Consider the following 56935-nt stretch of genomic DNA (forward strand, 5'->3'; position numbering starts at 1 on the left):
GTCAGGAAGGGGCAACTGCTGGTCGAGATCGACCCCAGCGTGCAAAAGGCTACGGTCGATGCCGGCCGCGCTTCGCTCACCGGCCTGCGTGCGCAGCTGGCAGAGCAGCAGGCGCAGCATCTGCTGGCCGGCCAGCAAGCAAACCGCCAGCGCCAGCTCGACGCCGGTGGCGCCACGCGCGCCGAAGACCTCGACATCGCCGGCGCCAACCTGGCCCAGGCCGCGGCCCGGGTAGAGCACCTCAAGGCCCAGATCGTGCAGACCTCGGCCACCGTGCAGGCCGACGAAGTACGCCTGGGTTACACCCGCATCTACGCCACCATGGACGGCACGGTGGTGTCGGTCGATGCGCGTGAAGGCCAGACCCTGAACGCCACCTACCAGACCCCCAGCATCATGCGCATCGCCGACCTGGGCGCGATGACGGTATGGACCGAAGTCTCCGAGGCCGAGGTGCGCCGCGTGCGCGCCGGCATGCCGGTGTACTTCACCACGCTGGGCGGCGAGCGTCGTCGCTGGCATGGAAAAGTGCGGCAAGTGTTGCCCGCGCCGCCCAGCCCCGAAGGCAAGAGCGCCGACAGCGCGCTGGCGCCATCGACTAACAAGGTCATTGTCTATACCGCCTTGTTCGATGTCGATAACGGCGATGGCGAGTTGATGCCGCAGATGACGGCGCAGGTCAATTTCGTTGCCGCGTCCGCGCGCGACGTGGTGGTGGCGCCCCTGGCGGCCTTGCGCCCTCAGTCCGGCCAAGGCGCCTGGACCGTGCGCGTCATGGATGCCGACGGTAGGCCGCAGCAGCGGGTGGTGAAGATCGGCGTGCGCAACCGCGTCAGCGCCGAGATCGTCGACGGCCTGGCCGAGGGCGAGCGCATCGTCACCGGCGAGCAGCAACAAGGTGGGGTCAAGAGGTTCCAGCTGTGAGCGCAGCGCACGACGATGCGCCACTGATCGAGCTGGTCGACATCCGCAAGACTTATGGCGGGCAGGGCGGCGCACCGGCGGTGGAGGTATTGCGCGGTGTCAGTCTTTCGATCCGCCAGGGTGAATTCGTCGCCATCGTTGGCGCTTCCGGTTCGGGCAAGTCGACCCTGATGAATCTGCTGGGTTGCCTGGATCGGCCCAGCAGTGGCGCTTACCGATTCAACGGCAGCGATGTATCCGGCTTCGACGCCGACCGGCTGGCGTGGCTGCGGCGCGAAGCCTTCGGATTCGTGTTCCAGGGCTATCACCTGATTCCCACCGAATCGGCGCGCGAGAACGTCGAAGTGCCGGCCATCTATGCCGGCATGTCCGAGCAGCAGCGACATCAGCGCGCCAGTGCCTTGCTGACGCGCCTGGGCCTGGGCGACCGGCTGGACAACCGCCCGCATCAACTCTCCGGCGGCCAGCAGCAGCGGGTATCGATTGCCCGCGCGCTGATGAATGGCGGGCGCATCATCCTGGCCGACGAACCGACCGGCGCGCTTGACAGCAGCAGCGGCGCCGAGGTGATGAAGCTGTTCAACGAGTTGGCCGATGCCGGCCACACCATCATCCTGATCACCCATGATCGCGACGTCGCGGCGCAGGCGCGCCGCGTCATCGAAGTGCGTGATGGCGCCATCGTCGCCGACAGCGGCGGCACCGCCGGCAATGCCGGCCAGGTGATGCCCGACCCGGCCAGTTCGCCCGACCACACCCCGGACCCGCCACGCCTGTGGCTGGCCGAGTTGCGCGAAGCCGCGCGCGCTGCCTGGCGCGTGATGTGGATCAACCGGTTTCGCACCGGGCTGACCTTGCTGGGCATTGTCATCGGCGTGGCCTCGGTGATCGTGATGATGGCCATCGGGCTTGGCACGCGCCAGCAGGTGGTGGCGCAGCTGGGGCGCTTTGGCTCCAACCTGATGTACATGTCGTCGGTGGGCGAGAGCTCGCGCATTCCCGGGCGCAGCATCACGCTGCAAGACCTCGAAGCGGTCGCCGACGTGCCTAACATCACCCACGTATTACCCAATGTGACGGGCAACAAGGTGGTGCGGTTCGGCAATCAGGACATACAGACCTATGTGCGCGGCACCGGTGCCGGTTTGCCCGAGATCCAAACCTGGCCATTGGCCAAGGGCGCGTTCTTCTCGGCCGACGACGAACGCGAACTGGCCTCGGTGGCGGTGCTGGGTTTCAAGTTGGCGCGTGAACTGATGCCGGGTATCGACGACCCGGTCGGGCAGCACGTATTGATCGGCAACGTGCCTTTCCAGGTGGTCGGTGTGATGAGCCAGAAGGGCGCGCTGACGGGCGATCGCGACGAAGACAATTTGCTGATCATGCCGTTCTCGACTGCCGGGGTTAAGGTTTTCGGACAGCGCGAACCGACTTATACCGTGATGGCGGTGGCCGATGTCGGCCGCATCCACGACACCCAGGCGCAGGTAGAAGCCTTGCTGCTGGAGCGGCATCGCATCCGCGACTTCGCCATCGGCAACGCCGCGGCATCGATTGCGGCCGAAGCCAAGACGCGTGACACGATGACCCTGATGCTGTCGCTGGTGGCGGCGGTGTCATTGCTGGTGGGCGGCATCGGCGTGATGAACGTGATGTTGATGACGGTACGCGAGCGCACCCGCGAAATCGGCATCCGCCTGGCGACCGGCGCGCGTCAGCGCGACATCATGCGCCAGTTCCTGACCGAAGCGGTGCTGGTGACGGTGGTCGGCGGCAGCGCTGGCGTGCTGGTCGGTCTGCTGGTCGGCATCGGCTTGATCGTCATGGGCGCGCCGGTGATCTTTTCGTTGACGGCGATTGCTGCGGCATTCTGCTGTTCGGTATTTACCGGACTGCTGTTCGGGTACATGCCCGCCAAGAAGGCCGCGAAACTGGATCCGGTGGCGGCGTTGACGGCGGAGTGACGCGCCCGTTTCATCCCACCTCCGCCACGCACGGAACCGCAGAGCCATGCAAGTCCACTCAGTTGCATCCATCAGATTCCGGGAAGGGGAACATCGATGCGACTTGCGGGCATGAACGCGGTGGGCCTGGCGCAGGAAGCGCTGCGATCCAATCTGGCGAAGACGCCAGGGATGGCCGCCGCGCCATTGCGAAAAGGTCCGTTCAGTGCGCAATTTCATGCCTATTCCGCACACGGCACGGCCCGGCTGCAGGCGGGTCGGGCAGGTGTGCCGGCGGCCATAGCGCAGGCGCGCATGCAATTTGCCCGGTTGCAGGGCGGGCTCATGGCGCAGTTGCACGGCCGCTTTCCATCGTCATCGGGCGTATCGAGCCATTTTTCCGGCATGGGCGGCGGGGGGCGTCCGGGCCATCATTTATCGCCGTTTCAGTTGCCGTTTCAGTTGCCGTTTAACGCGCGCTTCTCCGGTCTGGGGGCGTTCTATGATTGCTCTGGCATGCAGTTGCGCTGGAATGCCGTGAGCGGCAACGGCCAGCCGACCCAGACCACTCTTGATTTGCTGAGTGGCAGGATGGTCACCCAGACGCCGTGGAGCCAGCACAACCAGCAAGGCATCCAGTCCTGCAAGACTTACGAGCACGCCACAGGGCAAACCTGGCAATGGACCAGGAACGCCCATGGCGCAAGTCTGGCCACGAATCAATGGGGTACAGGGCAGGATGGTATCGCACGGCGCACCATGTGCGTCTTCCTGCCCGGCAAGCCACCCATCCGGTTGAACGAAGAAAATAATCCCCGCACCGGGCATCGCCAGCTCAATTCCGACTGGTCGCAGGCCGATGCGCAGGGGCGGCGCGCGCGCGTGTCGGTCAATCTGCAGACCGGCAAGGCCAGCGTCCAGTTTGACACGCCAGGCACTGCGCCGCCGCCTCACCCGCAGGCGGCAGGCGGTCCCGCTGGGGCAAGTCCTGGTGGCGATCCTAAAAAGCTGGATCCGGAGCAGCAAAAACTGAGCGACGCCCTGAAAGCCTTTGGCCTGCAATATGGCGAGCCGATCTCGGAGGCTCAGTTTGCGAGCGCAAAGAAACAGTATTACAAGGATTCCTTGCTCAAGCATCCCGACAAGGTGAAACGGGAGGATGGAGAGCAGGCACAGAGTTTCAACGACCGTAAGGCAGCGAAGGCCGAGGAGTTCAAGGCGCTGTCGGTCAACTTCGGGCTGCTCAAGGATGAATATGACCGTCAACACGGGAAGTGAACCCGATCCGCATGATGCCGTCGACCTCGCCCGGTTGTGCGTGTCGCTGGGCGGCCTCGACCTCGGCCGGTTCGAGGCCCAGGCCGATGACATGCCTGCACCGCCGATGTCAACGCTGGCCCGTGAAGAGGATGGCATGCGCCCCCCCAGCCGTGAGGCGCTCGACAGCATGGCCGGCGAGAGCCAATTGACGCAACTGGTCGAAGCGGTGCGGCAAGAGGCGCAACAGGGTTTCTCGTCGGTGCTGGCGCAAGCTGCGCAATGGCTGCCTGCGCCCAGCACGCGCACCGCCGTGCCGGCGGTGCAGATGGGCAGCGTCATGGAGTTGCGCGACCTCATGGCGTCGTCCCGGCGCAGCCTCGGCGGCGACAACGGCGCCGATGAACGACACCATACCGCGCGCGTGCTCGGCGTGGCCAGCGCCGTCAACCTGGCCCAGCCGCTCTGGAATCCCGCGCAGGCTAGTACCTACGCACCGCTGGACGACCCGTTCGGCAACAATCTGCTGTCGACGTTGCTGGCCTGACCGGACCGGCCAGCCTTCTGATCGCCGTGGGAAGTCCAGTAATGATGTCGGGAAACTCAGTTGTTATTCTTTGCGACACCGCAGATTCCGGAGGTTCTGGTGATTGAAAGATTGAAGATGGCGACCAGCGGCCGCTTTTCTTAATCGTCTTCCTGTACACTCCAGATGCACTTGTTTCATCTCATGCCTCAGTACCCCCGCTGAGTGCAGTGACAGATTGCTGTTATGAACGCTGCGCGATCATTTTAGTACTACCAGCATTTCCCCCTATCCCCCCGAAAGTCTCATCCCATGCAACGCATCCGAATATCGTCGGGTGCGGTTTCTGCATTCCCCCTGGATGCGATTCATAAGTTTTCGATTGTGTTAGCCGGGCAGGATTTTCGCCGCAAGCCGCTGCTAGAATCCGGGCCTGCCGATTAACCAGGGTGCCGATCGTCACTACGGCGCCATTTCCTTTTCTCCTTGAACGACCCAGCGTTTTTTGATGCCCGCGACAGCAGGCAGGGAGAAGTCTTGCCTGCGAATTCCCCGCGATTCAGGTTCCGGCGACGGCGGTCGGTACCCAAGACAAACCGTGTTGAAGAAAGAACGCGATGCGAGAAATCGATTTTCGTCCTGGCCGCCATGGCATGGGATCCAACCGCCTGATCCTGGCTTACGGGCTGTTCAATACGCTGGTCTTCCATATACCGCTGCTGGCGTTCACCCTGGCCAATCTGGAGGCGACCGCACGCAGCTCGGTCTGGATCGTGCTGACGCTGCTGCTGATCGTGACCAGCATCACCATCCTGCTGCTGTCGTTGGTCGCCCTGGTCGCGCAATGGCTGCTCAAGCCGCTGATCTGTCTGTTCATCACAGGCAATGCAGTCGCTTTGTATTTCATGGTGAGCTATGGCGTGGTGCTCGATCGTTCGATGATGGGCAACCTGTTCAACACCAATCTGGCCGAGGCGAGCGATCTGTTTCATCCGACGCTGTTGCTGTACCTGATCGCACTCGGCTTGATCCCATCTTCTATCGTGTCACGGCTCAGGCTGCGTCCGACCCCCTTCGCCCGGCGCCTGATACTGCCAGCGGTGACTGCCATCGTCGCGCTGCTCTGGCTATACGGCACGGCTTCCACATGGCTGTGGATCGACCAGCACGCCAAGCAGCTCGGCGGCAAGGTCTTGCCGTGGTCCTACCTCGTTAACGGCGCGCGTCATCTGGCCGGCGCGGCTGCACCGCAGCAGCGGGCGCAGCTGCCGCCGGTAACAGAAGAACAGCCCGGTAGCCAGGCGCGGCGGGTCGTGGTGCTGGTCATCGGCGAATCGGCCCGGCAGCAGAACCATGCGCTGTATGGCTATGGGCGACCGACCACACCCAGCATGGATCACGCCGGCGTCACCGTCGTGAAGGCGCGCGCATGCGCCACCTACACGACGGCCGCGCTGGAATGCCTGCTGGCCTTCGAAGCGCCGGGCAGCACGCCGACGTGGGAACCGCTCACCACCTATCTCCAGCGCAATGGCGTGGACGTCACTTGGCGCAGTCACAACGGCGGCGAACCGCCGATGCAGGTCCAGCACCTGGAACGCCTGGAGCATATTGCCGAAGGTTGTCGCGCGGATGAATGCACGCATGACGAAGGGCTCTTGCGTGGACTGGAAGCGCGCATCACCGGTTCATCCCAGCCACGCCAGTTGATCGTGCTGCACCTGGCCGGCAGCCATGGTCCGGCCTATCACACGCGTTATCCGGCGCGATTCGAGGTGTTCACGCCGGTCTGCAAATCGGTTCAACTGGACCTGTGCTCGCAGGAAGAACTGGTCAATGCCTACGACAACAGCATCCTTTATGCCGACTTCGTGGTGGGCAGCGCCATCGCCATGTTGCGCCGCCTCGACTTGCCGTCTTCCCTGATCTACGTGTCCGATCACGGCGAATCGCTGGGCGAGTCCGGGCTATATCTGCATGGCACGCCATGGTCGATTGCGCCTGACGTGCAAAAGGATATTCCCTTCGTATTCTGGCAATCGCATGGTCCGCGCTCGGGCGGCGCACCGCCACGCCGCCTCGATGGCCAGTTCTCACAGATGCACGTCGCGCACAGCGTGATGGGGGCACTGGGATTGCGCAGCGCGGTCGCCGATCCGGCGCGTGACGTGTTCCGGCTGGCGGGGGCGCGATGAGCCTGAAATCGCTGGCAAAGGCCGCCCACGTCCAGGTGCAACGCCCCTGGCTGCTGATCGCGGCGTGTTCTTTCGGGATCCTGCTGACGGTGTTGTTGCCGTCCGATCCCACCACCCACCGGGATCGCCCATCCAGTGAGCATCCGTTCATCCATGCCATCGAAGACCAGGGTCGGTTCATCAATACGATTGTTCAGGTGGCGCTGCCGATCATCAAGCGCGATGCCATCGGGTTCATGCAAAACATTTATATCGGCGTCGGCTCGACGGCACTGACCCATGGCCTGAAGCATTCGCTGGACCGCGTGATCGTCGCCGGCGTCCGGCTCGGCGAGCGACCGAATGGAGGTCGTTACAACCTGCCGTCCGGCCATGCGTCAATGGCCTCGTGCGCGGCATATTTCGTGGGCAGAAGATACGGCTGGTGGCATCTCTGGTACCAGATCCCGATCACCTTGCTGACCATGTTCGCCCGCGTGGCGCTGGATGCCCACACGATATCGGCAGTCATCGCCGGTGCGTTGGCGGGGATTGTGGGGGCGGCGATTTTTACTGGCGTCTATGGTATGACGAAGGTGCTGGTGCAGAGGCGCAAGGGAGGGTTAGATCAGGTGAATGATGCCAAGTGATCCCCCCGATAAGCGTGGCAGAGAGTGCATTTTTTCATGTCAGCCTTGCCGGCAAAGCTGTGGGGGCGTTCCTGGCACACATCCGTGACTTCGTTGACGATGGCGTTAATTTCGTAGAAAAAAATAATTCGAGATTGGAATTGTTGAGGCACAGAATCGATTCGCCGTCGAAAATAGGGTGGTAACTTTTAGATAACTTAATTATTGATAATTTCGTTACTAAATATTTCAGTCTGATTGCGATTCAACAATTGGAGATGGCGGCCTGCGGCCGCTTTGTTCTCATCGTTTACCTATATGCCTCAATTCTATTTGAGCGAATGGCCATTTCAGAACATATCCGCCGAATCACTGCTGAATTTGAGCAACTAGGATTCACCATTGTAAACAAGAGGAACGCGCCCTTGGCATCTGGCACGTGGATTGAGAATGCGGGGGGCAGTGAAAGAGCCGTTCGGACTTTTCTTTGGCTGGCCTTCAAGCCAGCATCGCAGATTGTCTCTATTCGAATCGGATGGCGAAGCGATTCAGCGTATGAATTTTGTGTCGATACAATGAAAGAAAGTTGGGGGGATGGATATCGTTGGTTTCGAGACGCTAAGGTATTGGATGTTCCCTGTCTTCAAACTTTCAATCTCGCTCAGTATATGAAGTGGCGGTTCATCGGTATTCGAATCGACGAATTTTTTGATGCGGAGGTCAGTCGGTTGAAAGATGTCATTTCCAGTAATGGATGCATCGTAAATTCATCAGAGGAATTGTTTGATCGATACGCGCGCGAAGACGTCCTTGCGTCATGGTTCAGCGGAAACGCTGCTCTCCGCCTGGGGGAGATTGCGGGGCTAAGTGTTTTGCTAAAAAAAGATAAGGAAGAAGTAATGCAGGTGGCAAATAAATACCTGAAATCAATTCAACAAGATATGTACTCGCTGGGTACTGCGGAGCAATGGGTCAAGGCCCTTGTCAATCGATTGACATAGCGGTCTCTTTCCAGCCTCGTTAAAAAAACGCCGTTCCGACCAAGTCGCAACGGCGTTTTTTTCATCATCCGGAGTGAAGCAAGTCGTCTTACTTCCAGTCGTTCTCGTTGATCCGCACCGGACGCTTCTTGCGCGTGCGCAGCCACACCAGCAGCGCCAATACCAGCACGCCTGCGACCACCATGCCGATGCGCGCCAGCAGCAACAGGTTCGATTGCGGCCCCCCCTGGCGAATCACCTCGACATCATCGTGGGTTACCTTCACGCTGGGATTGCCGTAGTACTTCAGCACGTAGTTCGACAGCGCGGCCACATCGTCGTTGGAGAGCGAATTGAGCGCGTTCGGTTGATTGCCGAAGGGCGGCATGAACACATGACCGCCGTCCTTGGTTTCGCGCTCGACGCCGTACAGGATGGTGGCGATCAGGTTGCTGGGATTCACGCCAGCCGTGGCCGAGTTCTTGTACAGGCTGGGGTAGTAGCCGTCCTTGGTGCCCTGGCCGTTATAGCCGTGGCACGAGGCGCAACTGGCCGAGAAGATGCGCGCGCCGCGTACCTCTTCATCGGTCGTCGCACCGGCGGGCAAGCCGCGGAAAGCGGCCAGCGCATTGCCCGCCTTGCCCTGGTCGAAACGGGTGCGCTGCACCTCGCTCTTGTCATCGGCGATGGCTGGGCGGTCCAGGATGTAGACGGCGATGGCCTGCAGGTCGTCATCGGTCAGGTGGCTGAAGCTGTGCGTGATGGCTTCGGCCATGCTGCCGGCGGCCTGCGCTTTACCCTCCACGCGGCCGGTCTTCAGATAGGTCACCAGCTCGGCCTGGCTCCACGATCCGATGCCGCTGGTCTTGTGGGGCGTGATGTTAGGCGCATACCACGGTCCGACCTGGGCGCCGGAGAGCTGCAGGTCCAGCTTTTCCTGCATCAGGAAACCGCGTGGCGTATGGCAGGTGCTGCAGTGCGCCGGGCCTTCCGCCAGGTAGCGTCCGCGCAACCATTGTTCGTTGCGGTCGGCCACCGGCGCCAGTGGCTTGTCATTGAGGAACAGCGCATTCCAGCCCTTCATCGACAGGCGGATGTTCATCGGGAAGGGCAGGCTGGTCTCGGCCGTGGCCTGGTCCACCGGTTGCACCGCCTTCATGAAGTACAGGTACAGCGCATGGATGTCGGCGTCCGTCATGACCGAGTACGCGGTGTAGGGCATCGCCGGATACAGGTGGGCGCCGTCGGCACGCACGCCTTTGCGCAACGCATCGGCGAACTGGGTCTCGGTGTAGTTGCCGATGCCGAACTGCTTCGAGGGCGTGATGTTGGTGGCGACGATTGCCCCCACCGGCGAGGCGATCGAGGTGCCACCGGCCATCGGCTTGCCGCGCGGCGTGGTGTGGCAGGCGATGCAGTCTGAGGCCACCGCCAGGTAACGGCCGCGTTCGATGACGGCCTGGTCGGCCTGGGTTGCAGCCGGGGTTGCGGTTGGCGTGGCCGTGCTGGCCTGGGCCGTTAGCGTCAGGGTACAGAGCAGGGCGGCGAAAGTGGCCTGAATGGTTTTAGATAAAGTTTTCATCTCACGCCTTTCGCATCTGGCGCACGATGGCGTCGGCCGCTTTCAGGCCCAGCGCTGCCATGCTGATGGTGCTGTTGCCGCAGGCGGTGCTGGCCATGGCGCCACCACCCGGGAGAAACAGGTTCTGGTGGTCGTAGGCGCGGCATTCGGCGTCGACCACCGCATTGGCTGGGTCAGTACCCATGATGGTGCCGCCCATGATGTGCTTGCTCTGCGCGAACTTGGGACTGATCTTGATATCGGTGGCGCCCATCGCTTCGGCAATGCGCTTGCCGATCGGCAGCGAATAGTTTTCGGCCGAACGGCGGGTGTAGTCGCCCACGTCGTAATGAATCGCCGGGCGCGGCAGGCCCAGCCAGTCCTTCTTGGTGGACAGGGTCAGGCGGTTGTTCGGGTCGGGCAAGACTTCATGCGCCAGCACGATGTCGGCGGTGCAGCCGGCCATGCGGCGGATTTCTTCATCCAGCGCGCGTCCTACCAGGCCCTTCTTCAAGGCGCCGAAGGTGACGAAGCGATTGCGCGCGAAATTGTTATAGCGGAAGTAGGCACCGGCGTGCTCGGAGCGGAAGTCGCCCTGCGAGGTTTCCATGATGCCGCTGTTGACCACCGGACCCACGCCCGACCAGTACGGCTCGGACAGGGTCAAGGTCATCGTCAGTTGCGGGTGATCCATCATGTTGCGGCCGACCTGGTCGGAGCTGTTGGCCAGGCCATTGGCGTTGCGGCTGTTGGCCGACATCAGCAGCAGCTTGGGCGTTTCGATGCCGTTGCAGGCCAGCACGAAGATCTTGCCGCTGATGCGGTGCGTCTGCTTGTTGGCGTCGAAATAGTTGACCGCTTCGACCTGGTTGCGGCCATCGGTGTCGACCCGGTAGACCACGGCGTCGGTCAGGATGGTGGCGCCCTTGGCTTCCAGGCGACCCAGCGCCGTGGCGGCGTCGTACTTGGCGCCGACCGGGCACACCGGCACGCAGTTGTTATTGGCGCAGCAGGCCGGGCGGTCATCGTAGGGGATGCCGCTGTTGCGGGCCTGTGCGGTCGGGATGTTGCGGTAGCCGAGCGACTTGACGACGTCGGTGAAGCGCTGCTCGCCGGGGCTGAAGGGCAAGGCTGGCATCGGGTACGGTTGCGAACGCAGCGGCGGCCATTGCAGCTCGGGTTCAGACGGGCCGCAGATGCCCAGCTTGTGCTCGACCCGGGTGTAGAAGGGTTCCAGCTCGTCGTAACCGAAGGCCCAGTCGCGGCCCACGCCATAGCGCGAATGCAGGCGCATGTCGTCCGGGGTCAGGCGCCAGCAGGTGCCGGCCCAGTGCCAGGTCGAGCCGCCGGCGTAGCGGATGAAGGTCTGGGCGTACTTGTCGGGGCCGGTCAGTTCCAGGTAGTGGTCTTCCGGGTTCTCGCTGGAAGGCATCGGGTGCGGCGCCCACGGGCGGGGCGGGTAGCAGGACGATGGATCGCCCTTCAGCGCCAGCGGCAGGTTGCGGAAGTTCTCGACGATGTCGGAGCGCGCCACGCGGGGGCCGGCTTCCAGCATCAGGACCGAAATGCCTGCGTCCAGGAGCTGTTCTGCGATCAGGACGCCGACGACGCCAGTGCCGACGATGACGACGTCGGCGTTGCTATTGCTGTTCATACGAATTGACTCTGGCTGGGTGAAGTGCGTTCAGAAGCGCGGCATGTCTGCCAGCGCTACGGTGACCTGGCTCCAGCGGTTAGGCCCGCTGATGCCGTAAGACGGAATGGCGACCACGTCCAGCGTGGTCTGGTAGGTCAGTGCCTCTTCATAGGTGAAGACCTTGGCATCGCGCTTGGCCGACGAACTGCCGGTGTACCAGCAGAAGATGATCCAGTGCGCCAGCGCCTGCAGCGGGCCTTCCGGGATGTCGCCAAAGAAGTCCTCGACCACGGTGGCTTTCTTTGCCTCGGCGATGCCGATGAGCTGGCCCATCATGGCCGGCAGGTCGGCATGCTCCTGGGCGGCGACCTTCAGGATGCGCGCGCCCACGGCCGGGTTGAGGCGGTGATTGATCAGCAGGTTGGACAGGCGCATGAACTGCGCCTGCAGGGTGGCGTCCTCTTGCGGAACGGCCCACGAGGGCAGGCTCGACAGGGCGACGTAGCTGCCCAGGAGGGTGATGCCGGTCAGCATCAGGCTGCGCCGGGACATCATGACTTTGTGGCTGATTTCTTTCATTGGCTTGCTCTGCATCCTCGCATTACCTGGCTAACTAATTCGCGGCGAATGCTAACAGGTAATACCAATGACGTCTGTCAGCGCGTTGCAAACTCGCAGCAGCTCTTGTCATCCGGATAACAGCGATGCCTGGCCGGGATGGGCGCCCGGCTTATGCCAGGCGGCGAATATCGGCGGTTTCGAGCACGCCCTTGTCGGCGCCTTGCCGGGCTGCGGCCAGCATGGCGCGGCCGATCTGCTCGGTGGTGAGGATGCGGTCGGGCCAGATTGCCCGCAGCAGCGGTAACAGCGGCCACAGGATGGGATAAAGAATACGATAGGCGGGGGTCTTGGAGCGCACCCCGTGCAGGGCGATCAGGGCGCCGGGACGGAACATGTAGGCGTGCCTGAAACCCAGTCCCAGCAAGGCATTTTCGGTGCGGCCCTTGACCCGCGCCCACATGCTCTTGCCCTGTTCGCTGCTGTCGGTGCTGGCGCCCGACACATAGATGAAGGTCAGGTCCGGGTTGAGGCGCTGCAGGGTGCGGGCGGCGGCCATGGTCAGGTCGTAGGTGATGCGGGCATAGGCGTCTTCCTGCATGCCCAGCGACGATACGCCGAGGCAGAAGAAACAGGCGTCGAAACCGGTGAGTGCTGATTCGATGTCGCGATAGTCGAACATGTCGGCGTGCACCAGCTGGCGCAGCTTCTTGGTCACGGCGTAGTTGAAGCCGGCGTCCATCCGGTCGCGGCGAAACAGGCTGGTGTCGGCGGGGCCGCGGCCCAGCGTGGTGACCTGGGTCACGTCCGGGGCGACCAGGCATTCGCGCAGCACACCCAGGCCCACCATGCCGCTGGCGCCAAAGATCAACACTTTCATCGCGGGTCCTTTTTTTATTGATCAAGGTGCTAAGACGTTTAGTGTGGCCGTATATTGTGTCGGGCAATAAATTGCAGTGAGGCAATAAATGGCTTGCCAAAAACAACAGCATAAGCGCAGGCCAACCATCTGCCGGCTGCGTCCCGGTGTCCGAGCCGCTATAATGCCGCCCTTGGGCGGTCGGAAAATCTGCCTCGATATCAATCGCTGCCGGTGAGTTCACCATCGCCGACACCTGTTCTTCTTTTGCGGCCCGTTCGCGGTGCCGCCCCATTATCGTGACCTACAGCATCAAAGAAATCTTCTACACCCTGCAAGGCGAGGGCGCCCATGCAGGGCGTCCGGCCGTGTTCTGCCGTTTTTCGGGTTGCAACCTGTGGACCGGGCGCGAGCAGGACCGCGCCAGCGCCACCTGCCAGTTCTGCGATACCGATTTCGTCGGCACCGATGGCGAGAACGGCGGCAAGTTCAAGTCGCCCCAGGATCTCGCGGCCAAGATCGACAGCCTGTGGCCGGCCACCTATGCGCCCAGCAAGTATGTGGTGTTTACCGGCGGCGAACCGCTGCTGCAGCTGGACGGCCCGCTGATCGAGGCGATGCACGCGGTCGGCTTCGAGATCGCCATCGAGACCAATGGCACCATTGCCGTGCCCGAAGGCGTGGACTGGATCTGCGTCAGTCCCAAGATGGGTTCCGAGCTGAAGGTCACGCGTGGCAGCGAGCTGAAGGTGGTGGTGCCGCAGGCCGGCCAACCGCTGGCCGACTACGAGAAGCTGGATTTCGCGCACTTCCTGCTGCAACCGATGGATGGGCCTGACGCCGCCGCCAATACCACCCTGGCCATCAATATGGTCAAGAACAATCCGAAGTGGAAGCTGAGTATCCAGACCCACAAGCTGTTGCACATTCCCTGATCCAGACTCTACATGCTGACAATTACCCGCAAACTCGAATTCGATGCCGGTCACCGCATCCCCGACCACAAGAGCCAGTGCCGCAACCTGCACGGTCATCGCTATACGCTCGAGATCACGTTGACGGGCGCCGTGATCGATATCGAGGGCAACTCGGACAACGGCATGATCATGGATTTTTCCGACATCAAGGCGCTGGCCAAGGAACATCTGGTCGATGTCTGGGACCATGCCTTCCTGGTGTACGAAAAAGACCAGCCGGTGCGCGACTTCCTGGCCAGCCTGCCGGGCCACAAGACGGTGGTGATCGACAGCATCCCGACGGTCGAGAACCTGGCGCGCACCGCATTCAACATTCTCAAGGCGGCCTACCAGGATCGCTACGGCACCGGCCTGCACCTGCAAAAGGTGGTGCTGCACGAAACGCCCAATTGCTGGGCCGAAGTCACGTCCGATTAAGTCCATGAGTCAATTGCAGCAAGCCGAGGAGCCCGCCGAGTTGCGCCATATGCGCGCCGCCCTGGCGCAGGCTGGCCACGCCTGGGCGCTGGGCGAGGTGCCGGTGGGCGCAGTGGTGGTCAAGGATGGCGAAATCATCGGCGTGGGTTTCAATCACCCGATCGGCCGTCATGATCCGACTGCGCACGCCGAGATCATGGCCTTGCGCCAGGCGGCAGAGAAGCTGGGCAATTACCGCCTGCCGGGTTGCGAATTGTATGTCACGCTGGAGCCCTGCGTCATGTGTTCCGGGGCCATGATGCACGCCCGCCTGGAGCGGGTGGTCTATGGCGCATCCGACCCCAAGACCGGCGCCTGCGGCTCGGTGCTGAACCTGTTCGAGCAGGAAAAACTGAATCACCATACCGCGCTCAAGGGCGGGGTGCTGGAACACGAATGCGGCCAGTTGCTCAGGGATTTCTTCGCCATGCGCCGCGCGCAGTCGAAGCAGCAGCGGCAACTCGCCTCCACCGGCGACCAACCCAAGGATACTCACGCATGACGCTCTCAGCCGACAGCATCGACACGCTGGTCCCGCCCGGCACGCATGTGGCCATCGTGGCGCCGGGGGGCTATGCGCCGGACCCCGCCGCCGTCGAGCGCGGCGTGGCCTTGCTCGAATCGATGGGTTGCACGGTCACTAACCATTATCGGCACGACCAGCGCTACCTGCGCTTCGGCGCCAGCGATGCGGCGCGCGCGGCGCAGCTGATGGAGGCTGCGGCCGACCCGCAGGTGCAGGTGATCCTGGCCCTGCGCGGCTCGTATGGCGTCTCGCGGATCCTGCCGCTGCTCGATCTCGATGCCCTGGCCGCCAGCGGCAAGTTGCTGGTCGGCTACAGCGACATCACGGCGCTGCACCTGGCTTGGCTCAAGGCGGGCGGGGTCAGCTTCGCCGGCCCCATGCTCAATGGCGACTTTGGCGCCGTCGAGCCGCAATGGGGCGCGTTGCAGCAGTTCTGGCGCACGCTGGGTTCGCCGCAGGTGACGATTCATTCGCACAGCGGTGGCAGCCCCGGTGACCGCAGTACCGACTCCGGTAGTCCGGCGCTGCAATGCGAGGGTGTCCTGTGGGGCGGCAACCTGGCCATGGTCGCGCATCTGGTCGGCAGTCCCTGGATGCCGCAGGTCGATGGCGGCATCCTGTTCCTGGAAGATGTGAACGAACATCCGTTTCGCGTCGAGCGCATGCTGTTGCAGCTGGAGGCGGCCGGCATCCTGGCGCGGCAAAAGGCGATCGTGCTGGGCGACTTTGCCAGTTACCGGCTGGCCGAGATCGACAATGGCTATGACTTCGCGGAGATGCTGGCCTTCCTGCGCGGGCGGTTCGCCACGCCGATCGTCACCGGCCTGCCGTTCGGTCATGTGCGCGACCTGGTGACGCTGCCGGTCGGCGGGCATGCCGCCCTCGACAGCCGCGGCGCCGACGGTTTCAGCATGACGCTGTCGGCTTATCCGACCCTGGCTGCTACTGCTCGATGATCTCGACCTTCACCGCCTCTTTGTCGACCGTGATCTTGCCCGGCTCGAAGCGCTTGCCGTTCATCTGCAACTGCTCGGGCGTGAAGGTATAGACGGCATAATCGCGCAGCAACTGGTCGGCGGCGGCATTGCCCAGGGCGGTGAGCTGCTGGGCGTACTGCGGCGGCAGGTCTTTCGAATCGACGTTGTCTACCTTGGGCGCATCCAGGCGCAACGAGCGTGACGGGGCGTCGTACTTGAAACCGCTGCTCATGGTCAGCACCGCATTGACCGGGCGCGCCAGGAGCCATTGATTGGCGATCTGGGCGTCGACCACGGTGGTGAGGCGGTTGTTGGGCGCATCCATGCCCAGTCGCGGGTTGCTCAAGGTCACGTCGAACAAGTCCATATACTTCAGCTTGCGCGGAAACTGCGGCGCAATCGCCGTTTCCAGGTCTTTCTTGGACAGCGTGTATTCGTTGGTCCAGACGTTGTAGGCGGCTTGTGCGCCGTGGGCCAGGCCCAGCGCCATCAGGCCCGTGCAGATCAGTGTTGTGCTGGTTTTCATGCGAGAAGGTAAGGGCTGCAAAGGGAGTTGGAGCACCGCCGGTCGGTTAAAAATCCCGGCCATTGTAGTTCAGGTGACAATGCGGCTTTCCTTGAGGAAATAAAGCAGGTGGCTTGCCCGCAATGCAAGCCGGGGCTCGCTCACGATGGTAAAATACAGGGTTTCGCGCGCGTGGCGGCAAATCCGGATATCGCTTTTCTGTTCCGGCTGCAGTCCGCGCCAGGTTTCAATTCAGAAAAAGGTTTCGCAGTGCTTTCAACAGCCAATATCACGATGCAGTTCGGCGCCAAGCCGTTGTTCGAAAACATTTCCGTCAAGTTCGGCGACGGCAACCGCTATGGCCTGATCGGCGCCAACGGCTGCGGCAAGTCGACCTTCATGAAGATCCTGGGTGGCGACCTCGAACCCAGCGGCGGCAATGTCAGCCTCGACACCAATGAACGCCTGGGCAAGCTGCGCCAGGACCAGTTCGCCTTCGAAGAGATGCGCGTGCTTGACGTAGTCATGATGGGCCACGTCGAAATGTGGGCCGCCATGAGCGAGCGCGACGCCATCTACGCCAACCCCGACGCCACCGACGACGACTACATGAAGGCGGCCGACCTGGAAGCCAAGTTCGCCGAATACGATGGCTATACCGCTGAAGCGCGCGCCGGCGAACTGCTGCTGGGCGTGGGCGTGCCGATCGAACAGCATAGCGGCCCGATGAGCAATGTCGCGCCCGGCTGGAAGCTGCGCGTGCTGCTGGCGCAGGCGTTGTTCTCGAACCCCGATATCCTGCTGCTCGACGAGCCGACCAACAACCTCGACATCGACACCATCCGCTGGCTGGAAGACGTGCTCAACGAGCGCAATTCCACGATGATCATCATTTCCCACGATCGCCACTTCCTGAACCAGGTCTGTACCCACATGGCCGACATGGACTACGGCACGTTGAAGGTCTACCCGGGCAACTACGACGAATACATGTTCGCGTCGTCGCAGGCCCGCGCGCAGCAACTGGCGGTCAACGCCAAGGCCAAGGAAAAGGTCGCCGAACTGCAGGACTTCGTGCGCCGCTTCTCGGCCAACAAGTCCAAGGCGCGCCAGGCGACTTCGCGCGCCAAGCAGATCGACAAGATCAAGGTGGAAGACGTCAAGCCGTCGTCGCGGGTCAATCCGTATGTGCGCTTCGAAGGCGAAAAGAAACTGCATCGCCTGGCGGTCGAGACGCAAGCCATCAGCAAGGCCTACGATCGCCCGATCTTCAAGAATTTCAGCATCATGGTCGAGGCCGGCGAGAAGATCGCCATCATCGGCGCCAACGGCGCCGGCAAGACCACGCTGCTGCGCTCCATCGGCGGCGACGTGGCCGGGCTGCATCCTGACCACGGCGTGGTCAAGTGGGCCGAGAACGCCGACGTCGGCTACATGCCGCAGGATCCGACCGAAGAGTTCGCCGCCGGCGATATCCTCACCGACTGGATGGGCAAGTGGACCCAGGAAGGCGACGACGACCAGGCCGTGCGCTCGATCCTCGGACGCCTGCTGTTTTCTGGCGACGACGTCAAGAAATCGGTCAAGGTGCTGTCGGGCGGCGAAAAGGGCCGCATGATGTACGGCAAGCTGATGCTGGGCCGTCACAACGTGCTGCTGATGGACGAACCGACCAACCACATGGACATGGAATCGATCGAGTCGCTCAACATCGCGCTCGAAAAGTATGCCGGCACCCTGATCTTCGTCTCGCATGACCGTGAGTTCGTGTCGTCGCTGGCGACCCGTATCCTGGTGGTGAAAGAGGACGAGATCGTGGACTTCCGCGGCAACTACGAAGACTACCTGGCCAGCCAGGGCATCCAGTAACCCGCAACTACAACGCACAGCTCCCGCCATGCACGCAACCGCAAGCAAGGTCGTCGAATACGAACGGCCTCAAATGGAGACCGGTGGCAGCTGCACCGCCAACGCCTGGGCACGGGTCCCACCCACGCCCGGCGCGGCTGAACGCGCCGATCTCAAGGCCCGCATCAAGGCACTGCTCAAGCAGAAGCAGGCAGTGCTGGTGGCGCACTACTATGTTGATCCCGATCTGCAGGACCTGGCCGAGGAAACCGGCGGCTGCGTCTCGGATTCGCTCGAGATGGCCCGCTTCGGACGCGACCACGCCGCCACCACGCTGGTGGTGGCCGGGGTGCGCTTCATGGGCGAGACGGCCAAGATCCTGAGTCCCGAGAAGCGCATCCTGATGCCCGATCTCGACGCCACCTGTTCGCTCGACCTGGGTTGCGCGGCCGACGAATTTACCGCTTTCTGCGATGCCCATCCGGACCGCACGGTGGTGGTCTATGCCAACACCAGCGCGGCGGTAAAGGCCCGCGCCGACTGGATGGTGACTTCCTCGATCGGGCTTGAGATCGTGCAGCACCTGCATCAGCAGGGCAAGAAGATCCTGTGGGCGCCCGACAAGCACCTGGGCGGTTACATCCAGAAGCAGACCGGCGCCGACATGCTGCTGTGGCAGGGGTCGTGCCTGGTGCACGATGAATTCAAGGGCGGCGAGCTGGAGCTGATGCGCGCCGAACACCCCGAGGCGCTGGTGCTGGTGCATCCCGAGTCGCCCGAGGCGGTGGTGGCGCAGGCCGATGTGGTCGGTTCGACCTCGCAACTGATTGCGGCGGTGCAGGTGTCCAGTGCGCCGTCGTTCATCGTCGCCACCGACAACGGCATCCTGCACAAGATGCGCCTGGCAGCGCCAGGCAAGATTTTTATCGACGCCCCCACGGCCGGCAACAGCGCCACATGCAAGAGTTGCGCGCACTGTCCGTGGATGGCGATGAACGGTTTGCAGAACCTGTTGCAGGTGCTGGAAACCGGAGCCAACGAGATTCAGGTCGACCCTGGCATCGGCCGTCGCGCCGTGCTGTGCATCGACCGCATGCTGGATTTCGCAGCCAACAGGAAAGCCAATGTGCGCCCCGGCGCACGGCTTGAAGACGAACAGCAACTGTTTGCAGGAATCGGCCCGGCATGACAATTCTCCACGCCATCAAGACCAGCCCCAGCATCACCGTGGCCAGTAACTTGAACAATCCCTTTGCACCCTTCGATGCGGCCTTGCTGGCGGCCTTCGACGCCAACGTCAACCAGGCCATTGCCGAAGACGTCGGCGACGGCGACTTCACCGGCCTGCTGGTGCCCGAGCACGAATTCGTCACGGCCCGCGTGATCGTGCGCGAAGCGGCCGTACTATGCGGCGCGCCCTGGTTCGAAGCGGTGATGACCCGGCTCGATCCGCGCCTGCAGGTCAGCTGGCAGCACGCCGAAGGCGACCTGATGGCCGCCGACAGCGAAGTCTGCACCATCCACGGCCCGGCGCGCGCCTTGCTCACCGCCGAGCGCGGCGCGCTCAACTTCCTGCAACTGCTGTCGGGTGTGGCCACGGCTACTCGGCGCTATGTGGACGTCGTCGCCGGCACCAGCGCCAGCATTCTCGATACCCGCAAGACCTTGCCCGGCCTGCGCCTGGCGCAGAAGTACGCCGTGCGCGTGGGCGGCGGCGCCAACCAGCGCCTGGCCCTGTACGACGGCATCCTGATCAAGGAAAACCACATCGCCGCCGCCGGTGGCATCACGGCCGCCATGGCCGCGGCCCACAAGCTCGATGCCGGGGTGACGATCCAGGTCGAGGTGGAGAGCATCGCCGAACTGCAGGAAGCGCTGGGCGCCGGCGCCTTGTCGATCCTGCTGGATAATTTTTCGCTGGAGATGATGCGCGGGGCGGTGGCGGTCAATGCCGGGCGCGCGCTGCTGGAAGCCTCGGGCGGCATCAACCTCGAGTCCGTGCGGGCGATTGCAGAAACGGGTGTCGATCGCATCTCGATCGGCAGCCTGACCAAGGATATCCGGGCCGCCGATTTTTCGTTGCGGGTAGTGAAGTAAGCACGTGACAAGACGCTGGTTTACGGCCTGCGCGAGGACGACGGGACATCGATAACATTTTATCCGTCGTCCCGGCGCAGGCCGGGATCCAGCGACTTTCGTCGCACCCCGTCATCCTCAGAACTTGTAGTTGGCCTTCAACCACGCATTGCGTGGATTCCCCACCGTATAGCCGTTATAGCCGCCCAGACCGGTGTAGTAGGTCTTGTCGGTCAGGTTCTCGACGTTGAGCGACAGGCTCAATTGCGGCGACACTTCATAACGCGCCATCAAGCCAATCAGCGTCATGCCGCCTTGGTAGGCGGTCTGCGCGCTGTAGGTTTCCAGGTAAGAAATCCCGCTTTGATAAGACAGGTTGCCGCCCACGGTCAACTTGCTCAGCGCGCCCGGCAGGCGATAGCTGGTCGCCACGCGCAGCATGCGTTGCGGGTAGTTGGTGTTCATCAGCACGCTCTTGTTATTGAACTTGGCGCTGTAGGTGTAGCCGGCCATGACCTGCCAGCCGCGTGCCAGCTCACCCGAGATGGTGGTTTCGAAACCACGCGTGCGCGCGCCCTTGACCGCGCGATAGGCGGCCGAGCCGTCAGGCAGGGGCGCCACGCCTGGTGCCAGTTCGACCGCATTGTCCTCACGCACTTCGAATACCGCGAAGCTGGTGTTGAGCTTGCCGCCCATGTGCTCGCCCTTGACCCCGAATTCAAGGTTGTTGCCGCGCCGGGGTTCGATGGTTTCGTTATTGGCGTTGCGCGCGGTATTGGGCTGGAAGATATCCGTATAGCTCGAATAGGCCGACCAGGTGTCGTTGATGTCGTAGACGATGCCCGCGTAGGGCGTAAATATCGCGTGTTCGTGGCCGGCGCTGCTGGCGACCGGACGGCCGTTGGTGCCGTTGGTCCAGGTGCGCGTGACCAGGTCGTTGTCGTACCAGGAGAAGCGGGTGCCGACCAGGACCGACAGCGCATCGAAGGGCTTCAGGCGCAGCGCGCCATAGACCGCCTTTTCTTCGGTGACGCCGCTGAACTTGTTGAGCGGATACGGGAAGTCGGGCTGCGCAATCGCCCCCAGGTTGGAGATGTTGACCGCCTGCCGGTCGAAGGCGTTGACCAGGCGGCTGCTGTTGCTGTAGTCGTAGGCGTAGCGGTTGTAGTTGGCGCCAAGCACCGCCGTGTGGGTGCGGCCAAACAGCGAGAACGGGCCGGTGGCATACACATCCAGCGCGCGCGTGACCGAGGTGGCCGGGTTGTTGGCCACCTGCACCACGCCGCCGTTGCCGGTGGCCGAATTGATGTTGCCCGGATAGAGCCAGATGTCGCCGCTGTAGCGCTCGCGGTCATTGGTGATGAGGGCCGCGTCCACCTTCAGGCGCCAGTCGTTGTCGAAATGGTGATCCAGGTTGACGAAATAGCGCTGGGTATCCATGTTCCAGGTGCTCCAGGGTGTGCTGGAGTTGAACGAGCGGGGCAGGTTGGTGCGGCTGCCATCGCTGTAGAACAATGGGCTCTGGCCGAAGTTGGCGCCCTTGATCGCGGTGCGCTGGTATTCGACGCCGGCCGACAGCAGGGTATTGCGCGACAGGTCGGCCTCGACGATGCCATAGAACACATCTTCGCTCTGCTTCTTGTTGTCGACAAAGCTGTTGCCGTCGGCATGCGAGGCCACCACGCGCCCGCGCACGGTGCCGGCTTCATTGAGCTTGGTGCTGAGGTCGGCCTCGGTGCTGTAGCGGCTCCAGGAGCCGACGCCCACGCCCACATGGCCGCTGAATTCGGCCGTCGGGCGCTTGCGCACCAGGTTGATCGAACCGCCCGGCGAACCCGATCCATTGAGCAGGCCGGATGCGCCGCGAATGACTTCGACCCGGTCGTAGACCTGCATGCTGAGCTGGCTCGACTCGGCCGCCACGCTGTTGAAGGACAACGTCGGCACGCCGTCGATCATGCTGTTGAGCGAGAAACCGCGCGAGGTGAACGTGACGCGTTCATCGAGCCGATCGGCCACGATACCGGGGGTCATGCGCAGCACGTCGTTGAGACTCATCAGGTTCTGGTCTTCGATCTGCTGGCGGCCGATCACGCTCACCGACTGCGGTGTTTCACGCAGCGACAAGGCCATGCGGGTGGCCGCACCGGTGGCGCGGGTGGTGTACGAACCGCTGCCCTCGGTGACGGTGCTGCGCTCGCTGTCGGCGTTCACGGTCACCGCCGGCAAGGCCTGATTCGGCGCTTCGCTGGTGTTAGCGACGCCGGTGGCGCGTCGCACGGTAAAGCTACCGTCGGCGCGACCGGCGATTTCCAGGCCGCTGCCGGCCAGCACCCGTTCTGCCGCTGCCCGGGCGCTCATCACGCCGTTCACCGCCGGGCTGGTCTTGCCGGCGGCCAGTGCCGGCTCGAACGACAGGGCGATCCCCGAAGCCAACGCGAAGGCCGACAGGTTCTGGCCCAGCGGGCCGCTGGCGATGTCATAGCGGCGCTGGGTGGCATCGTTGAGCACGGCGGTGTCGGCGGCGAACGCCGGTGCTTGCCAGGCAGCGCCCGACAGGGCGCACAGGATCAGGGCGGCAGCCGCGACTGGCTTGATGCGCGGGCGAATGGACAGGTGGGACATGGAGCAGGGATCCTTTCAATGGAAATGTGGTTTCACTCCCATTGCCAGCCAGGATCGAAAAAAGTATCAGGACAACCAAAAAAATATTGAATGCCGGTCAGCTCACTGCGGGCCGGGCGCCGACAGCGTGACCCAATAACCGCCAAAGCGCCGGCGCGCCTCGATCGGATAGGTCGACACCAGCATCGTGAGGATCTGCTGCGGCTGGTCCAGCGGGAAGGTGCCGGAGATGCGCAGGTCGGCCACCTCGTCTTCGCAGCGCAGCAGGCCCGGCAGATAGCGCGCCAGTTCTGCAGAAAATGCGTCCAGGCGCATGTTGTCGGCGACCAGCATGCCCTGGGTCCAGGCGTCGGCGGCCACGCTCAACGGCTGCGGGGCGTCGATGGCATCGGCTGAAAAACGCAGGCGCTGTCCGGCGGCAATGGTCACCCGGGCGCTGGCGGGCAGACGGCGAGGGGCCACCCGCACCGCGCTTTCGAAGACGTCGAGTTGCGTATGGGCGGTTTGCTGGTGCACGGCAAAGCGGGTGCCCAGCGCCTGCAGCATGCCTTCGGCGGTTTCTACCAGGAACGGCCGGGCGCTGGCGGCGGTGTCGGCGGCGGTGGTGATCATGATCTCGCCATGGCGCAAGCGCACCAGGCGTCGGTCCTGGTCGAACACGACGTCGATGGCGCTGGCGCTATTGAGGATGACCTGGCTGCCATCGGCCAGTCGAATCGTGCGGCGCTGGCCGGTGCCGGTGTGGTGATCGGCCGCCAGGTCGCTTTGGCGTAGCGCCTGCCAGCCGAACCAGGCGGCAGGCAGGGCCGCCAGCAAGCCGGCCAGCTTGGCCAGCGCCGCCCGTCGTGCCGGCGCGGTCGAGCGTTGCAATACCGGCATGGCCAGCGCTGGCGGCAGCGTGCCCAGCTTGTTCATCAGGGTTTCGGCGCGGGCCCAGGCGCGCGCATTGTCGGCACTGGCGCCTTGCCACTGGCGGCATTGCTGGCGATCAGCCTCGGTGGCCTGGCCGCCATGCAGCAACACCAGCCACTCGGCAGCCTGGTCCAGGGCCACGGGATTGATGGCGGATGCCCCGGCGTGGGTCGCAGAATAATGCGCCATGCTTAATCCATCAGACACAGGCATGCCAGGAAAGCCTGCTTCATGTAGCGCTTGACGCTGATCAGCGAGCAACCCAGGCGGGTCGCGATGTCGTCGTATTTCAAGCCATCCAGCTGCGACAGCAAGAACGCCTGCCGGGCGCGCGGCGGCAGGCTGTCCAGCATGGCGTCGACCTGGGTCAGGGTCTCGAGAATCAGGTAGCGCTGCTCCGGCGACGGCGCCTCGGCCTCGGGCAGCGCCGCCAGCGCTTCGAGAAAGGCGCTTTCGAGCGCGCGCCGCTGGTACCAGTTGACCAGGATGCCACGCGCCACCGTCGTCAGGAAGGCACGCGGTTCATTGATCTCGGCCACCCGGCGGCGTTCGATGACCCGCAGGAAGGTGTCGTGCGCCAGGTCGGCGGCGTCGCAGGCATTGCCCAGGCGCGCGCGCAGCCATTGCTGCAGCCAGCTGTGGTGGTCGGTGTAGAGCACGCCAACATCGCGCGCGGCGCTGAGATCGGGGGCGGTCATTGAAGTTGGCGAATTGCGTATTTTAATGAGAATTGTTCGCATTCTAACAGGTGTTAAGCCGGGTCTGCACATCACCTTGCAGTCGATGTTGCGCTGTTACAATGCGCCCACTCAGTTTCTCCAAGGACCCCTCGTGACTTCCAACCAGTCCAGCCGTGTCTTCGCGCCGCTTGCATGGGCCGTGCTGTATTTTGTCCTGGGTTTTGTGTCGTACCGGCTCAATGGCACGTTCGTCGCTTCCGGTTACCTGTGGCTGCCGGCCGGGGTGGTGGTCGGGGCCTTGATGCTGACGACCACCGAACGCTGGGGCGCATTGATGTTGGCGCTGTTGGCGGCGCAGTTGCTGCTGGGCGGGGTGGCCGAGCGCGAGTTGTGGCGCATGGCCTTGCTGGCGGCCAACGAGATCGGCGTGGCCGCCATCGCCGTGTGGCTGGTGCGACGCGCGCCTTTCCCGCTGGAGGGCCTTTATTTTGTGCGGGCCTTGCTGCTGGTGGGGGTCGGGGCCAGCCTGGCCAGCGGGCTGTTCGGCGCACTCTGGTTCAGCGCCACGCAGCACTTGCCGTTCTGGTCCACGCTGCGGGTCTGGAGCCTGTCGGACCTGGTCGGCATCCTGATCGTCACGCCCGTGCTGGCGGGCTGGTCGCGCTTTCGGGCGGTGCGCTCGGGCGGCATCGACCGTGCTGATTTCCTGTTGGGGCTGGCCAGTTTCGCCGGCTTGCTCATCACGGCCTGGCTGGCCTTCGGCAGCGAGATCGACCGCGTCATTCTCGACATCAATTTCTCGACCACCTACCTGCCGTTGTTCTGCGTGGCGCTGGTCACCATCCTGTGGGGCGGGCGCGGCGGCTCGCTGGCGGTGGTGGTGCTGGCACTGATCGCCTTTGTCTATAACTCGCTGGGTCGTGGGCCGTTCGTCGAACTGGTGCAGCTGCATTCCAGCAATGCGCTGCTGGAGCTGCAGATCTACCTGGCGGTGGCGGCCTTGCTGTCGCTGCTCATCAGCACCCTCAAGACCACCCGCGAGCAGTCGCAGGAAGACGCCGCCAACTGGCGCGACGATGTCGAACTGGCGCTGACGGTATCGCGCCAGCTGGTCTATTGCATCGACCCGGTGCGCGCCCGCGTGACCTGGTCGGGTGACGTGCAGGGCTTGCTGGGGCTGGCGCCCGAAGCGCTGGCCAGTATCGACCAGGTGTTGGCGCATGTGCATCCGCTGGACCAGGCGCGGCTGCGCCAGCGCTGGCTCGACGACGATAGCGACGACGCCCGCCCGGGCATGAGCCTGCGCCTGATGCTGCCGGCCGGCCAGGTCAGCGAGGTCACCGACATCAGTCGCAGCATGCTGGACCCCGATGACAGCCTGGCCATCGTCGCCGGCGCCTGGCAGGTCGGGCCGGCGCAGGGAGCCCAGCCATGAGTGCGCGCATCGGCGCGATCCTGATCCATGGGCTGGGTGGCACGCAATACGATCTGGGCAGCATGCACAAGATCCTGCAGCGCGGCGGCGTGGAGACGCACGCCATCACGCTGGCCGGCCACGGCACCCGGCCCGAAGACCTGATCGGCGTGCGCGCCGAACAGTGGGTCGATGCGGTGGAGGCGCAATATCGCGAACTGCGTCCGCAGTACGACCAGTTGCACATCATGGGCATGTGCATGGGCTCGCTGGTGGCGCTGGTGCTGGCCGAGCGCGTGGAGCATGCGGCCGCGGCCGGCCGGCTGGTGACGCTGGCGCCGCCGATCTATATCGATGGCTGGTCCACGCCCTGGTACAGCAGCCTGCGCGGGCTGTTCTACCGGATCCCCGGGGTCGCCACGCGCATGAAGGTGGAAGAGGGCGAGCCGTTTGGCATCAAGAACACGCTGGTGCGGGCCGTGGTGAAGGCCAAGTTCGAGCGCGGCGACAATTTTCACTATCCCTGGGTGCCGTTGATCTGCGTGCGCCAGGTCGACCGGCTACGTGCCTGGGCCATGGCCGGGGCGCGCAATATCAAGGCGCCGACGCTGGTGGTGCATGCGCGCGAAGACGAACTGACCAGCCTGCGTTCGGCCGATTTTCTCAAGGCGCAGGTGGCCGATGCGCGGGTGGTGGTGCTGGAAAACAGCTATCACATGATCTGCGTGGACAATGACCGCGACCTGGTGGCCAACAGCATCCTCGATTTCTTCGGCCTGCCACCCCAGGAGTTTCGCACCCGCCGGCGCGAGCGGGATGCCGCACCAGCCCAGGGCCTGTGATCCGGCCCTAAAACACCCGTCCCAGCTGCAGATAGATGTTCCAGACGCCTTGCTGGCCCAGCGCCAGGCCGAAGTAGAGCGGGCCCACGGGGCTGGCGCCACCGACGAACAGGCTGATGCTCTGGCGATAGGGGCCGTCCCCGAACGCGGCGCGGCGCTGCCAGACATTGCCGATCTCGAGGCTGGTGCCCAGCACCGGGTTGCGCAGGCCGGCGATCTGGTAGCGCGACAGGTCGCGCAGGTAAGTCAGTCGCCCATACAACAGGTAATTGCCCGAGAACTGGTCTTGCGCATAGGCCGACAGGTGCTGGAATCCCCCCAATGAAAAACCGAGCTCGCCGCTGGTGTCGTTCGCCGATACGCTACCGGCGCCTTCCAGCGCGACATTGACGGTGTCGGCGCCGTGGCTGAAGGCCCACAGGGTGCGTGCCTGCACTGTGCTGTAGCGCGTGCCGCTGCCGCCGAAGCCGCGACTGGCTTCGGCGTAGAGGTAATGGCCCCGGCGCGGAAACAGCGCATCGTCGAGCTGGTCGATCGTGAGCCGCAGGCGCGCCACCGGCTGGCGGCCCGTTACGGTAGAGAACGCGGCCTCGTCGTAGGTGGGCGCATAGTGCCAATAGCGATAGCCGGCGCCCAGCCGCAGTTCACCCACCTGGGCCAGCGGCACGCCGAGGTCGACGCCGCTCATGAGGGTATCGATCCGGTATTCGGTCAGGGGCGAAGCCTTCAGCGCGGCGCCATCGTCGTACAGGTCGACATGACGGCGGTTCAGTTCGACGTAGGACGCAAGGTAAGTGCCCCCGGTCAGCGGCTGGCGCAGCTCGCTCTTGAGGCTGGCCACGCGATTGCCGAGGATGGCGTCGTTGCGCCACTCCAGGCCGCTGGCGGTCATCCACGGGTAGCGATGGCCGATCTGCAGGTTGTAGCCGCCGCGGCCATTGAAGCTGTTCGATAGTCCCAGCCCGAACAGCAGGTATTGCGGCCCCCAGGATTTGTCTTCGGCGTCGATCACCAGCCGGTTGCTGCCATCGGCCTGGCGCACCAGTTCCTGGGTCACGTTGTTGAAGTCGCCGTTGATCGACAGTTGCGCGAGCTGCTGGTTGATGGCCTGTCCGTCATAGCGGTCACCGGCCTCGACCCCCAGTTGCTGTTGCACATGCGACGCCGGCACTCGCGCACCACTGTTGATCTGGATGACGTCGATGCGGGTGTCGGGCGCCAGGGCAATGGTGTTGCGGGCGCGTTGCGCCAGGTATTGCTGCCATTGCGCGGGCGGCAGCGACAGCGCCAGCAGGGACGCATTGTGCTGCTGGGCGGCATCCCACCCGGCATTGATGCCATCCTTGCCGCGTGCGAAATCGGTAAATGACACCCCATCCAGGTTGGGCTCGATCAGGATGTCATGCGGACCCAGCAGGCTTTTTTGCGCCTTGACGTTCTGCTGGATCAGGATGCCCAGCATCTGCTGCGCCACCGCCGTGGGCGACTGCAGGGCGTCGGCGTCCTGCAGCGGCGAGGCGATGTTGACCGCGATGATCACATCGGCCCCCATGTCGCGTGCAGTCTGCACCGGTAGGTTGGCCACCAGCCCGCCATCGACCAGCGTGCGCGAACCGATGCGAAACGGCGCGAACAGGCCCGGCACGGCCATGCTGGCGCGCAGGGCGCGCGGCAGCGAGCCTTCCTGCAGCACCACTTCGGTGCCGGCACCGAGGTCGGTGGCCACCGCCCGGAACGGGATCGGCAACGCAGCGAAGTCGATATTGGCCGGGTAGCGGGCAGTCCAGTTCTGCAGCAGGGTCAGCAGGTTGTTGCCCTGGACCAGGCCCGCGGCCAGCTTGAGCTTGCCGCCGTCGAGGCCGGCCGCCAGCGAGATCGGGTACTGGTATTCATCTTCGCGCTGCGATTGCGGCAGGCGGGCGCGGTCGTTACGGTCGAAGGCGATGTCGGACAGGTCGATGGCGGCCAGGCGGCGTTGCAACTGGTCAGCGTCGATACCGCTGGCATACAGGCCGCCGATCAACGCGCCCATGCTGGTGCCGGCGATGCAATCGATCGGAATATGCAATTGCTCGAGATACTGCAACACCCCCAGGTGCGCATAGCCGCGCGCGCCGCCGCCCGATAGCGCCAGGCAGATGCGGGGATGCGGCCTGGCTTCGGCGGCGGTGGGTGCGGCGTGGGCGGTATGCAGCGAAGCGGCGCAGGTCAATGCGGCCAGTGCGGCCAGGCGCAGGGCAAGCGACATCATGGATCAGGCCTGCGGGCCGGACAGGATCGTCGGCAGCGCGCGCGGCAGTTGTCCCGGTTGATCCAGGCTGAAATGCAGGCCGCGGCTTTCGCGGCGCATTTGCGCGCTGGTCACGATCAGGGCCGCGACGTCGATCAGGTTGCGCAATTCCAGCAGGGCGCGCGACACCGGCAGGCGGGCGTAGAACAGGTCGACTTCTTCGCGCAGCAAGGCAATGCGGCGCTGGGCGCGTTGCAGGCGGGCATCGCTGCGCACGATGCCGACGTAATCCCACATGCAGCGACGCAGTTCGTCGCGGTTCAGCCCGATCGCGACCGCCGCATCGCTGTGATCGTCGCCAGGGCGGGCCTGGGCCGGTTCCCAGCGCGGCACGTCGGCCACCTGCGTCGGCCCCAGCGCCAGGGCGCGTTCGATGTCGAAGGCCGCCGCCCGTCCCAGCACCAGGCATTCCAGCAGCGAATTGCTGGCCAGGCGGTTGGCGCCGTGCAAGCCCGTATAGGCCGTCTCGCCCACGGCGTACAGATGGGGCAGGTCGGTGCGTCCGGCCAGGTCGGTGACCACGCCGCCACATGTATAGTGCGCCGCCGGCACCACCGGGATCGGGTGGCGCGTGATATCGATGCCCAGCCCGGCGCAGCGCGCCATGATGGTCGGGAAATGTTCGGCGATGAAGGCTGCCGGCTGGTGGCTGATATCCAGGTCGACATGGGCGATGCCGTGCTTCTTCATTTCCCAGTCGATGGCGCGCGCCACCGTGTCGCGCGGCGCCAGTTCGGCGCTGGGGCTGTGTTCGGGCATGAAGCGCTGGCCGGCCAGCGGGCCTTGCGCGGCGGGCAGCTTGAGCAGCGCGCCTTCGCCGCGCAGCGCTTCGCTGATCAGCACCGAGCGCGCTTCGGGGTGATACAGGCAGGTCGGGTGAAACTGGATGAATTCCATGTTGGCCACCCGGCAGCCGGCGCGCCAGGCCATGGCGATGCCGTCGCCGGTGGCCGATTCAGGGTTGGACGTATGCAGGTAGACCTGGCCGGCGCCGCCGGTGGCCAGCACCGTGCGATGCGCGGCGATGGCCGTGACCTGTGTCTGGCGGTCTTGCACATACAGTCCGCTGCACGACCATCCCAGTGCCGTGCGCTGGCGAATCAGGTCGACCACGCAGTGATGTTCGAGCAGGGTGATGTTGGGGTGATGGCGCACCCGTTCTTCCAGCGTCACCTGCACCGCCTGGCCGGTGGCATCGGCGGCATGGATGATGCGACGCTGGCTGTGTCCGCCTTCGCGGGTCAGGTGAAACCCCAGTTCGGCGTCGACATCGCGGGTAAACGGGACCCCCTGGTCGATCAGCCAGTCGATGGCCAGGCGGCCGTGTTCGACGATGAACCGGGTAGCGGCCTCGTCGCACAGCCCGCCGCCGGCGGCCAGGGTGTCGTCGATGTGCTGCTGGTGGCTGTCGCCCGAATCGAGCACGGCGGCGATGCCGCCTTGCGCCCAATTGCTGGCGCCATCCTTGAGTTCGCCCTTGGAGATGACCACCACGCGCCGGGTGGCAGCCAGGTGGAGGGCGACAGACAGGCCGGCCAGGCCGCTGCCAACGATGGCGACATCGAACTTCATGAGTGCTCCGCCGGGCGGCAGTGATTGGGTAAGAAGCAGATTATAACCATGCCGGCGCAGCGCATCATTGCGCACGACCGGCTGGCAGCCGATCACGCGATGTCGCGTAACAGTGAATCAAGTCGTTGCCCGATGCCGCACGAGGTAAATATCGCATTCCGGCGTGGTGGCGCTGGTACGTCGTCATTAACTTGTTAATCCAATCGGTTACACTGGCCGCCTTCGCATTAACCCGCAGTCGAATAGCCGGATGGATCCTCTCACTGCCAGCACCTCGCTGGCGATCGTACAACTGTGCAGCAGCCTGGTCATGGCCGGGGTTTTCTCGAGCGCCCCCAGCGAGCGCTGCACGCGCTACTGGGCCTGGTCCGGCGTGCTGGTGGCGCTGGGCGTGGTCGTGGTGGTGGCCGGCTACCTGGCCGCGCCCGGACTCTGGCGACAGGGTGCGCTGTGGCTGGGTAATACTTCCCTGTTTGCAGGTTCGGTGGCGGCCTGGAGCGGCCTGCGCCATTTCTACCAGCGTCCGGCCAAGTTATGGGGCTGGTTCATGGTGGCGTTGTTCGCGCTGCTGTTTGCCTGGCTGCTGTCCAAGGACGTCAGCTTTACCCAGCGCGCCTACCTGGCCGTGGCCGCCATGCAACTGGTCTTCACGCTGGTGTTCGTGGAGCTGATGCGTGGCCTGTCGGGGCCCGCCGCGCGGCATTACGCGCGCTGGGGGTTCGGGCGCGGCATGGGGCTGGCCGCCGTGCTGACCCTCAGTGGCGCCTACATTGCGCGGCTGGTGCTGGCGGCGAGTCAGCCGGCATTGTTCGAGCCACCGCACATGAGCCCTTTGGGCGTGCTGCTGATTTACATGATTCCGCTGGGCGGTGGCATGCTGTTCTCGGCGGCGCTGCTGATGTTGTACTTCGAACGGTTGGTGGCCGACAAGCAACGCCTGGCCACCGAAGACGAATTGACCGGCGCGCTCAACCGGCGCGAACTGGTGCGCTGTGGCGAGGCCGTGCTGCAGCAGGCGGTGGCGCAGCGCCAGAGCCTGACGCTGGCCTTCATCGATGTCGACCACTTCAAGCGCATCAACGATACCTTCGGCCACCTGGTGGGCGATCGGGTGCTGGCGGCGATTGCCGATATCCTCAAGCAGAATTGCCGCAGCGGCGACCTGCTGGGCCGCTACGGCGGCGAAGAATTCTGCGCCGTCTTTCCCGGGCTCGACGAGGGCGAAGCGGCCGGCATCGGCCAGCGGTTGGTCGAGGCGGTGCGCCAGCATCGTTTCGAGCACGGCGCCACCGTCACCATCAGCGTCGGGCTGGTGGTGTTGCGCCCGGGCCAACTGCTGGGCTGGGATGCGCTGGTGCACCAGGCCGATGTGGCGCTGTACCGGGCCAAGCACGAAGGGCGCGACGCGTTTCGCCTGGCGCCGGCGGCGTAAGCGCCTAGAAGAAATCCCGGCTGCGCGGCTGCAACTGGCCCAGCAGGTGGGTCAGGTCTTCCAGCCGGCCCGCCACCAGATGGCGCACCTCGCCCTGGCACTGCCAACTGCCGAAGACCCCCAGCAGGCGCGCATTGAGCACTTCGCTGCGCTGCCGTTCCAGCACCGCCGGCCAGACGATGACGTTGGCCGAACCGGTTTCGTCTTCCAGCGTCATGAAGATCACGCCCTTGGCCGTGCCGGGGCGCTGGCGCACCGTCACGATGCCGCAGCAGCAGGCGAACTGGCGGTTTTGCAGCGTATTGAGTTGTTCCACCGTCATGAAGCGGCGCCGCTGCAACTTTTCGCGCAGCAGCGCCAATGGATGGCGTCGCAGGCTCAGGTTGGTGGCCCGATAGTCGCCCAGGATATCGTCGGCTTCGCTCGGCGCACGCAATGGGGCGGCGTCGTCCTGGCGCGGCGCCGCCTGCAGCAGGTCGCGATCGGGCACGGCACCCACCGCATGCCACAGGGCGTGGCGACGGTGCCCGGCCAGTTTGTGCAAGGCGTCGCCTGCGGCCAGCGCCTGCAGCGCGGCGCGGTCGAGGCTGGCACGGTGCGCCAGGTCCGACACATCGCCAAAGGCGCGTTCGGCGCGCGCCGTTTCGATGCGCTGGGCCGCCTCGGGCGACATGCCGCGCAACAGGCTCATGCCCAGGCGCACCGCCGGCCGGCCGCCGGTGACGGGCATTTCGAGGGTCGCGTCCCAATCGCTGCGGGTGACCTCGACCGGCAGCACCGTGACGTCATGGCGGCGGGCATCCTGCACCAGTTGCGATGGCGAATAGAAACCCATCGGTTGGCTGTTGAGCAGGCCGCACAGGAAGGCTTCGGGTTCGTGGCACTTGAGCCAGCTGCTGAAATAGGTCAGCAGGGCAAAGCTGGCCGCATGGCTCTCGGGGAAACCGTACTCGCCAAAGCCCTCGATCTGCAGGAACAGGCTTTCGGCAAACTGGCGCGTGTAGCCGTTGTCGAGCATGCCGCCGACCAGCCGCTCGAAGTGCGGCCCCATGCCGCCCTTGCGCTTCCAGGCAGCCATCGAGCGGCGCAACTGGTCGGCTTCGCCCGGGGTATATCCGGCGGCCTCGATGGCCACCTCCATCACCTGCTCCTGGAAGATCGGTATGCCCAGCGTGCGCTTGAGCACTTCTTCGATGCGGCCGCTTTTCTGGTGGTTGTCGGGGTAATCGAAGCTGCCGCCGCTGCGCACCACTTCGCGCCGCTTGAGGTAGGGATGCACCATGCCACCCTGGATCGGGCCGGGTCGCACGATCGCCACCTGCACCGTCAGGTCGTAGAGGTTGCGCGGCAGCATGCGCGGCAACATGCTCATCTGGGCCCGGCTCTCGATCTGGAACACGCCGATGGTGTCGGCGCGGCCGATCATGTCGTAGGTGGCGGGGTCGTCGCGCGGGATATCGAACATCGACATCACCTGCGGCAGGCCGCGCCACAGGCTCACCAGTTCCAGCGTGCGGCGCAGCGCCGTGAGCATGCCCAGCGCCAGCACGTCGACCTTGAGCAGGTTGAGCGACTCCAGGTCATCCTTGTCCCATTCGATCACCGAGCGCTCGGCCATGGCCGCGTTCTGGATCGGCACCAGTCGCGACAACTGGCCACCGGCGATGACGAAGCCGCCGGTGTGTTGCGACAGGTGCCGCGGAAAACCCAGCAGCGCCGTCGTGAGCTCGGCCCAGCGCTGCACCTGCGGCAGCGCGGTGTCGAGCCCGGCTTCGGTGAAGCGTTGCAGCAATTGCTCGCGCGAATCGAACCAGTGCTGCGACTTGGCCACGGTGTCGACCAGGGCCGCATCGACGCCGAGCGCCTTTCCCACCTCACGCAATGCCCCGCGCGGGCGGTAGCTGTGCACGGCGGCGGCCAGCGCGGCGCGCCGGCGGCCATACTTGCGGTAGATGTGCTGGATCACTTCTTCGCGTCGCTGGTGCTCGAAGTCGACATCGATGTCGGGCGCTTCGTTGCGTTCAACGCTGATGAAGCGTGCAAACAGCAGCCGCGTCTCGGCCGGGTTGACCTCGGTGATATGCAGGCAGTAGCACACCGCCGAATTGGCCGCCGAGCCACGCCCCTGGCACAGGATCCCGCGCTCGCGGGCAAACTTCACCAGGTCGTACACCGTCAGGAAATACGCCTCGTAGCGCTTGCTGGCGATCAGCAGCAGTTCTTTCTCGATCTGCTCGCGCACGCCCGCCGGTATGCCGGATGGATAGCGCTTCTGCGCGCCGGCCAGGGTTTCCTGGCGCAGGTATTGCGCCGGCGTCATGCCCAGCGGCACCACTTCGTCGGGATATTCATAAGACAATTCCGACATCAGGAAACTGCAACTGCGCGCGATCTCGATGGTCGCTGCCAGCGCTGCCGGCGGATACAGGCGCGCCAGTCGCGACAGGGGGCGCAAGGCCTGTTCGGCATTCGGGGCCAGCGCATAACCGCATTGCTGCACCGGCCGCCCCACGCGGATCGCCGTCAGTACATCCTGCAAGGGCTTGCGCGCGCGGTGGTGCATCAGCACCTCGCCCACGGCCGCCATGCGCACGTCATGCCGCAGCGCCGCCTGCGCCAGCAGCGCATGGTGCACCTCGTCCAGTGGCCGGTACAGGCGCGCCAGCCCCAGCCATCCACGCGCTCCGAACAAGGGCGTGAACCAGCGCAACTGGGCATCCAGCATGGCCTCGTCGGCCGGATAGTCCGGCACCAGCAGGACCTGGCAGTCGGGCAGGGCGCGCAGGTGCGACAGCGACGGCGGCGGTGCGGCCAGGTCATCGGGGGTGAGCAGGTAGCTGCCCTTGTCGGCGCGGGTGCGGGCGCGCGTGATCAGTTCGCACAGGTTGCCGTAGCCTTCCCGGTTCTGCGCCAGCGCCACCAGCGTCATGCTCGCCAGGGGCGCCTCCGTTTCACTGCAGGTCAGCCGGAAGCAACTGCCGATCAGCAGCTTGAAGTCGAGCCCGATGTGCCGCTGGCGCAATTCCAGCAGCGCGGCATGGGCGCGCACGGCGCCGGCCAGCGTGCATTCGTCGGTGATCGCCAGGCCCTGATAGCCCAGTTCGACGGCGCGTCCCACCAGTTCTTGCGCATGCGATGCGCCATGCAGGAAACTGAAATTGCTGCGGCAATAAAGCTCGGCATAAGAAGCCAGCGGCAGAGGCAGGGGGCTTTGCATGACGACTCAACCGAACAGGCCGTGCAGGAACCATTGCGCTGCATCGCCGCCGGCCTGGCCGGCGCGCCACTGGCGGAAGATCCAGTAATAGACGTGGCGGGCGTCATGCGCGGTGTAGTAGTCGCGGGTGACGGGCTGGCCTTCCCACCAGCCGGCTTCGATGCGTTCGACCGGCGAAGCCATGGTGAGCGCCCCCCGATAGACCGGTCGCTCATCGTGCAGCGCCAGCGGCAGCGGTGTGTCGAGCAGCCACAGCGGGCGCGGCGGCAACTGCGCGGCAGCCGCGTTCAAGGCATTCTGCGATGGCGGGCGCTGCAGTACGCTGAGCCAGCGGTTGCTGGTTTCGGGCCGATGATCGGCTTGCGGGGCGGCTTGCAGCACGTGCTCGGCCCCCAGTCGCGCCACCAGCAGCTCGACCAGGCGGCGCTGGTCGTCGACCGAGCCGCCAGGTTCGGGAAACAGGGTCTCGCTGACCGGCGTGCGCGCCTGTACCCGCTCGGCCGTGAGCACCAGGGCGATGGCGGGCGCGCCCAATTGCCCGCGCGCCAGCTTCTCGCGCAGCAGCAACAGCAGATGGTCTTCCTGCCAGGTGGGCGCGGCCAGCGACAGCACGATCTCGGTCGGCGCGATGGCCTGGCGGCCGCGCTCGTGCTCCAGCAGCAGGCGCAATTGCTCAAGCGCCAGCTGGCGCGCCGCCAGCCATCCGGCCAGCTGGGTCATGAGGCGCTGGGCATGGCGCTCCAGCAGTTCGGCCTGGTCGATGCGGTCGGGCAGTTCCAGGCGCATCCTGAACGAGGGCGGGGCGCTGATCCAGCGATGCAGTTCGGGGCGCTGGCCGTAGGCGCGATCCAGCATTTCCAGCATGGGCTTGCCACAGCGGCGTTGCAGTCCGGCCCGTGGCAGCCGGCGCAGTTCGCCCAGTTGCTCGCAACCCAGGCCGTGCAGCCATTCCAGATGCGGCAGGGCCGCGCTGAGCAAAACCACCGGCAAGCGGTCGAGACGGCGCTGCAGCGATGCCAGGCCGAGCGTGCGCACATAACCGAAGCGCGCCAGCAGCCAGGCGCCGGTGGCGCTCACGCCGCAGCTCAGGGTCGCCGACAGGCCAAGCCGGGCGATGCTGGTGCGGACCTTGCGGCACAAGGCGCGAATGCCACCGAACAAGCGCAGGCTGGCGCCCACGTCGAGCAGCACGCAGTCGTGTTCGGCCAGCGTCACCTGCGGCGTGTACTGCAGCAGCGCCAGCGCGGTGTCATTGAGCAGGCTGCTTTCGCGGGCGATGTCACGCTCGTGCGTGCTGGCCCGGGGCGACAGCAGCTGCACGCTGCCGCGGCGCATGCCCTCGGCCACGCCTTGCGCGCGCGCCGGCGCCGACAGGGCGCTGACGCGATCCTGGTGAAACACGACGGCTGCGATCTCATCGTCCCAATTGGGGCGAAAGACTTCGAGCTGTAGCAATGGCAGGTGAACGGCGATCCACAGGGACATGGCGTTGCAAATTCGGTGAGGGCGACAAAGGAATGAAGAGGCGCTTGTCGCGGCGCGGCCCACGACGCTTGATGAAGCCGATTTCCAGGCCATCGCGCGCCGGATGCAGCGCCAGCCGCAAGGGCGCCGGCGAGGCGTCGGCGCAACACGACATCGGGCGCAACATGAAAAACAGGGTGGCGCTGGACTGGGCGGCCAGTTGCAGCCGCCGCAAGGCCTCGCCGCGCAGCCGTGGCTGCCACATCAGCAAGGCCTGGCAGGAACCGGCCCGCAATACCTGCTCGGCGGCCCACAGCACATCACGCTGCTGCTGCGCCTGCAACAGCAGCAGGCGTTGCGGCGCCACGCCCAGGTGCATCCAGCCAGGGGCATTGACCGGATGCGGGGTCTGCAGCAATGCGATGTGACCATGCTGGCGGGTGTCGGGACGATCAGCCAGGGCCGGGCGCAACAAGCGCAGTTCGCCAATGCCGCTGTGCGGCAGCAGCAGCTCGATGAGCATGCCGCTGGCCCAGCCGCGTTCGGGCAACTCGGCGTCGAGCGCATCGAAGCCGGTCGTCACCCCGCGCACGCCACCCCGCGCCAGCTGGGACGCCAGCCACAACGAAGGATGGATATGCTCGGGAGCACCCATCTGGGGCTTGGAACTCGGCATGGGAAGAAGCGATCTCAAAGAATATCTAGAAAACAGAATACTGTATAAATATACAGTAAAACCTATTGTCTAGAACAATAAAGAGAGATAACCCCCGCTGAGTTTCACCCGGGCAATGAAAATGGCTGGCTGAATGATTTATTCATTTCCGGGCGGTAAGCTCATCTTCATGGATTCCTTCATTTCCTACGGTCAAGGCCTACAGTAGCTGATGGCCTTGACTGATAGTTACATCCGGCGCTGCTTTCTATACTGCAAACGTGGATAGGCGGCTTTATCGGTCGTCTGTACGCTAGGGCCTGTTCACATTAAATCTGCGAGTGCGAGAGGTCGGCAAGCGTTGTCTGGCTAGGCGTAGCGACGCGCCGTAGTGGTGCTACGGCAAGGAGCTGCAACAACGGCAGGCGACGCTTGCCGGCCTCTCCCGAAGGGTTGCCCCCAGGCGGCGCGCTGGCTGCGTTGCACGGCAAGGCTGGTGGCACCACCACCAGCCTTGCCGCACGCCTTGCCAGCACGCCGCCTGGGGGCAACGCATCTCGCAGATTTAATGTGAACAGGCCCTAATCCCTCATACGACCATTCCAGACAGACAAAGGAGTCAGACATGGCAAATGCACAAAATCCCGGTAGCAACAGCAACCGTGGCTTTGCAGCGATGGACCCGCAGAAACAACGTCAGATTGCGAGCATGGGCGGCAAGGCGGCTCATGCAAAGGGGGCTGCCCACGAGTTCACCTCAGCCGAAGCACGCGAGGCTGGCCGCAAGGGTGGTTTGAACAGCCATGGCCGAAAGAATGCCAATGCGGCCAATGCCAATGGTGCTGCTGCAGCACAGATGACGCAAAGCACGCCGCAGTCATCATCGGCGACGTCCCAGCAGCCGCAGTCCGACAGCGCGGTGCAGCAGCAGGCTTGAGCTGAACATAATTGACAAGAAAAAAACGGAAAGGCGCGCTGAGCGCCTTTTTTGTTGGCCGATGCTTTTAGTTTAGTTTGGGTGATGCACCAGGTCGTCCCAGACCGGTACCAGCGCCAGCACCAGCAACGAGGTGGCCAGCGGGATGGTGGCCATGAAACCGATCGCAGAAAAGCCGACGGCCCCGATCACCCCGCCGGTAAAGAACATCAGCAACAGCAAGCCCAGCAGGAAGAACCTGCGCGGCGACGGCGCCAGCACGCTGTCGTGGCGCGAAGCTACGCGCCAATAGCACATCCGGCCCAGCTCGATGCCGATATCGGTCACCAGGCCGGTGACATGGGTAGTGCGGATTTCGGCGCGCGAGATCTTGGTCACCAGCGCATTCTGCAAGCCCATCACGAAGCACAGCAAGGCGACCGTGGCAGTGACGAAGTGCAGGTGCTGTCCTTGCAACTGGCTGCCCAGGATGCCAAAGGCCAGCAGCAGCCCGGCTTCGAGCAGCAACGGCATGGCGTATTCGCTATGCCAGTGTCGCTGTCGGCCCCAGTTGATCATGATTGCCGCCGTCGCCGCGCCCAGTAGAAAGGCCAGCAGCGAGGTGGCCCCGGTGACCAGCAGCATGGCCTGTCCCAGTACCAGGTTGTCGGCCAGCGCCGAGACGATGCCCGACATGTGCGAGGTGTACTGGCCGACCGCCAGGAATCCGCCGGCGTTGACGGCGCCGGCGACAAAGGCCAGTGAACAGCCCAGATGGCGATTTGACAGCTCCGAGCGCGTGGGGCTGGTCAACTGACGCAGGTAATTGATCGGCATGACATGTCCTGAGGTTCGATGGGAGCGGGCCGCGTGCATGATTCATGCCACCGGGCTCATCTTCAATGGATCTTACGCCGTTTCACGGAATCGTCCCATGGAAGTGGCCGGCAGAAGTTACTAAGCTATTACTAACTTTCAGGCAGGAACGAGAAAAGCGGCACCAGGTCCGAACCAGATCAGGCGAGCCAACCACATAAGGAGAACAGGATGTCGATTCCAGTCGATCTGCCCGGTGGGCAGAAAGTGCACGAATGGCCAGCGCCCAACCTGCAGGCGGGCGTCGAGGAATTGCCCGGGGGCGGTTTTCGGGGTGTAGTGCTGATTGGCGCGGCCGATGGCGGCCAGGCGCATACGCATGTCTTCGAGACCCTGCACGAATTGCGCGAATCGGCTTATCGCGAGGCGGTCGAGTATGTCGAGGCGCAGCACGCCATCGAAGGAGGCGTGCGCGACGACCTTAGCGAGCATCTGTAATCGGATCAGGCAAAAAAAACGGCCGCCCGGGGGAGGCGGCCAGAGGGGGAGGGGATATAGACGCCAAAGATCGGGGGAATCTCTGATGAATTTCTGCTTATGAAACGACTCGTGGGGATAAACCGATTGGGGGAGGACATGTTCATGGCCGGTCGGAGGGGGACGTTCCGGCTAGAAGTTTCTGTCCATCGGTTTCGAGTACGTGAACGGATCATATCGTCGCATCGCAAAAAAGAAGATCGGACAGTGTCGTATTGCTGTGTCAGAAAAACCCTTACAAGGCAAAACGCTTGCACCAGCCTCAACTCCGCCCAAGGTTGACCTCGGCCAGCTCGGCATTGACCACTTCGGGTAATTCGTCGGCCATGGCTGCTGCATTGCGGCGACGGGGCGCGGCCGGCAACGAGATCTCTCCCAGCGCGCCACCGATGCCGGCATTCTGCGTCTTGGCCGCAATATCGCCCAGGCTAAGCATGCCGACCAGCTGGCGCTGGCGGTCAAGCACCGGCACCCGTCGGATCTGGCGCTGGACCATGTCGTCCAGCACATCGTCCACCGGTTCATCTTCATAACACCAGACGACCTCGTGACTCATGATGTCGCGCAAGGTGCTGTCAGGACCAAGCTCGCGCGCCACGGCGCGCAGCACGATATCGCGGTCGGTCACCAGGCCCACCAGGCGTTCGCCGTCGAGCACCGGCACCACGCCGATATCGAGCTCATCCATGGTGCGGGCGGCCAGGATGATGGTGTCATCCGGGCGCAGCGTATGAACGCTGCGGGTCATTACATCGGCGATGGTGCGGGTGGGATGCATGCGGTTCTCCAGAAAGAAAGGTCTGGGTACAGACTAGGCAATTGCCGCAAATGACGCAATGCATCAATTACTTTAATGACAGTCGGTCGATTCGCGCCAGCGGCCATGCGCTTGTCCTACAGTCACTGGCGGGCTCGACTGACTGCCATCCGATGGTGCCCGGTCCATGATGAGGCCATGAAACCTGAACTGACCGACCTCATCGGATGGGGCGCCACCATCGTGCTGCTGTTGACGATCTCGTCGCAGGTCTACCAGCAATGGCGCAGCCGCTCCACGCAGGGGGTCTCGCACTGGCTGTTCGCAGGCCAGTTGCTGGCTTCCGCCGGATTCGTGACCTACAGCCTGTTGCAAGGTGATGTGGTGTTCGTGGTGTCGAACGTCTTCCTTCTCTTTACCGCCTTGCTAGGCCAGATCCTCTACCTGCGCAATCGGCGCGCTCAACGCTGAAGGCGTTTCCCCGATTCTTACAGCCGTCGTTGGCGCCGTCTGATGCAAGGATGACAGCGCAACCGTTACATTGGGCTCAATCCACAGCATTTAATTTAATAACCATAGGAGAATCGCCATGCATACTATCCAGACCTCATCTTCCACCCGACTGCGTCGCGTCGCTGGCGCCGCTGCAATCTGTCTGGCCGGCCTGGCGCTGGCCGCCGGCGCCGCCCATGCCGAAAGCGTCAAGGGCAAGGACAAGAGTTTCCTGGTCAATGCGGCCGAAGCCGGCAACGCCGAAGTCGCCGCCAGCAAGATCGCCATCGAGAAGACCCAGAATCCTGACGTGAAGAAATTCGCCCAGAAGATGATTGACGAGCACACCAAGGTCGGCGCCGACCTCAAGCAACTGGCATCGACCAAGGATGTCAGCCTGCCCAGCGAGCCGAGCCTGGCCCAGCGCGGCAAGATCGCCATCCTCGACAAGCTCAGCGGCACCACCTTCGACAAGCGTTATGCCAGCATGATCGGCGTGACTGCCCACAAGGACGCCGTGAAGCTGTTCCAGAAGGCCAGCACGTCGGCGCAAGACCCGGACGTGCGCAATTTTGCCGTCAAGACCTTGCCTGACCTGCAAGAGCACCTGCAGATGGGGACCGACCTCAAGACCAAGGTCGACGCCGCCAAGTAAGGGGCGCATGCCGGTGTAGGGATTTAACGTGGTTTTGAAGCGGGCAGGGTCGCCATTGAACGGGACTCTGCCCAACTTGCATCGACGTTTCGCATTGCTCCAGGGAGTGCAGCATGAAACAAGCCTTCGACAAGTTCGTCCCCCGCGTGGCCAAACTGGACAAGCATAAATATGCCGCCTACGTCGATATCCATGTCGGCCATCTATGGGATCTGGCGCAGGCCGGTTGTGGCGTGCGCATCTGCAGCAAGCGCAAACAGGCCGAAAAGGTGGCCCAGCAACTGGTGGTGCTGGCCCGGAAATATGACCAGAGCGGGCGCAAGCCAAGTCATCATTAGCCGTAACGTCACTGCTCCGTCGTCCTGACGAAAGTCAGGACCCAGCGACTTGTAGTTGCGCTTCCGCCCGCGACTTGTAGTTGCGCTTCAGCCCGCCCCCTGATCAGCCTGTCCGCGCGCCACCGCAAATGCTTCGTTCTCATGCTGCGGCGGGGCCGCAGGCGCGGTGCCCTTGGCGCTCAGCCGGCCTTTCTGGGCAATGGTCGGGTCGCCATCGTTTTCATTGGTGGCGGCAGAAGAATCCCGCTGCTCGCGCCGCTGCTGTTCATCGAGCAGCTTGAGCAATTCGTTATTGAATGCCGGGATGTCGTCGGGTTTGCGGGAGGACACGAAATTCTCGTCACGGACCACTTCTTGGTCGACCCACTGGCCGCCGGCATTGCGAAAATCATCCTGCAGGCTGGGCCAGCTGGTGATCGTGCGTCCCTTGGCAATGCCCGCCGAAATCAGCAGCCAGCCGCCGTGGCAGATCGAGGCGATGGGTTTTTCTGCATCGTTGGCGGCACGAATGAAAGTGCGCGCCTGGGGCAGCATGCGCAGCGCGTCTCCATTGACGACGCCGCCGGGCAGCAAGACGGCCGAATAGTCTTCGGCGCGGGCTTCATCGATCGACTTGTCGACCGCTACTACCTCGCCCTTGTCGACGTGCTTGTAACCCTGCACGCTGTTCTTGCGGTCGGAGATGATGTGCACGGTGGCGCCTGCGGCCTCCAGCGCCTTCCTGGGTTCGAGCAGTTCAGCCTGTTCGAAGCCATCGGTGACCAATACCGCTACCTTGAGATTATCAAAACGATTTGCCATGGAACGCTCCTGTCGTGTTGTAAGTCGCCTGCAGACGTAAAAAAGGCGGCCGGGCATGCGGGCCGCCTTGGTTTCAGCAGCGAGGCGTCAGCGCTTGCCGACCTTTTCGGACTGCTTGACCTGATGGGTATTCTGGTGATCTTCAGCCGCATGCGGCATGTCAGGCGCCTTCTTGATGCGGGTGATGTTGGAGGTGGCCACCGGGTCACTATTGGGAAAGCTCATCTCGCTTGCCTCATCCAGCGCCACTTCCGACGGGGTGTCATAGGTGACGGGACGCTTGTCGTGTTTTTTGTCAGACATGGGATTCTCCTTTAGAGGGCCAGTCACTGCAGATTACGGCACCCCGGGTGCTGCGGCTATAAGAGAGCTCCGCAAGCCAGTGTAAGAAATCCGGAAGAATTCACGGCCAGGGCGCCGGGGTAACGTCTTCATACTGCGCACCCCCGGCGGCCGGTGGCGCAGCCAGGTCACGCGGTTTTTCACCCGGGTGCAACATGGCGCCGGTCATCAGTTCCAGCTCGCGCCGCGCTGCCACGAAGGCAGACTCGGTCAGGGGCTGCTCCGCCACCGGCCAATGTTCGATGGCCCACTGGCGATAGGCCGCGAAGCGGGCTTGCAGTTCTTGCGCATAGAGCAGGCGACGTTGCTGGTCGTTCAGGTCGGGGTGCGTCATGTCAGGCTCCTTTCATGGCAATCAGGCTTTCCTTTACCTTGGCCAGGCCAAAGCGCAGGATCTGTTCCATCTTGATGTGCGGCATGCTGGGCAGCTCATCGGCGTCGATGAAAACATTGAGCACCGCCGGGCCGGGCGCGGCCAGCAACTGGGTCAGGCCGGCCTCCAGCTGGTCCGGCGAACGGGCAGTAAAGCCGGCAGCGCCACAGGCGACGGCGAAGGCGGCGAAGTCGGGGTTGGGAAACTCGGCGCCCTCGAAGGCGGGCAGGCCCGCTTCTTCCATCTCCAGATGCACCAGGCCCCATTGGCGATTGTTGAACACCACCACCTTGACCGGCAAGCGGTGCTCGACGCTCGTCATGAATTCACCCAGCAACATGGTGAAACCGCCATCGCCTACCGCTACGATCACCTGTCGCTCGCGGTCCAGGCTCTGGATGCCGTTGGCCTGGCCCAGCGAGGTGCCGACGGCGGCGTTGTTGAACGAAGCCAGCAGGCGCTGGTGACCACGCTGGCGGATCCAGTTGCCGCACCAGAGCGTCACCACGCCGGTATCAACCACGAACACGGCGTCGTGGCGGGCATGCTCGCCCAGTTCGCGCGCCAGGCGCTGCGGCTTGATCTTCTTGTGATGGCGCTTGGCCTCGGCATTGTCGTCGAGGGTAGCGTTCCATTTCTCGCGCTCGGCATTGGCCTGCTGCAGAAAGGCGCTGTCGGTCTTGCCGGTCACACGCTCCAGCAATTGCCGCACCGTCGGCGCCACCGAGCCGGTGATGCCGACTTCGACGGCGGCGCGGCGGCCCAGCACAAAGCCGCGCTGGTCGACCTGGATGATGCGGCTCTTAGTGGGCAGGAACTCGGAATAGGGGTAGTCGGTGCCCAGCATCAAGACCACTTCGGCCCGGTGCAGGGCGTCGGTGCCGGGGGCGCCACCGATCAGGCCGACCCCGCCGATCCATTGCGGATGGTCGTAGGCGACCATGTCCTTGGCCTTGAAGGTGTGCATCACCGGCGCCTGCAGTTTTTCAGCTAGCGCCAGCACATCGTTGATGGCGTCGCGGCAGCCGTTGCCGGCGAAGATGGCCACTGATTTGGCGCTGTCGATCAGTTCGACGGCTGCATCCAGCGATTGTGCCGCCGGCGCCAGCTCAAGCGGCGGCTGCAAGGTGTTGAGGCTGGGGACGGCCTGGCTGACCTTGGCGCCGATGATATCGGCCGGAATGTTCAGATGGGCCACGCCGCTTTGCGCCAGCGCCTGGGCGATGGCCTGGTGGATCACGGCGGGCGCCTGCTCGGCGCTGGTGACGGTCTGGGTATAGACGGCGACATCGCGAAACAGGATGTCGGGATTGTTTTCCTGCAGGTAATCGGTGCCGCGTCGGGCCGCCGGCACGCCGCCTGAAATCGCCAGCACCGGCGCGTGGTCCTTGCGGGCTTCGTAAAGGCCTGCCACCAGATGGTTGGCGCCCGGGCCGGTGGTGCCGCAGCACACTGCCAGCCGACCGGTCAGTTTGGCCTGGCCGGCGGCGGCGAGCGCCGCGCCTTCTTCGTGGCGCACGCCGATCCATTCAATGCGTTTGTCGCGCCGCAGTGCCTCGGTCAGCGGGTTCAAGGCGTCGCCGACCACCCCGAAGATCTGGCGTACGCCGATTTCGTAAAGTGCATCGACCAGGATGGTTGCAACGGTAACCGACATGAGGGCTCCTCTAACAGATTGGCAACGAAGAGCGTCAAGGTTATGCCACCCCGTGACGCGTCAGTATCGGACCCAGCAGTAAATGCCTGTAGGAGAACTTATAAGCCGCAGGCGCGCTTGACCTTGATCGAGAACAATAAGTGGTTCTACCGTGGAACCCGGGACAGCCTGGCGCTACCTATCGCGATGACGTGAGCGCCCTCTATTAGAGGCGATGTCCTACATGAGCTTCATCCTCCTGCCGACTGAGCAGTCGACGCCCGAACTTCATAATTCACTTTAACTTTTTTTGGGTGTCGCCAACGATGCGGACCCCGCGCCACAAGACCAAGAACGAATGCCCCAGATCATGAATTTTCCCAGCTATCGCCACTCTCTCAATCGCATGTTTGCCAGCCATCTGCTGGGCGCAGCCACGCCCGGCCTGATGCCGGGCGCACCGGCGGCCACGCGCCCGCCTCAGGGCGAACGCACCATTGCCACGTTCAATGCGGCGCAACCTGCGGCGCATCGGGCCGCTACCTTCAGCTATCCGATCCACATCGAGCGCGCCGGCATCGACAGCCTGCCGCAGGCCTGCGGTGTGTACGTGCTGCGTGGCGCCAACGACATGCCGCTGTATGTGGGGCGCAGTCTCAACCTGCGCGGTCGTGTGCTGGCGCAGCTGAACAGTCACGATGAACAGATGCTGGTGCGCCAGACGCGTCGCGTCGAGCACCATCGCTGCGCCGGCGAGCTGGGCGCCGAATTGCTCGAAGCCCAAATGCTGCGCGAACTGCGCCCGCTGCATAACAAGAAGACGCGTGACAAGCGTTGCCTGTTCACGTTGCGCCTGGATGCAGAAGGCCGTCCCGGTGTGACCCGGGTATCGGAACATGAAGTGGCGGCCAAGCATCCCCTGTTCGGCGTGTTCGCCTCCGAGCGTGCGGCGCAGGAAGCGCTGCACCAGTTGGTGGCGCAACACGGCCTGTGTTCCTTCGTGACCGGCCTGGAAACCTCCACCGGCGAAGGCATGGCTTGCTTCGGACGCCAGATCCGCCGCTGCCGCGGCGCCTGCACCGGCGAAGAGTCGCACCACGAGCACCAGTTGCGGCTGACCCAGGCGCTGGAAGAGTTGCGCATCGTGGCCTGGCCCTTTGCCGGGCGCATGGGGATCGTCGAGCACAACGATGGCGTGCGGCAGGTGCATGTGATCGATCAATGGCGTTATCTGGGCACGCTCGACAGCGAGCGTCGTCAATTGACAATGACCGGCTCGCCAAAGAACCGTCCTGGCTTCGACCTGGACAGTTACAAGATCATCATCCATCCGCATTTGCTGGGTCAGCTCGAGTGGACCCCGGTCCCTGCGTAAAAAATTGCAGCCAGATTGAACATTTTGCGCTGCAGCGTATTCATACCTGCGTTTGACCGCCCATGGATCAGCTGGCCTGATTGATAACAGTTGACCTGGCCGGTCGCCGCGCCCGGATGCGACCTTTGATGTCGCAACGCCATTCCATCCCACCAAGAGGAAACCCATGCGAGGCCGAATGCATTCGCTTGCAGCAGTCATGCTGTGTTCTTTCCCCTGGGCAATTGCCCACGCGCAATCCGCTCCCTCCAATTCTTCCGGCATCGCCAACATCCCGTGTTCGCCCGGTCAGCCGGTCGACAAGGAAAAGCTGGCCGCCTACCTGCTCAAGACCTATCCCGTCAGTACCGCCTATCTGTCGGTCGGCGACCAGCCGGCACCGCTGTCGTCCTACCGGGCGCTGGCCGCCTGGTTGCTCGCCAAGCGCGCCGCCGAAAAAAGCGCGGGCGCGGGCGCCTGCAGCGGCGACAGCTGCAACGTCGATCATCTGGGCGAAGACCTGCAAGGCCTGCTCGATGGCCGGGACCCGCAATTCAAGCCGCGCGGCAAGTCCGACGCCCGCGCTTTCCTGGCGGACGGCAATGCGGCCGCACTGGTCTGCACCCAGTCCACGGCGCGACCGGCCTTGCCGCATTCGGCGGCCGCCGCCAGCATGGTGGCCGCCAGCGGCGGCGCCGGCACAGCCGGTCAGGCGACGGTGGCGGCCACGCCTGCGCCAGCAGCAGCGCCGGCCAAGGAGCCCAGCTGGTTCGACAACGTGCGGGTGCGCGGCAACCCCGACCAGCTCTCGATCGACCGCAGCAATGCGGCCGGTTATGCCTCGGTGGAGCGGGCGCGGCTGTCGCTGGCCAGCGATGACGTGGCGCAGTCGCGCACTAACGACATCGTGGTCTATACCGGTTATTCGTTCGGCAAGCGCGCCTTCGGCGAAGCCGGCAGTACCTATGAAGCGGTGCCTTACGTGGGCCTGAAGCAGAACCGGGTCACCGTCTATACCGATGGCAACCCCAATGTCACCACCACCCGTACCAGCCAGTTCGGGATGCTGTCGGGCTTCCATTTCACCCATGCCGATTCGGGTAACACCGAAGACCTGACGGCGCGACCCGATTACCTGATCAATAACACCGATGGCAGCCGCCTGTTGACGGTCAACTTCACCTATACGCCGATGCGCCAGGGTTGGTTGAACGACTTCGTGCGCTGGAGCAACGGCCTGGCCTTCAAGCCGATCCTGATCGGGCAAAGCCGCAACGGTACCTATCTCGATCGCGGCGATCCGGCGGTCTACGAACAGCACCAGGATTTCATCCGCTTGGGCGCGCAGGCAGGTTTTACGCTGGCCTCGACCAATCCGGCCTTGCCGTTCGACTTCACTACCACGTTCACGGGCTTGAAAGCATTGCAGGGCGACCGCAGCATCCATTACTGGAAGGCTGTTCTGACCTACAACCTCAACCAGAACATCGGCGTGAGCCTGGATTATTCGAAGGGCCTGCTGCCCGATTCGGGGGACCCCGAACGCAAGTGGAACGTGGGTCTGTCGTCCAAGTTCTAACTAGATCGGTGCTGCCGGCAACGGCAGGATCCGGTCATCGGCGACCAGGTAAAGCCGCTGCCCCGGCTGCGGCGTTACCTGGTATCCGCCGGTAAACGCGCCGAAGGCCGGCAACATGGCCCAGCGTTGATCGATCACGAAGCAGGGCAGGCGCAAGGCGTCACCCGCTGCGGCCAGCCGGTATACCGGATGGACGTGGCCGGCCAGTACGAAGGCATCCGGCAGTTCCTGCGGATGGTGGCAGAACGCCAGCGGTCCCAGCCGCCACGGTTCATCCACGATGCGCATGCCGAGCGCGTCCGGGGGATCGCCTGCGTGCAGGTCGTGGTTGCCGCGCACCAGCGTCAGTTCTAGCGCGGCGTGGCGCGTCCGCCATTGCGACAGCTCGGCCAGCGTGGCCGGCGCACGGGCCGCGCGGGCATGCAGGAAATCCCCCAGAAACAGGATGTGTCGCACGTCATGGCGCGCCACAAGTTCGTCGAGCGCATCGAGATTGGCGCGCGTGGTGCCGTGCGGCACCGGAATGCCGCCTGCGCGAAAGGCGGCGGCCTTGCCGAAGTGGACGTCGGCCACGATCAGCATGGCGTGTTGCTGCCACAGCAGGGCGCGTTCGGGCAGCATGGTCAGGCGCGCGCCGTCTACCTCGAACTGGTTGCTGGTGTTCATGGCGTGCTCCGGTCGGCGGCGCGTTCCAGTTCGCCCAGCATGCGGGCGACGCGATCCGACAATTTCTCGGTCGACAGTTTTTCGCGAAAGCGCTCCACCATCAACGCGAAAGACAGCGGCGTGGGGCGCGTCAGCGGCATCAATTGCAGATGACGTTGGCGCAGCTCGGCCAGCGTCTGGCGCAGGCGCTGCAGTTCGAGCTCCTGTTCGAGCACTTCGGTCTGGGCCTGGGTCAGCAGCAGATTGCCGCTGTCATGCTTGCGAAAGACTTCGAAGAAGAGGGCGGCGGAGGCCTGCAGCTGGCGCGCACTCTTCGGCTGGCCCGGGTAGCCCTGGCTCACCAGCCCGGCAATCCGGGCGATCTCGCGAAAGCGGCGCTGCGACAACTCGGTGGCGTTCAGGCTGGCCAGCACATCGGCCAGCAAGTGCTCGTCGGAAAACAGGGTGGCTGCGGCCGCAGGCGTCAGCAGCGCGGCATCGGGCAGATGGGCGCCCAATAACTCGAAGCCATAATCGTTGACCGAGATCGACCAGGTGGCGCTTTGCGCACGGCTGATGCGCCAGGCCAGCAATGCCGCCAGGCCCACATGCACCAGCCGCCCGGCCAGCGGATAGAAGAACAGGTGATGTCCTTCGCGGCTCTTGAGCTGTTCCACCACCAGCCGTTGCGCCGTGGGCAGCGCCGACCAGCGCTGCTGTATCGCCAGCAGCGGTTCGACCGCCTGCATCTCGGGCCCGTCGAAATGGCCTTCGTCGGCACGTTGCAGCCGATCCAGCACGGCATGGGCCAGGGTGTCGGACAGCGCCAGCCGGCCCCCTTGCCAGCGCGGCACTGCGCCGCTGCTGCTGGTGGAGCGCCTGACCCAGGCGGTCATCTCGTGCACCCGCACGAATTCCAGCATGCGCCCGCCGAACAGGAAGCGGTCGCCCGGACGCAGGCGCGCAATGAAACCTTCTTCGATGGTGCCGATGCGCCCGCCGCGCAGGTATTGCACATGGATGCTGGCATCGGCCACGATGGTGCCGACATTCATGCGATGACGGCGCGCGATGGCCGTCACCGGCACGCGGTAGATGCCGTCTGCGTCCGCCTGCACCCGCTGGTATTCGGGATAGGCCGTCAGGCTCTGGCCGCCTCGCACCACGAAGTCCAGCGCCCACTGCCACTGGTCTTCGCGCAGGTGCCGATACGACCAGGTGTCGCGCACTTCGGCCAGCAGCGATTCCGATCTGAAACCGCCTCCCAGCGCAATCGTCACCAGGTGCTGCACCAGCACGTCGAGCGGACAGTCCGGCACCGGTCGCTGTTCGATACGGCCGGCGGCCACCGCCGATTGCAGGGCTGCCGACTCCAGCAGTTCGAGGCTGTTGGTCGGCACCAGCGTGGCGCGCGCGGTGCGCCCTGGCTGGTGCCCGGAACGCCCGGCGCGCTGCAACAGCCGCGCCACGCCGCGCGCGCTACCGATCTGCAATACCCGTTCGACCGGTGTGAAATCGACGCCCAGGTCCAGGCTGGAGGTGCACACGACCGCCTTGAGGCGGCCGTCGCGCAGGCCTTGTTCGACCCATTCACGGACTTCGCGATCGAGCGAGCCGTGATGCAGGGCAATCAGCCCGGCCCAGTCGGGGCGCGCCGCCAGCAGGTTCTGGTACCACAGCTCGGACTGCGAGCGGGTATTGGTGAAGACCAGGGTACTGCTGCTGCGATCGATCTCGTCGACCACCGCCGGCAGCATCTGCAGGCCCAGGTGGCCGGCCCAGGCGAAGCGTCCGGCTTGCGGCGGCAGCAGGGTATCGATCTCGATGCGCTTGCGCTGGCCGGCCTGCACCAGCACCCCGGCATCGCTGGCCGCGCCCGGCCCCAGCAGGGCGTGCATGGCCTGTTCCAGATTGCCCAGCGTGGCCGACAAGCCCCACACCACCAGCCCGGGCCGCCAGCGACGCAGCCGCGCCAGCGCCAGCTGCACCTGCACGCCGCGCTTGTTGCCCATCAATTCGTGCCACTCGTCGACGACGACGGCGTCGAGCCTGGCGAAGCGTTCTTGCGCATCGGCCTGCGACAGCAGCAGCGACAGACTTTCGGGGGTGGTCACCAGCGCTTGCGGCAGGATTTTCATTTGCCGCGCGCGTTCGGCCGAGGGCGTGTCGCCGGTGCGCATGCCGGCCTGCCAGTGCGGGAGCAGTTCAGGCAGCGGCGCCTGCAGGGCGCGCAAGGTGTCGGCGGCGAGTGCGCGCATCGGCGTGATCCACAAGATGCGCAGGCCGGCCACGGGGCGTTTCGGCGGCGGGCCGCCCAGTTTGGGGACGGCACGCAGCAGGGCGCCGAACCATACCGCATAGGTCTTGCCGGCGCCGGTGCTGGCATGCAGCAGCCCGCTCTTGCCGGCCGCCGCGGCGCGCCAGACGTCTTGCTGGAAGCCGAATGACTTCCAGCCGCGTCCGGCAAACCACTGTTTGATGGCGGCCTGCCCGGTGGGGGCGGCTTTTTCAGCGCGATCCATCATCGCCTCCGGCAGTGGGCGCAGGCAGCATGGCGCGCAGCATGGCCAGCGTGTCGGCCTGCTCGACCGGCTTGTCGGGGCGCATGCGCAAGATGCGCGGAAAGCGCACCGCGATCCCGGCCTTGTGGCGCGTCGATGCCGCAATGCCTTCAAAGCCGATCTCGAACACCATGCTGGGACGCACGCTGCGCACCGGGCCGAATTTTTCGATGGTGCTTTGGCGGATGACGCGGTCGACCTGCGCAATCTCGGCATCGGTCAACCCCGAATAAGCCTTGGCAAATGGCACCAGGCGGCGCGCCGCGCCGCTCTCGTCGGGCGTGTCGTCCCAGACGGCGAAGGTGTAGTCGGTATAGAGCTGGGCGCGCCGACCGTGGCCCGACTGCGCGTAGATCAGCACGGCATCGATGCTATAGGGGTCGATCTTCCATTTCCACCAGACCCCCACATTGCGGGTGCGACCGATACCGTAGCGGGCGTCGACTGCCTTGAGCATCATGCCCTCGACGCCGCGTTGGCGCGACTGCTCACGCAAGGCGGCCAACTGGTCCCAGTCGGTGGCTGCAATCTGCGGCGCCAGGCGCAAGGTGTCGTTGCCATGTTGCGCCAGGACTTGTTCGAGCAGCACGCGCCGCTCGGCCTGTGGCCGTTCGCGCAAGTCGTGGCCATCTCGCTCCAGCAGGTCGTAAGCGATCAACGCTGCCGGCAACTCGGCCAATAGCCGGGCCGACAGGTTGCTGCGGCCGATACGCTTTTGCAGCAGCGCAAACGGCGCCGGGCGCAGGGCGGTGTCGAGGCCGTTGCCGGCTGCGCGGATGACGATCTCGCCATCCAGCACGACACCATCGGGCAGCGCCAGCGCCGCCAGTTCGGGAAAGCGCTCGGTGATCAATTCTTCACCGCGCGACCAGAGCCAGTTGACGCCATCGCGGCGCACCAGCTGGGCCCGGATGCCATCGTATTTCCACTCGACCTGCCAGTGCGCCAACGGGCCCAGCGAGCGCGGATCGTCCAGCAGGGCATGCGCCAGGAAGAACGGGTAGGGCTGGCCACCCGGCTGCCGCTGGCCTTCGCCGGCATCGGGCGCCAGCAGCGCCTTGAGGCGCCCGGCATCGGGACGGGCCCGATGGTCGGTCCAGCCGACCAGGCGCTGCGCCAGCAGCTTGGCGTCGAGCCCGGCCACGGCGGCCAGGGCGCGGGTGACCAGCAGCTTCGACACACCCACCCGCAGACTGCCGCCGATCAACTTGGCGTGCAGGAAGCGCCCCTGCCAGTCGAGCTGGTCCCAGGCCGCGAAGAGCGCCAGGCGGATATCTTCCGGCGCCGCCCCGCGCAACGGCGCGATGCGCTCGGTGACCCATTGCGCCAGGCCCAGTTCGGGCGGTGGATCGTCAGTGGTGGCAACAGGGGCGGGCGGCAGGATATGGGCGATGGTCTCGGCCAGGTCGCCGACGGTGTCGTAGCACTCTTCGAACAACCATTCATCGATCTGCGCGTATTGCATCGCGCAGTGCCGCAGCCATTTGCCGGGCACCGCCTGGCGCGGTTTGCCGCCGGCCAGGAAATAGACGGCCCAGGCTGCATCGCCGGGATCGGCATGGGCGAAGTAATGCTGCAGCGCTGTCAGCTTGCGGGTAGTGGAGGTGGTGGCGTCAAGCTCGGCGTAGAGCCGCGAGAATTCACGCATGGGCGGCGTCCGAGGCGGCTTCGGCGGCAGATTCGGCTGCCTCTCCGTATTCGGTATTGAAGGCGCCGGCGTCGAGGCCGTTCTGGCGCAGCCAGCGCACCATCGGTGCGACCTGGCCATGCGTGACGATGATGCGCGGCGCGCCGGTGGCGGCAATGGCCTCTTGCAGCGCCGGCCAGTCGGCGTGATCCGAGAGCACGAAGCCGCGGTCGACGCCGCGCCGCCGGCGGGTGCCGCGCAGGCGCATCCAGCCGCTGGCAAAGGCATCGCTGTAGTCGCCGAAGCGGCGGATCCAGGTCGAGCCTGCGGTGGAGGGCGGGGCCAGCACCAGCGCGCCGGCAAAGGCTGCCGCACCGCGCCGGCCCGCTTGCGCGCCGCGTTCGGTGGCCTCGGCTACGGTCAGGGTCGGTGGCAGCGCCACGCCGGCTTCCCGGTAGAGCCGGTTGAGGGGCTCCACGGCGCCATGGCAGACGATCGGGCCGATGTCGGCATCGATGCCGTGCAGGATTCGCTGGGCCTTGCCGAAGGAATAACAGAACAGCACGCTGGCGCGCCCGGCGGCAGCGTTGGCGCGCCACCAGCCATTGATGTCCTCGAACACTTCGGCTTGCGGTTGCCAGCGATAGATCGGCATGCCAAAGGTCGATTCGGTGATGAAGGCATCGCAGCGCACCGGCTCGAACGGGGTGCAGGTGCCGTCGGGTTCGAGCTTGTAGTCGCCCGAGGCGACCCAGACGCGCCCCTGGTGCTGCATCCGCAACTGGGCCGAGCCCAGCACATGGCCGGCCGGATGCAGCGACAGCCGCACGCCGTTGTGGGTGACGCTGTCGCCGTAGTCCAGCGTGTCGAGCGCAATCTCCTGGCCCAGCCGGGCGCGCAGTATGCCCGCGCCCGGGGCCGCCGCCAGGTAGCGGGTGTGGCCGGTGCGGGCATGGTCGGCGTGGGCATGGGTGATGACGGCGTGCCCCACGGGGCGCCACGGATCGATATAGAAATCGCCGGGGACGCAATACAGGCCTTCCTTGCGTACTACTACCATGTCGTCCATGCTGCCACTGGCTCCTTGCTGGGTTATCCGGGCAGATTAGCGCGACAGTGAGCGCCTGGCAGTCGGTGCAGGCCGTGTTCCTCTGTCAGGCAAACGCCCTTCAAAACGAACCGACGAGCCGAAATTTAGCGTTGCGCATCGCAAAAAAAGGAGGGATTAGGTATCCTAGCAACACTTTTGGCGTTTGCCAGCCGACAACCCCCTGACCTCCAAGGCGATTCCAGCATGTCGACCTATATCGAAGACAAGACATTCCGTGAACTGCAGGACTCCGAGGTCCTGCCCGCGCCGTCCGGCGTGCGCCTTAACATCATGCAGATGTGCCAGCAGGAAGACATTTCCCTGCCCGAACTGGTCTCGCAGGTGCAGGGCGATCCGGTACTGGCCGGACGCCTGATCCAGATTGCCAATATTCCCAACATCAACAAGGGCCGCATGGTGGCCGCCGTCAACGTCGAATTGCTGCTGATGGTCGGGTTGCATGCGGTGCGCCAGATGGCGCTGGCGATCTCGCTGACCGAGTCGGCCCGTCGCGGCGACTGCAAGGAATTCGACTACGACGCCTTCTGGGCGCGCTCTACCGCCATGGCCTGCGCCGGCCAGGCCCTGGCCGAAATGCTGCAGCAGGCGCCGCCGGCCGAGATGTTCACCAACGGCTTGCTGGCCGGCATCGGGCGCCTGGGCCTGGCGTCGGCGCGCCCCAAGCGCTATGGCGAGCTGCTGCTCGACCATCCGACCGGCGAAGTCCTGCTGGAGCGCGAGCAGGCCGCATTCGGCTTCGACCACCTGGCGCTGGCCGCGGCCATGATGGAAGACTGGCATTTCCCCCGGCTGTTCTGCAATGCGGTCCTGTATCACGAGCGGCCGTCAGCCTCCGGGGTCGAAGAAGGCGATCGCCAGCAGCAACTGGTGCGCATGCTCGAACTGGCCGGCGCGCTGGCCGATGTCTGCGTGGCCACCGCTGCGGCCAGACCGGCGCTGTTGTCGCGACTGCTGACACTGGCCGCCGCCTTCGACCTGCCGCTGTCGAGCGTTGAATACCTGTGCGGACGGGTCTCATGGGACTGGAGCGATTGGGGCGCGTTGCTGCATATTCCCACTCAGGTCTTGCCCGACATCGGCCAGGAGCTGGCAGAGGCTGCCGGCGCGTCTAACTGAGGTTTCCGGCCTGCTTGCAGCGAGCCTCGGCTCGCTTTTTTAATGCAAGTGTCGAATCTAGTCAGACAATTGTTGGTTTATCGTCAAACGCCCCCTGTTTTGTCTTTTGTCCGTCAGTCACGGATGCTAGTATCCGCCCGGTTCTATGGGGGATTCAATGAAAAAGACATCTTGCATCGCATGGCTGCTGTGTGCCGCCATCGCTCCGGCTTATGCCGCCCATCCGCTGGTGACTGACGACACCGGCGTGCAAGGCGAGGGCCGTCATCAACTCGAAATGAATACCGACTGGAGCCGACAATCCGGCCAGCCCAGTCATGTCGGCGCGGTGACCTATACCTACGGCGTCACCGACAAGCTCGACCTGTTTGCCAACGTGCCGCAGTTCTTCGCATCGCCCACCGGCAGCGGCATGGGCGATGCCTCGCTGGGCGCCAAGTGGCGCTTTCATGACGACCAGGGCTTTTCACTGGCGCTCAAGCCTGAGTTCTTCAGCACCAGCGGCGACCCCGAGCGTGGTCATGGCAATGGTCGCGCCAGCGCTGCGCTGAGTCTGCTGGGCTCCTACGAAACCGGCCCCTGGACCTGGCACGCCAACCTCGGTATCAACATCAACCGTTACGCTCGCGAAGAAGATATCGCGTCACGCCGCAGCAGGATTTGGCGCACATCTGCCGCGACCTGGTATGCCGTGAATGAACAGTGGAAGCTGGTAGGCGATATCGGCGTTGCGCAAAACAGCGAGCATGCCAACCGCACCTGGCCTTCGTATGCGCTGCTGGGTGTGATCTGGTCGCCCAATGAATCGGTCGATCTCGATGTCGGCTACAAGGCCGGACTGAACAAGGCTGAAGTCACCCGGCAGATTGGCGTGGGTATTACGCTGCATTTCTAGTCGCGCCCGGCAATCGAACACCGCGGGTCGGAACCACGCCACACGACATCCGGACCTTGCGCTTACCCGGAATCAGTTAGATTTTCCGCCCGGCATTGAAAATGCCGGGCGCAAGGGTAATGTGCACAAATAATCATTTTGTCTTATATAAATTGCAATCGGTTTTGGAAGATCGATTGCAATTCTTTTTGTTTAAATTACAAATATTTATATATACTCAGTTCATCGTTAGAGATCAAAGCGTCGGGGGGCGCTAGCTGAAAATAATTAATTGCAAGTCAGCATCTACTACGCATTCCATGTTCACCAGAGTATTTTTTCTTGGCCAATGGCCAGCTTCGCTCTGGGCATTCCTTAATTTGTCGTGCACCATTTTTCTGTAACTGAGTTACAGGGACAGGTATTTCGTTGCCAATAAGACGGCCACGTGAATTCACGGGGCGGCATCGTGACGCTTACGCAGCATGGTTCGAATCTGAGTGGGGGAGAAGGGCCGTCTGGAAGGCGGCAAGCTAAAGTTAGTAATGCAGGGCGAGTAAGCAGCACCCGCAAGCAGGAGTAGGTGAAGTGCGTCAACCTGCGACGATGAGACTGGACCATCCGGGTCGGGGGGCTCGGATGGTGCGTCCCTGATGCGGCGAGGCGCTTTCCTGTCGCGCTGCAGCATGGGAAGTCATGGCAACGTGGATCGAATCTGTTATCTTTTACCTTGGCAAGGGCCATTACCAATGGATATCAAGGAGATAGCACATGGATCTGGTGGAAAAATTCGATGCCAAGGGCAAGACCGGCGAACCCTATCACGTCGAGGTGTACCAGACGCAGAAGGACGAGGTCGATGATGTTGCCGCTGCAGACCGCCGTAGTTA

The 56935-nt window shown here is 64.2% G+C and carries 49 protein-coding genes and 1 pseudogene (2 of these 50 running past the window's edge); 27 read left to right on the forward strand and 23 right to left on the reverse strand.

Translation table 11 applies throughout. The features are described 5' to 3' along the window. The 7 genes from LBW87_RS05655 to LBW87_RS05685 form a co-directional block, all read left to right on the forward strand. Positions 1–924: the 3' portion of an efflux RND transporter periplasmic adaptor subunit gene (locus LBW87_RS05655; RefSeq protein WP_225200472.1), read on the forward strand. 237 nt of this gene lie to the left of the window's left edge; only the last 924 of its 1161 coding nucleotides appear in the window; its start codon lies off the left edge, out of view; its stop codon occupies positions 922–924. Beyond that, positions 921–2888 carry a MacB family efflux pump subunit gene (locus tag LBW87_RS05660; RefSeq protein ID WP_225200473.1) on the forward strand — a complete coding sequence of 656 codons (1968 nt, stop codon included), beginning with the start codon at positions 921–923 and terminating at the stop codon, positions 2886–2888. Before LBW87_RS05655 ends, LBW87_RS05660 begins: the two co-directional genes overlap by 4 nt. A gap of 96 nt (positions 2889–2984) precedes the next feature. Next, complete coding sequence (locus LBW87_RS05665) at positions 2985–4145, forward strand: hypothetical protein (RefSeq protein WP_225200474.1); 1161 nt, start codon at positions 2985–2987, stop codon at positions 4143–4145. Next, positions 4123–4671, forward strand: a complete 549-nt coding sequence (locus LBW87_RS05670) for a hypothetical protein (protein ID WP_225200475.1) — start codon at positions 4123–4125, stop codon at positions 4669–4671. The genes LBW87_RS05665 and LBW87_RS05670 overlap by 23 nt, the downstream gene beginning before the upstream one ends. A gap of 596 nt (positions 4672–5267) precedes the next feature. After that, entirely contained in the window at positions 5268–6845 is a 1578-nt protein-coding gene (locus LBW87_RS05675) for a sulfatase-like hydrolase/transferase (protein ID WP_225200476.1), read from the forward strand. Next, a complete protein-coding gene (locus tag LBW87_RS05680) occupies positions 6842–7474 on the forward strand; it encodes a phosphatase PAP2 family protein (protein ID WP_225200477.1) in 633 nt (210 codons plus the stop codon). Before LBW87_RS05675 ends, LBW87_RS05680 begins: the two co-directional genes overlap by 4 nt. Positions 7475–7794: 320 nt before the next feature. Next, positions 7795–8454 carry a hypothetical protein gene (locus tag LBW87_RS05685; protein ID WP_225200478.1) on the forward strand — a complete coding sequence of 220 codons (660 nt, stop codon included), beginning with the start codon at positions 7795–7797 and terminating at the stop codon, positions 8452–8454. An 88-nt stretch (positions 8455–8542) separates the two neighbouring features. Here LBW87_RS05685 and LBW87_RS05690 read toward each other — a convergent pair whose 3' ends face one another. The 4 genes from LBW87_RS05690 to LBW87_RS05705 all read right to left on the reverse strand — a co-directional run bounded on the left by LBW87_RS05690 (position 8543) and on the right by LBW87_RS05705 (position 13068). Then, the gene (locus LBW87_RS05690) at positions 8543–10015 is read right to left on the reverse strand and encodes a c-type cytochrome (protein ID WP_225200479.1); all 1473 of its coding nucleotides are present in this window, start codon (positions 10013–10015) and stop codon (positions 8543–8545) included. A gap of 1 nt (position 10016) precedes the next feature. Continuing rightward, positions 10017–11648, reverse strand: a complete 1632-nt coding sequence (locus tag LBW87_RS05695; RefSeq protein ID WP_225200480.1) for a GMC family oxidoreductase — start codon at positions 11646–11648, stop codon at positions 10017–10019. Positions 11649–11678: 30 nt separating this feature from the next. Further along, on the reverse strand, positions 11679–12209 hold the full coding sequence (locus LBW87_RS05700) for a sorbitol dehydrogenase family protein (protein WP_225200481.1): 531 nt from the start codon (positions 12207–12209) through the stop codon (positions 11679–11681). 151 nt (positions 12210–12360) lie between these two features. Next, positions 12361–13068 (reverse strand): epimerase, encoded by a 708-nt coding sequence (locus LBW87_RS05705; protein ID WP_225200482.1) that lies wholly within the window; start codon positions 13066–13068, stop codon positions 12361–12363. A gap of 278 nt (positions 13069–13346) precedes the next feature. Between LBW87_RS05705 and queE the strand changes: the two genes are divergently transcribed. From queE to ldcA, 4 genes are read left to right on the forward strand one after another with little or no spacing between them, the layout of a single operon-like run. Further along, the gene (queE, locus tag LBW87_RS05710; RefSeq protein ID WP_225200483.1) at positions 13347–13982 is read left to right on the forward strand and encodes a 7-carboxy-7-deazaguanine synthase; all 636 of its coding nucleotides are present in this window, start codon (positions 13347–13349) and stop codon (positions 13980–13982) included. Between the two features lie 12 nt (positions 13983–13994). Beyond that, positions 13995–14441: a 6-carboxytetrahydropterin synthase QueD gene (gene queD, locus LBW87_RS05715; RefSeq protein ID WP_225200484.1), complete on the forward strand. Its 447-nt coding sequence runs from the start codon at positions 13995–13997 to the stop codon at positions 14439–14441. Between the two features lie 4 nt (positions 14442–14445). After that, complete coding sequence (gene tadA / locus LBW87_RS05720; protein WP_225200485.1) at positions 14446–14982, forward strand: tRNA adenosine(34) deaminase TadA; 537 nt, start codon at positions 14446–14448, stop codon at positions 14980–14982. After that, positions 14979–15962: a muramoyltetrapeptide carboxypeptidase gene (gene ldcA / locus LBW87_RS05725; RefSeq protein ID WP_225200486.1), complete on the forward strand. Its 984-nt coding sequence runs from the start codon at positions 14979–14981 to the stop codon at positions 15960–15962. The genes tadA and ldcA overlap by 4 nt, the downstream gene beginning before the upstream one ends. On the opposite strand, the gene LBW87_RS05730 is transcribed toward ldcA, so the two are convergent. Next, on the reverse strand, positions 15949–16509 hold the full coding sequence (locus LBW87_RS05730) for a DUF1439 domain-containing protein (RefSeq protein WP_225200487.1): 561 nt from the start codon (positions 16507–16509) through the stop codon (positions 15949–15951). The two genes, ldcA and LBW87_RS05730, sit on opposite strands and share 14 nt — an antisense overlap. Before the next feature lie 249 nt (positions 16510–16758). On the opposite strand from LBW87_RS05730, the gene LBW87_RS05735 reads away from it, so the two are divergent. Genes LBW87_RS05735 through nadC form a run of 3 tightly spaced genes read left to right on the forward strand, consistent with a single transcriptional unit; the run spans position 16759 to position 20433 of the window. After that, the gene (locus LBW87_RS05735; protein ID WP_225200488.1) at positions 16759–18357 is read left to right on the forward strand and encodes an ABC-F family ATPase; all 1599 of its coding nucleotides are present in this window, start codon (positions 16759–16761) and stop codon (positions 18355–18357) included. A 28-nt stretch (positions 18358–18385) separates the two neighbouring features. Further along, a complete protein-coding gene (gene nadA / locus LBW87_RS05740; protein ID WP_225200489.1) occupies positions 18386–19525 on the forward strand; it encodes a quinolinate synthase NadA in 1140 nt (379 codons plus the stop codon). Next, positions 19522–20433 (forward strand): carboxylating nicotinate-nucleotide diphosphorylase, encoded by a 912-nt coding sequence (gene nadC / locus LBW87_RS05745; RefSeq protein ID WP_225200490.1) that lies wholly within the window; start codon positions 19522–19524, stop codon positions 20431–20433. The genes nadA and nadC overlap by 4 nt, the downstream gene beginning before the upstream one ends. 117 nt (positions 20434–20550) lie before the next feature. Here the strand turns inward: nadC and LBW87_RS05750 are convergent, their stop codons facing one another. The 3 genes from LBW87_RS05750 to LBW87_RS05760 form a co-directional block, all read right to left on the reverse strand. Beyond that, a complete protein-coding gene (locus tag LBW87_RS05750; RefSeq protein ID WP_225200491.1) occupies positions 20551–23037 on the reverse strand; it encodes a TonB-dependent siderophore receptor in 2487 nt (828 codons plus the stop codon). Positions 23038–23139: 102 nt separating this feature from the next. Next, positions 23140–24138, reverse strand: a complete 999-nt coding sequence (locus LBW87_RS05755; RefSeq protein WP_225200492.1) for a FecR domain-containing protein — start codon at positions 24136–24138, stop codon at positions 23140–23142. A gap of 2 nt (positions 24139–24140) precedes the next feature. Further along, positions 24141–24647 carry a sigma-70 family RNA polymerase sigma factor gene (locus LBW87_RS05760; RefSeq protein WP_225200493.1) on the reverse strand — a complete coding sequence of 169 codons (507 nt, stop codon included), beginning with the start codon at positions 24645–24647 and terminating at the stop codon, positions 24141–24143. A 133-nt stretch (positions 24648–24780) separates the two neighbouring features. Here LBW87_RS05760 and LBW87_RS05765 point away from each other — a divergent pair, with 133 nt between their 5' ends. Further along, positions 24781–26064: an MASE1 domain-containing protein gene (locus LBW87_RS05765; protein ID WP_225200494.1), complete on the forward strand. Its 1284-nt coding sequence runs from the start codon at positions 24781–24783 to the stop codon at positions 26062–26064. Then, positions 26061–26885 carry an alpha/beta hydrolase gene (locus LBW87_RS05770; RefSeq protein WP_225200495.1) on the forward strand — a complete coding sequence of 275 codons (825 nt, stop codon included), beginning with the start codon at positions 26061–26063 and terminating at the stop codon, positions 26883–26885. Before LBW87_RS05765 ends, LBW87_RS05770 begins: the two co-directional genes overlap by 4 nt. A gap of 7 nt (positions 26886–26892) precedes the next feature. Here the strand turns inward: LBW87_RS05770 and LBW87_RS05775 are convergent, their stop codons facing one another. Together LBW87_RS05775 and nadB are read right to left on the reverse strand one after the other, a co-directional pair. Further along, positions 26893–29133, reverse strand: a complete 2241-nt coding sequence (locus LBW87_RS05775) for a patatin-like phospholipase family protein (protein WP_225200874.1) — start codon at positions 29131–29133, stop codon at positions 26893–26895. 6 nt (positions 29134–29139) lie between these two features. After that, positions 29140–30747 (reverse strand): L-aspartate oxidase, encoded by a 1608-nt coding sequence (nadB, locus tag LBW87_RS05780; RefSeq protein ID WP_225200496.1) that lies wholly within the window; start codon positions 30745–30747, stop codon positions 29140–29142. 250 nt (positions 30748–30997) lie between these two features. Between nadB and LBW87_RS05785 the strand changes: the two genes are divergently transcribed. After that, positions 30998–32179 (forward strand): GGDEF domain-containing protein, encoded by a 1182-nt coding sequence (locus LBW87_RS05785; protein WP_225200497.1) that lies wholly within the window; start codon positions 30998–31000, stop codon positions 32177–32179. A gap of 4 nt (positions 32180–32183) precedes the next feature. Here the strand turns inward: LBW87_RS05785 and LBW87_RS05790 are convergent, their stop codons facing one another. The 3 genes from LBW87_RS05790 to imuA are packed head-to-tail and all read right to left on the reverse strand — an operon-like array spanning position 32184 to position 37536. Beyond that, entirely contained in the window at positions 32184–35396 is a 3213-nt protein-coding gene (locus tag LBW87_RS05790) for an error-prone DNA polymerase (RefSeq protein WP_225200498.1), read from the reverse strand. A gap of 6 nt (positions 35397–35402) precedes the next feature. Further along, a complete protein-coding gene (locus tag LBW87_RS05795; RefSeq protein WP_225200499.1) occupies positions 35403–36881 on the reverse strand; it encodes a Y-family DNA polymerase in 1479 nt (492 codons plus the stop codon). Further along, entirely contained in the window at positions 36811–37536 is a 726-nt protein-coding gene (imuA, locus tag LBW87_RS05800) for a translesion DNA synthesis-associated protein ImuA (RefSeq protein WP_225200500.1), read from the reverse strand. The genes LBW87_RS05795 and imuA overlap by 71 nt, the downstream gene beginning before the upstream one ends. A 604-nt stretch (positions 37537–38140) precedes the next feature. Between imuA and LBW87_RS05805 the strand changes: the two genes are divergently transcribed. Continuing rightward, positions 38141–38452 (forward strand): KGG domain-containing protein, encoded by a 312-nt coding sequence (locus LBW87_RS05805; protein ID WP_225200501.1) that lies wholly within the window; start codon positions 38141–38143, stop codon positions 38450–38452. A 72-nt stretch (positions 38453–38524) separates the two neighbouring features. On the opposite strand, the gene LBW87_RS05810 is transcribed toward LBW87_RS05805, so the two are convergent. Then, on the reverse strand, positions 38525–39268 hold the full coding sequence (locus tag LBW87_RS05810) for a YoaK family protein (protein ID WP_225200502.1): 744 nt from the start codon (positions 39266–39268) through the stop codon (positions 38525–38527). Positions 39269–39478: 210 nt separating this feature from the next. Between LBW87_RS05810 and LBW87_RS05815 the strand changes: the two genes are divergently transcribed. After that, on the forward strand, positions 39479–39745 hold the full coding sequence (locus tag LBW87_RS05815) for a hypothetical protein (protein WP_225200503.1): 267 nt from the start codon (positions 39479–39481) through the stop codon (positions 39743–39745). A gap of 301 nt (positions 39746–40046) precedes the next feature. Here the strand turns inward: LBW87_RS05815 and LBW87_RS05820 are convergent, their stop codons facing one another. Then, the gene (locus LBW87_RS05820) at positions 40047–40562 is read right to left on the reverse strand and encodes a CBS domain-containing protein (RefSeq protein ID WP_225200504.1); all 516 of its coding nucleotides are present in this window, start codon (positions 40560–40562) and stop codon (positions 40047–40049) included. A gap of 177 nt (positions 40563–40739) precedes the next feature. Between LBW87_RS05820 and LBW87_RS05825 the strand changes: the two genes are divergently transcribed. The 3 genes from LBW87_RS05825 (at position 40740) to LBW87_RS05835 (ending at position 42026) form a co-directional block, all read left to right on the forward strand. After that, the gene (locus LBW87_RS05825; protein ID WP_225200505.1) at positions 40740–41012 is read left to right on the forward strand and encodes an SWEET family sugar transporter; all 273 of its coding nucleotides are present in this window, start codon (positions 40740–40742) and stop codon (positions 41010–41012) included. Between the two features lie 118 nt (positions 41013–41130). Then, positions 41131–41688: a DUF4142 domain-containing protein gene (locus LBW87_RS05830; protein ID WP_225200506.1), complete on the forward strand. Its 558-nt coding sequence runs from the start codon at positions 41131–41133 to the stop codon at positions 41686–41688. Positions 41689–41801: 113 nt separating this feature from the next. After that, a complete protein-coding gene (locus LBW87_RS05835; RefSeq protein ID WP_225200507.1) occupies positions 41802–42026 on the forward strand; it encodes a hypothetical protein in 225 nt (74 codons plus the stop codon). A gap of 258 nt (positions 42027–42284) precedes the next feature. Here the strand turns inward: LBW87_RS05835 and LBW87_RS05840 are convergent. The 4 genes and pseudogenes from LBW87_RS05840 to LBW87_RS05855 form a co-directional block, all read right to left on the reverse strand. Beyond that, positions 42285–42827: pseudogene (locus LBW87_RS05840) on the reverse strand (type 1 glutamine amidotransferase domain-containing protein); the annotation flags it as partial. A gap of 87 nt (positions 42828–42914) precedes the next feature. Then, the gene (locus LBW87_RS05845; protein ID WP_225200508.1) at positions 42915–43130 is read right to left on the reverse strand and encodes a hypothetical protein; all 216 of its coding nucleotides are present in this window, start codon (positions 43128–43130) and stop codon (positions 42915–42917) included. Between the two features lie 100 nt (positions 43131–43230). After that, a complete protein-coding gene (locus LBW87_RS05850; RefSeq protein WP_225200509.1) occupies positions 43231–43503 on the reverse strand; it encodes a hypothetical protein in 273 nt (90 codons plus the stop codon). Between the two features lies 1 nt (position 43504). Next, on the reverse strand, positions 43505–45199 hold the full coding sequence (locus tag LBW87_RS05855; protein ID WP_225200510.1) for a thiamine pyrophosphate-binding protein: 1695 nt from the start codon (positions 45197–45199) through the stop codon (positions 43505–43507). A 337-nt stretch (positions 45200–45536) separates the two neighbouring features. On the opposite strand from LBW87_RS05855, the gene LBW87_RS05860 reads away from it, so the two are divergent. Both LBW87_RS05860 and LBW87_RS05865 read left to right on the forward strand, forming a co-directional pair. Next, positions 45537–46553 carry a nucleotide excision repair endonuclease gene (locus LBW87_RS05860; RefSeq protein ID WP_225200511.1) on the forward strand — a complete coding sequence of 339 codons (1017 nt, stop codon included), beginning with the start codon at positions 45537–45539 and terminating at the stop codon, positions 46551–46553. Between the two features lie 199 nt (positions 46554–46752). Continuing rightward, entirely contained in the window at positions 46753–48111 is a 1359-nt protein-coding gene (locus LBW87_RS05865; RefSeq protein ID WP_225200512.1) for a hypothetical protein, read from the forward strand. Here LBW87_RS05865 and pdeM read toward each other — a convergent pair whose 3' ends face one another. Genes pdeM through LBW87_RS05885 form a run of 4 tightly spaced genes read right to left on the reverse strand, consistent with a single transcriptional unit; the run spans position 48112 to position 54013 of the window. Next, positions 48112–48777: a ligase-associated DNA damage response endonuclease PdeM gene (pdeM, locus tag LBW87_RS05870; RefSeq protein ID WP_225200513.1), complete on the reverse strand. Its 666-nt coding sequence runs from the start codon at positions 48775–48777 to the stop codon at positions 48112–48114. It abuts the gene before it with no gap. Then, positions 48774–51278 (reverse strand): ligase-associated DNA damage response DEXH box helicase, encoded by a 2505-nt coding sequence (locus LBW87_RS05875; RefSeq protein WP_225200514.1) that lies wholly within the window; start codon positions 51276–51278, stop codon positions 48774–48776. Before LBW87_RS05875 ends, pdeM begins: the two co-directional genes overlap by 4 nt. After that, complete coding sequence (locus LBW87_RS05880) at positions 51265–52965, reverse strand: ATP-dependent DNA ligase (RefSeq protein ID WP_225200515.1); 1701 nt, start codon at positions 52963–52965, stop codon at positions 51265–51267. Before LBW87_RS05880 ends, LBW87_RS05875 begins: the two co-directional genes overlap by 14 nt. Beyond that, positions 52958–54013, reverse strand: coding sequence for a ligase-associated DNA damage response exonuclease (locus tag LBW87_RS05885; protein WP_225200516.1), 1056 nt, complete (start codon positions 54011–54013; stop codon positions 52958–52960). Before LBW87_RS05885 ends, LBW87_RS05880 begins: the two co-directional genes overlap by 8 nt. A 225-nt stretch (positions 54014–54238) precedes the next feature. On the opposite strand from LBW87_RS05885, the gene LBW87_RS05890 reads away from it, so the two are divergent. The 3 genes from LBW87_RS05890 to LBW87_RS05900 form a co-directional block, all read left to right on the forward strand. Then, positions 54239–55171 (forward strand): HDOD domain-containing protein, encoded by a 933-nt coding sequence (locus LBW87_RS05890; RefSeq protein WP_225200517.1) that lies wholly within the window; start codon positions 54239–54241, stop codon positions 55169–55171. Between the two features lie 157 nt (positions 55172–55328). Then, on the forward strand, positions 55329–56066 hold the full coding sequence (locus LBW87_RS05895) for a transporter (RefSeq protein ID WP_225200518.1): 738 nt from the start codon (positions 55329–55331) through the stop codon (positions 56064–56066). A 750-nt stretch (positions 56067–56816) separates the two neighbouring features. After that, positions 56817–56935, forward strand: the 5' portion of a protein-coding gene (locus tag LBW87_RS05900; protein WP_225200519.1) for a hypothetical protein. The gene runs 88 nt beyond the window's last position; 119 of the gene's 207 nt are visible here — the first part of the coding sequence; its start codon is at positions 56817–56819; its stop codon lies beyond the right edge, outside the window.

The sequence above is a fragment of the Herbaspirillum sp. alder98 genome (assembly GCF_020179755.1).
Lineage (GTDB): Bacteria > Pseudomonadota > Gammaproteobacteria > Burkholderiales > Burkholderiaceae_D > Herbaspirillum.

Bases quoted from the DNA above. Each gene is read 5' to 3' on its own strand.
- LBW87_RS05665 (WP_225200474.1), top strand. From the start codon at position 2,985: ATGCGACTTGCGGGCATGAACGCGGTGGGCCTGGCGCAGGAAGCGCTG.
- LBW87_RS05670 (WP_225200475.1), top strand. From the start codon at position 4,123: ATGACCGTCAACACGGGAAGTGAACCCGATCCGCATGATGCCGTCGAC.
- LBW87_RS05675 (WP_225200476.1), top strand. From the start codon at position 5,268: ATGCGAGAAATCGATTTTCGTCCTGGCCGCCATGGCATGGGATCCAAC.
- LBW87_RS05680 (WP_225200477.1), top strand. From the start codon at position 6,842: ATGAGCCTGAAATCGCTGGCAAAGGCCGCCCACGTCCAGGTGCAACGC.
- LBW87_RS05685 (WP_225200478.1), top strand. From the start codon at position 7,795: ATGGCCATTTCAGAACATATCCGCCGAATCACTGCTGAATTTGAGCAA.
- LBW87_RS05690 (WP_225200479.1), bottom strand. From the start codon at position 10,015: ATGAAAACTTTATCTAAAACCATTCAGGCCACTTTCGCCGCCCTGCTC.
- LBW87_RS05695 (WP_225200480.1), bottom strand. From the start codon at position 11,648: ATGAACAGCAATAGCAACGCCGACGTCGTCATCGTCGGCACTGGCGTC.
- LBW87_RS05700 (WP_225200481.1), bottom strand. From the start codon at position 12,209: ATGAAAGAAATCAGCCACAAAGTCATGATGTCCCGGCGCAGCCTGATG.
- LBW87_RS05705 (WP_225200482.1), bottom strand. From the start codon at position 13,068: ATGAAAGTGTTGATCTTTGGCGCCAGCGGCATGGTGGGCCTGGGTGTG.
- queD (WP_225200484.1), top strand. From the start codon at position 13,995: ATGCTGACAATTACCCGCAAACTCGAATTCGATGCCGGTCACCGCATC.
- tadA (WP_225200485.1), top strand. From the start codon at position 14,446: ATGAGTCAATTGCAGCAAGCCGAGGAGCCCGCCGAGTTGCGCCATATG.
- ldcA (WP_225200486.1), top strand. From the start codon at position 14,979: ATGACGCTCTCAGCCGACAGCATCGACACGCTGGTCCCGCCCGGCACG.
- LBW87_RS05730 (WP_225200487.1), bottom strand. From the start codon at position 16,509: ATGAAAACCAGCACAACACTGATCTGCACGGGCCTGATGGCGCTGGGC.
- nadA (WP_225200489.1), top strand. From the start codon at position 18,386: ATGCACGCAACCGCAAGCAAGGTCGTCGAATACGAACGGCCTCAAATG.
- nadC (WP_225200490.1), top strand. From the start codon at position 19,522: ATGACAATTCTCCACGCCATCAAGACCAGCCCCAGCATCACCGTGGCC.
- LBW87_RS05750 (WP_225200491.1), bottom strand. From the start codon at position 23,037: ATGTCCCACCTGTCCATTCGCCCGCGCATCAAGCCAGTCGCGGCTGCC.
- LBW87_RS05755 (WP_225200492.1), bottom strand. From the start codon at position 24,138: ATGGCGCATTATTCTGCGACCCACGCCGGGGCATCCGCCATCAATCCC.
- LBW87_RS05760 (WP_225200493.1), bottom strand. From the start codon at position 24,647: ATGACCGCCCCCGATCTCAGCGCCGCGCGCGATGTTGGCGTGCTCTAC.
- LBW87_RS05770 (WP_225200495.1), top strand. From the start codon at position 26,061: ATGAGTGCGCGCATCGGCGCGATCCTGATCCATGGGCTGGGTGGCACG.
- LBW87_RS05775 (WP_225200874.1), bottom strand. From the start codon at position 29,133: ATGTCGCTTGCCCTGCGCCTGGCCGCACTGGCCGCATTGACCTGCGCC.
- nadB (WP_225200496.1), bottom strand. From the start codon at position 30,747: ATGAAGTTCGATGTCGCCATCGTTGGCAGCGGCCTGGCCGGCCTGTCT.
- LBW87_RS05785 (WP_225200497.1), top strand. From the start codon at position 30,998: ATGGATCCTCTCACTGCCAGCACCTCGCTGGCGATCGTACAACTGTGC.
- LBW87_RS05790 (WP_225200498.1), bottom strand. From the start codon at position 35,396: ATGCAAAGCCCCCTGCCTCTGCCGCTGGCTTCTTATGCCGAGCTTTAT.
- LBW87_RS05795 (WP_225200499.1), bottom strand. From the start codon at position 36,881: ATGTCCCTGTGGATCGCCGTTCACCTGCCATTGCTACAGCTCGAAGTC.
- imuA (WP_225200500.1), bottom strand. From the start codon at position 37,536: ATGCCGAGTTCCAAGCCCCAGATGGGTGCTCCCGAGCATATCCATCCT.
- LBW87_RS05805 (WP_225200501.1), top strand. From the start codon at position 38,141: ATGGCAAATGCACAAAATCCCGGTAGCAACAGCAACCGTGGCTTTGCA.
- LBW87_RS05810 (WP_225200502.1), bottom strand. From the start codon at position 39,268: ATGCCGATCAATTACCTGCGTCAGTTGACCAGCCCCACGCGCTCGGAG.
- LBW87_RS05815 (WP_225200503.1), top strand. From the start codon at position 39,479: ATGTCGATTCCAGTCGATCTGCCCGGTGGGCAGAAAGTGCACGAATGG.
- LBW87_RS05820 (WP_225200504.1), bottom strand. From the start codon at position 40,562: ATGCATCCCACCCGCACCATCGCCGATGTAATGACCCGCAGCGTTCAT.
- LBW87_RS05825 (WP_225200505.1), top strand. From the start codon at position 40,740: ATGAAACCTGAACTGACCGACCTCATCGGATGGGGCGCCACCATCGTG.
- LBW87_RS05830 (WP_225200506.1), top strand. From the start codon at position 41,131: ATGCATACTATCCAGACCTCATCTTCCACCCGACTGCGTCGCGTCGCT.
- LBW87_RS05835 (WP_225200507.1), top strand. From the start codon at position 41,802: ATGAAACAAGCCTTCGACAAGTTCGTCCCCCGCGTGGCCAAACTGGAC.
- LBW87_RS05845 (WP_225200508.1), bottom strand. From the start codon at position 43,130: ATGTCTGACAAAAAACACGACAAGCGTCCCGTCACCTATGACACCCCG.
- LBW87_RS05850 (WP_225200509.1), bottom strand. From the start codon at position 43,503: ATGACGCACCCCGACCTGAACGACCAGCAACGTCGCCTGCTCTATGCG.
- LBW87_RS05855 (WP_225200510.1), bottom strand. From the start codon at position 45,199: ATGTCGGTTACCGTTGCAACCATCCTGGTCGATGCACTTTACGAAATC.
- LBW87_RS05860 (WP_225200511.1), top strand. From the start codon at position 45,537: ATGCCCCAGATCATGAATTTTCCCAGCTATCGCCACTCTCTCAATCGC.
- LBW87_RS05865 (WP_225200512.1), top strand. From the start codon at position 46,753: ATGCTGTGTTCTTTCCCCTGGGCAATTGCCCACGCGCAATCCGCTCCC.
- pdeM (WP_225200513.1), bottom strand. From the start codon at position 48,777: ATGAACACCAGCAACCAGTTCGAGGTAGACGGCGCGCGCCTGACCATG.
- LBW87_RS05875 (WP_225200514.1), bottom strand. From the start codon at position 51,278: ATGGATCGCGCTGAAAAAGCCGCCCCCACCGGGCAGGCCGCCATCAAA.
- LBW87_RS05880 (WP_225200515.1), bottom strand. From the start codon at position 52,965: ATGCGTGAATTCTCGCGGCTCTACGCCGAGCTTGACGCCACCACCTCC.
- LBW87_RS05885 (WP_225200516.1), bottom strand. From the start codon at position 54,013: ATGGACGACATGGTAGTAGTACGCAAGGAAGGCCTGTATTGCGTCCCC.
- LBW87_RS05890 (WP_225200517.1), top strand. From the start codon at position 54,239: ATGTCGACCTATATCGAAGACAAGACATTCCGTGAACTGCAGGACTCC.
- LBW87_RS05895 (WP_225200518.1), top strand. From the start codon at position 55,329: ATGAAAAAGACATCTTGCATCGCATGGCTGCTGTGTGCCGCCATCGCT.